The following is a 56,946-nucleotide window of genomic DNA, read 5'->3' as shown; positions in this document are numbered from 1 at the left end:
GACGCATCGCGGCCATGGCCGAGGTGTTCGGCACCAGACAAGCGGAATTGAATCAGACACTCAGCCAGCGCATCGATGGAATGACGCACCGGATCGGCGCCTCGATCAGCGAACAGACGAAGGCGACGCACGAAAATCTGCGGCGGCTCCAGGAGCGGCTCGCGGTGATCGACAACGCGCAGAACAACATCCAGTCGCTCGCCAAGGACATGGCCGGGCTGCAGAGCATCCTCGCCAACAAGCAGACACGCGGCGCCTTCGGGCAGTCGCGCATGGAGGCGATCGTCGCGGACGGCCTGCCGATGGGCGCCTTCGCCTTCCAGGCGACGCTTTCCAACGGCGCGCGGCCGGATTGCACTATCCGCATGCCGAACGGCCAGCCGCCGCTGGTCATCGACGCGAAGTTTCCGCTCGAGGCCTGGAATTCCATGAGGGACGCGGAGAGTGCCGAACGTCGGCAGCAGGCCGCACAGGCCTTCCGGCGCGACATGGAGGTCCATATCCGCGATATTGCCGGCAAGTATCTGCTGCCGGGGGAGACGCAGGACACGGCATTCCTCTTCGTTCCCTCCGAATCGATTTTCGCCGAAATCCACGAGCATTTCGAAGCTGTCGTGCAGAAGGCGCACCGCCAGCGCATCGTCATCGTTTCTCCGTCGCTCCTGCTCCTGTCGGTCCAGGTGATTCAGGCGATCCTGAAGGACGCCCGCATGCGCGAACAGGCGCATCTCATTCAGGGCGAGGTCGCGCGGCTGATGGAAGACCTCTCGCGTCTCGACGAGCGCGTACGCAAGCTCCAAGGCCATTTCGCCATGACCCAGAAGGATGTCGAGGACATCCTGATCTCCGCGGACAAGTTGACCCGTCGCGGCGCCAAGATCGAGGCGCTCGAGCTGCAGGCGGAAGCCGATCCAAATCAGAACGGGAAGCCGGGCGACGGGAACGGACGCCCGCTGGACGGCCGCATGGGGCAATTGAAGCTGAGAGTGGTTGACGAGGACTGACGGCGTCGGGCAATCTCCGACAGTACGTGCCGCCCAGAACCGTGCAGCGGTTTTGGGGGACATCAGGCACAAACGCAGAAGCAAGCCGACGGGACACCTCCACATGATCACTGTTTTTGGGTCCATCAACATGGACCTGATCGCCACGGCCGCGCGCCTTCCGAAGCCCGGCGAGACGGTTGCAGGAACAGGCTTTTCCACTGCGGCGGGCGGCAAGGGTGCAAACCAGGCGCTTGCAGCGCGCCGTGCCGGCGCCTCGGTGCGCATGGCAGGTGCGGTCGGATCCGACGCCTTCGCCGAGGGCGCGCTGGCGCTGCTCAAGGATGCCGGCACCGATCTCGGTCTGACGAAGATCGTCGACGAGCCGACCGGCACGGCACATATCATCGTCGGCGGCGACGGCGAAAACGTCATCGTCGTCGTCGCCAGCGCCAATGCCCTCGTGAGCGAGCTCGACGCAGTGAACGCCGTTGCGAAAATGGCGGCCGGCGACACGCTGATGCTGCAGCTCGAAATTCCCGCCGCCTCGGTGGAAAAGGCCCTCGCCGAAGCAAAGCGGCGAGGCGTGCGCTCGATCATCAACATCGCGCCGCTGACGCCGGACGCGGCGCGCCTTGGCCGCATGGCCGATATCGTTATCGCCAACGAGACCGAGTTCGAGCTGCTCGCGGGCAAAGCAGGCATCGCCGGTGCCGAACGGGAACAGGCGATGAAGCGGCTGCACGGCGAGACCGGCCAGACCGTGATCGTAACGCTCGGCGCCGAGGGCGTCGTGGCGGTTCACGAGGGCGAGCTCCATCGTGCGAAGGGGCTCACGATCGAGCCCGTCGATACGGTCGGTGCTGGAGATACGTTCTGCGGCTATCTCGCAGCCGGATTCGACGCCGGCCTCGCATTCTCCGAGGCGCTCCACCGCGCCGCGGTTGCGGGATCGCTCGCCTGCCTCAAGCCGGGTGCCCAGCCGGCGATACCGCTTGCCTCCGAGGTCGCAGCCCGACTCGGAGGGTAATGGCCCTCCGCGCTTCCATCCGCAGGGAGGGAATCGCAGAATCGCTGCGGGTGTTGTCCGTATTTTAATCTTTGATCGTCTAATCAGAGCGGCGAGTAGGCCAATTTTCGGCCGCTCCTCCATGCCGGTCGGCATCTGGCGCTCCATGAGGGAGCTTCACCCACAGTTCCGAATATGTCGCGCCGCGGGCTCAATACCCGCGGACCTCTCAGTGCGCGAGGATTTCATGTTCAAGTTCCAAGCCAGATCGCTGGCGACAAAGTTGATCGCAGTGACGGGAGGCACGATCGCCCTCGTGCTGCTCGCGTCGAATTACGTGCTTATCTCTCAGACGCAGGACCGTGTGGAGACGCTCGTCTTCGACGGCGCGAAGACGGAGGCGCGGGCGATCGCGTCCGACATAGCGGGAAGCGTGGGCGAACTTGCCGCCGCCGCGCGGACCATGTCGGGCATTCTGGGGCGCGGCCATGCCGGGCAGTCCACCGACCGCGCAGGCGCCATCAATCTCCTGAAGGCCAACCTGGAGCAACATGGCTTTGCCTTCGGCAGCTGGTTCGCCGAAGAGCCCAGGGCCTATGACGGGAAGGACGTCATCGACAACACGGAACTTGGCGGTAATGCCGACGGTGCGTTCACGCCCTATTGGTCCAAGGACCGCAACGGAAATATCCAGCTCTCGACCTTCAAGGCCGATTATGCGGCCGAGTGGTACGGCCTCGCGGCGAAGAGCGGCAAGGGCGCCATCACCCAGCCATATCTCGCCGAGGGCACCGACGTCCCGACCACGATGACGTCGATCGCCTATCCGGTCATTTCGGACGGCAGGATGATCGGCGTCTCGGGTGTCGATATTTCGCTCGCCGCACTCGCCGACCGTCTCTCGGCGGTCAAGCCTTTCGGCTCGGGCCGGGTCTATTTGCTGTCGCAGAGCAGCAAATGGCTCGCCGCACCTATCCCCGAACTGCTGATGAAGGAATATGACGGCGAAGGCGCCGAGTCCGTGAAGGATGCCCTTTCGACCGGGACGCCCCGCATGATCGAGAACCTGACTTACGACGGCAACGAGCCTTTCGACCGCGTCGTCTATCCTTTCAGCCTGCCCGACGTGAACGCGCAGTGGCTGGTTCTGGTCGATGTTCCGCGCTCGGCCATCAATGCGCCGGTGCGCGATCAGACCTATATGATGATCGTCGGTGGCCTGGTGGTCCTCGGCGCGGTGCTCGCCGGCCTCTATTTCGCTGTTCGCCGCTTCGTCCAGAAGCCGCTTGCCGGTCTCGTGCGCGACGTCGAGACGCTCAGCAACGGAGAATATACCCGGCCGATTTCCGGTCAGGAACGCTCCGACGAGACAGGAGCCGTCGCCAGATCTCTCGAGGGCTTCCGCCACCAGCTCGCCGACAACAGGCGCCTTGAAAGCGAAGCCCGCCACGAGAGAGAACAGGCGGAACTGGAACGCGGACGTTCGGAAAACGAACGCAGCGAGGCCAGTGCGCTGCAGCGCGACATCGTCGCACGCCTCGGCAAGGCCCTGTCGCATCTCTCCGCCGGCGACCTCGCCTTCCGCCTTACCGGCGACTTCCCCGGCGAATACGCGCAGCTGAAGCGCGATTTCAACGCAACGATGGAGAGCCTCGAAGAGACGATCCGCACCGTCAACCACTCCGTCGTCAATATCGGCAGCGGCACCAGCGAGATTTCAGGCGCCGCCAACGACCTGTCGCATCGGACGGAACAGCAGGCAGCAAGCCTCGAGGAAACTGCAGCCGCCCTTGACGAACTGACCTCGCAGGTGAACGCCAGCGCCGAAAACGCAAAGGTCGCCGCGAAGTCCGTCGAAGTCGCAAGCAGCGACGCCGAACAGTCCGGCGAGGTGGTGCAGAAGGCGATCGCCGCCATGCAGGGCATCGAGCAGTCGTCGCATGAAGTCAGCCGCATCATCGGCGTGATCGATGAAATCGCCTTTCAGACCAATCTTCTGGCGCTCAATGCCGGGGTCGAGGCCGCCCGCGCCGGCGACGCCGGCAAGGGCTTCGCGGTCGTCGCACAGGAAGTCCGCGAGCTCGCGCAGCGCTCTGCGAATGCTGCAAAGGAAATCAAGACGCTGATCAATACATCGGCGGGCCAGGTTCGCGAGGGCGTCGACCTCGTCGGCAAGGCGGGCGGCGCGCTCGAGAAGATCGCCGAGCAGGTGGTGCAGATCAATGGGCTCATCCGCCAGATCTCCAGCTCCGCCTCGGAACAGGCGGTGGGCCTCAAGGAGATCAATTCTGCCGTCAATCAGATGGACCAGGTGACACAGCAGAACGCTGCCATGGTGGAAGAGACGACTGCCGCCAGCATGGCACTGAACGACGAGGCCCGCGCCCTCAGCGCGCTGGTCGCCCGTTTCCAGATCGCCCCGCAGCCTGCCAAGGCCCAGGCCTCGGCCGAATTACTGCGCGGTACGGCCGAGCGCATGCGGGCGGCTGCCCCCGCGGAAAATCGTCCGGCACAGGCGCCGCGCAGTGCCGCCTACTCCAATTCGACTCAAAGGGTGCTTGCCAGGACATCCGGCGCCAATGCGCTCGCGCAGGACAATTGGGAAGAATTCTGATCGCAAACCGGACCGGCTGCAAAACGGCGTCCGAACCTCATCGGGCGCCGTTTTCTTTTCCAGGCAAGGCGTACATGGGGCTATCAGATACGGGCCAACCGCTCGGTCAGGAGCTCGAAAAAGCCCTCGTCGTCGATGTGCCGCATGACCTTGGCGTTGTGCGCGCGGCCGGTGACCTGCCACCAGTCGACCACGGTCATGCCCGCGGTGAGCGGAGACGTGGTTTCGATCTCGACGTTGCAGTCACGGCCCGTGAAGAGTTCCGGCCTCAGCAGATAGGCGATAACCGTCGGATCGTGCAGCGGTCCGCCATCGGTGCCGTATTTCTCGATGTCGAAACGCTCGAAGAACTCGAGCATCTCCGCAAGGGCTACGGCCGCCGGGCTGCCGACGGCGCGGATTTTCTCGACACGGGCCTTGCGCGTCAGAACGCGATGGGTAACGTCGAGAGGCATCATGACGATCGGAATGCCGGAGCGGAAAACGATCTCGGCGGCCTCCGGATCGACATAGATGTTGAATTCTGCCGCGGGCGTTATGTTGCCGCCTTCGAAGAAGCCGCCGCCCATCATCACGAGCTCGCGTACCGCCGGTGCGATTTCCGGCGCCTTCGTCAAGGCCAGCGCGATATTCGTCAGGGGCCCGAGCGTACAAAGCGTCACGGCACCCGGCGCCTCCGCACGCAGCGTTTCAACGATGAAATCGGCGGCGTGCTGCTCTTGAAGCGGCATCGTCGGCTCGTCGAGCACAGGGCCGTCGAGCCCCGTCTTGCCGTGCACGTGCTCGGCCGTGACAAGCGGGCGGGCGACGGGCCGCTCGGCACCGGCAAAGACCTTGACGTCGGTCCTGTTGCAGAGCTCGCAGACGATGCGGGCGTTTCGGGCCGTCAGCGTCAGCGGAACATTGCCGGCGACCGTGGTGATGCCAAGTACGTCGATTTCTTCCGGGCTGCCGAAAGCGAGCATGATTGCCGCCGCATCGTCCTGACCCGGATCCGTGTCGATGATGATTTTTCTCGCGTTTGACACTTCCATCTCCCTGCCGGACCACCGCCTTCGAATCAGAGACTATGATTTGCGTGGGCTGCGGAGGCAAGCCGCTTGCACTCATTGCACACAGCCACCATATTGCTTCGAGGATGCTGCTTGGCAGGTCCGACAATGGTCGCTTGAGCTGCAAGGGCTTGGAGAATGAGCAGAATAACGCCTTTTGCGAGCCCGCTTCTGGTGGGTTTCGACAGTATGGAAAAGACCCTTGAGCGCATCGCCAAGGGCAATGACGGCTACCCACCCTACAATATCGAGCGCATTCGCGGCGATTCTGCCGCCGGTGCACCGGAACGTTTGCGGATAACGCTCGCCGTCGCGGGTTTCTCCGAGGAAGACCTCGACGTGACGACCGAGGAGAACCAGCTGGTCATCCGCGGCCGCCAGATCGAAACCGGCGAAAAGGAATACCTGCATCGGGGCATTGCCGCGCGGCAGTTCCAGCGGACCTTCGTGCTGGCCGACGGGATGCAGGTCCTGGGCGCGGAATTGCGCAACGGCCTCCTTGCGGTGGATCTGGTGCGTCCCGAGCCGGTCCGCATGGTAAAGAAAATTAATATTTCGGTCCCAGAATAGGATAACCGGCGGGATTTTATTCCTGCGGCCGGCGACCACGGAGCATGACCATGGGACTGAAAGCCATCAACACATCGCTGTCGAAGAACGACCTTGCGCATCTTGGTGCAGGCGAGGTCGGCTACATCCGCAAGATGCGTTCTGAAGAGGTCTCCCGTTGCTTTCCGGAAGCGCCCGAGATGGGGCCTGGAATCGATCTGTGGGCCCTGTTCGGCGCCGATGGAACGCCCATCCTGCTGACGGACAACCGCTCCAGCACCTTCTTCAAGGCGGCCGAAGACGACCTTCGCACGGTCAGTTTGCACTGAGCGGTTGACGCCAGGCCACGATGTTTCAGGTCGGGTCGACCTGAAACATGAACGTGATCGATTCCAGAAGTTGAGACGTAGGATGCGGGCGGAAAACCGCACACTCTTTGCTCACGGCGGACCGTTCAAGCCCCCACCCACCTGCGGAGACGGGGGTTAGTCTTCGGCTAAATCCGACGAGAGGAGCGGCTCCGAGACTTTCTAAACCCTTCGAAAGGTCAGATAGGCCGAACTGCGCCCTTCCCGGCGGGCCTTCGCTTCGTAGCGCGTGCTTGGCCATCCGGCAAAAGGCGTCAGCCAGTCGGCCGCTCCTTCCGCCGTCCATTCGAAAGCCGTGTGATCGCGGCAATGGATCAGCGTCCAATTGACATAGCTATCGATGTCCGAGGCGAAGCAGAAGACGCCTCCGGGTTTCAGGATGCGTGCGAAGCGGTCGAGATTGACCTGAGAGACGAAACGCCGCTTCCAGTGCTTTCGCTTCGGCCAGGGATCGGGATAGAGCAGGTCGATCTGGTCGACGGATGCCGTCGGCAGCCAATCCAACACCTGCGTGGCATCGTCGTCGTAGAGGCGGATGTTTCTGATCGCTTTCGCCTCGATCTGCCCGAGCAGCTTTGCCATCGAATTGACGAAGGGTTCAACCCCGATGAAGCCGGTGGCGGAATCTTCCGCGGCACGGTGGATAAGGTGCTCGCCGCCGCCGAAGCCGATCTCCAGGCGAATTCGTTTGACGGGTTCGGGGAAAAGCGCCGTCAGATCGACCGGTGCCGGTTCTTCGAGATCGAGCTTCAACAGCGGCAGCAGGTTTTCAAGATGCGCCGCCTGGCGTTCCCGCAGGGGCTTGCCCTTGCGGCGGCCGAAGAAAGCCTCCGTTGCTCTGGCACCGCGCGTTTCGGTCATGTCGTTTTTCCCATAGATGAAGCAGGATGCGGGCGGAAGGCGCACCAGCTCTCCTCATCCAGCTCCGTATCGATGATTTCGGATCGAGCCGAGCCCGAAATCACAATGAACGAGGCGGACGCTCCTCTCCGGAGCGCCCGCCCTGATTATTGCCATGCCTGATAACAGGCCGTTGCGATATCTTCAATGCGCGGCCTCTTCCGAAGCTGCATCACCGGCAAGCTTAGGCAGCGCGGCTCGCCGCTCTCCCGTTGACGGCCGAAGAGCTGTCGATCGCTTCTTTGAGCGGCTTGACCAGGTCGAGCTTCTCCCAGGAGAAGGAACCGTCGCGGCCGGCCTTGCGGCCGAAGTGGCCATAGGCAGAGGTCTTGGCGTAGATCGGCCGGTTGAGATCCAGATGACGGCGGATACCGGTCGGCGACAGGTCCATCGTCTTGCGGATGGCGCTCTCCACCTGGTCTTCCGAAACTTTGCCCGTCCCGTGCAGGTCGACATAGATCGACAGCGGCTGGGCGACGCCGATGGCATAGGAAAGCTGGATCGTGCAGCGCTCGGCAAGACCCGCCGCGACAACGTTCTTGGCCAGATAGCGCGCCGCATAGGCAGCCGAACGGTCGACCTTGGTCGTGTCCTTGCCCGAGAAGGCGCCGCCGCCATGCGGGGCCGCACCACCATAGGTGTCGACGATGATCTTGCGGCCGGTAAGGCCGGCATCACCGTCCGGTCCGCCGATGACGAACTTGCCGGTCGGGTTGATGTACCAGGTGCAGTCGTCGGCGATCTTCAGGTCCGCCAGCGCCTCACGGATATAGGGTTCGACCACGGAGCGAACCTTGCCGGAGTCCCAGCTGTCGTCGAGATGCTGAGTGGAGAGGACGATCGAGCTGACCTCGGCCGGCTTGCCGTCGATGTAGCGGACCGTCACCTGGCTCTTGGCATCGGGGCCGAGCTTTGCGACCTCGCCTTCGCCCTTCTTGCGGGCAGCGGCAAGCAAATTCAGGATCCGGTGGGAATAGTAGATCGGCGCCGGCATGAGTTCGGCGGTTTCGCGGCAGGCATAGCCGAACATGATGCCCTGATCGCCCGCGCCTTCTTCGCCCTGCTTGTCGGCGGCGCTGTCCACGCCCTGCGCAATGTGCGCCGACTGGAAGTGCAGAAGCACATCGATCTTCGCCGTCTTCCAATGGAAGCCGTCCTGCTCGTAGCCGATGTCGCGAATCGCCTTGCGCGCGGCCGACTTGAACTTCGAGGGGTTGATGACCTCGTTGCCGTTCTTATCCTTCTTCAGGAGGCTCGGCGGCAGGCGGACCTCGCCGGCGATGACGACACGATTGGTCGTCGCCAGCGTTTCACAGGCGATGCGCACAGTCCACGGATCGACGCCGGTCTTTGCCGCTTCACGGTAGACCAGATCGACGATTTCGTCTGAGATACGGTCACACACTTTGTCCGGATGACCTTCGGCTACGGATTCACTTGTGAACAGGTAGTTTGCGCGCATGCGGGAAGTCCCCTCAATGAAAGAAGCGGTCCAAACGTTTAGTGGTTTTGCGGGCGAAAAACAAGCACACAACGACATAAATATATCTTTATATCGACATCGGAGCGACGTTCCGCTTTCCGGAAAACGCCCGTTTGGCGGAAAAATCTTCGCTCAGAGCACTACCAGGAAGAGTGTGTGACGATTGCGAAAATCAATTCCGATCTTCGGGCCGGCGCTGGAGAGGAAATCACCACAGGCGCGGACGCGCAGCCGGGGCACCCGGGATCGCGTGAGCACAGCCTTCCGCAGACGAAAAAAGCGGCTCTGCGCCGCTTCTTTCATGACGGAGACTATTGCCGATTATTCGCTCTCTGCCTCGGCGGCGAGAGCCTTCACGAGGTCCACCAACTTGCGACGGACCTTCGGATCGGAAATTTTGACGAAGGCACGGTTAAGCTGCAACCCTTCCGAGGAAGACAGGAAATCGACCACGTAGTTGGAGCTTGACGCCTCGGCCATCCCCGGCCCGGTGCCGCCGCCATCGCCTGGAGCATCCTCGAAGAAGAACGACACCGGCACGTTGAGTATCTGCGATATGTTCTGCAGCCGGCTTGCGCCGACGCGGTTCGTGCCTTTTTCGTACTTCTGGATCTGCTGGAAGGTAATCCCCAGACTCTCGCCGAGCTTCTCCTGGCTCATGCCAAGCATCGTCCGACGAAGGCGAATCCTGCTACCGACGTGAATGTCGATCGGGTTCGGTTTCTTCTTGTTTTCAATCATATTCGCCTTCCTAAACACCCTGTTTACGTTACCAGCAACCCCGCATTGCAAAATTTGCCCTGCGGCAACCCTGTCGCGCTGCGGCGGCAGGCGAAGGTTGATGGCGAAAAACACTATGCAATTTTAGGGGTTTTACGTCAATTCTTCCTAATATTAAAACCTATGCGCGATATTGTTGCAACCAAAAGTAGAATCCCCGCCGTCAGCCAAAAGATCTGGCTGCGCGTTACGATGTTTGTCAGCGTAGGTAGTTTTCCCGGCAGAATTGTGTCTATAACCCCCCTGTAATTGTAGCCCAATACTACCACTAAAACACCACGTGCATCAACAACTGCTGAAATACCAGTATTCGCGGCACGGATCATTGGGGTTCCGGTTTCGACCGCGCGAAGCTGTGCCTGGTGGAAATGCTGGCGTGGGCCGGGGGTATCGCCGAACCAGGCGTCATTGGTAATATTGAGGAGCGCGTCGGCGAGACGGGCGTTGCCGTCCACCTCGTCGGCGAAAATCGCCTCGTAACAGATCATCGGATAGATCTTTCTGCCGCCCGGCAAGGTCAGCACCGGGCGGGTTTTGGCTGCCGAGAAACCGCCCGGCATCGAAGCTGCGACGGAACTCAGGCCCCAGGAGGTCAGCAGGTCCTCGAACGGGAGGTATTCGCCGAAAGGCACCAGATGCACCTTGTCCGCCGCGCCGACGATCTGCCCCCGATCGTCGATGACATAGATCGAGTTGTAATAGCGCGGCGGCAGTCCCGCCCCGGCATCCTCGACCCTGACGGCGCCGGCGACCAGAACTTGCCCGTCCTGGAGAACATCGGCGATCCGCGCCAGGGCGTCGGGATTGTCGGTGAGAATGAAGGGGATCGAGGTTTCCGGCCAGACGACGATGTCCGGCCGCTTGCCGTCATGCGGAACCGGCGCGGCCGTCAGCGAAAGGTGGTCCTCGAAGATCGAGGCGCGTTCGCGGTCGTCGAGCTTCTTAGCCTGGTCGATCACCGGCTGGACGATGCGTACGGCCATCTCCGGTGCAGGCGCCGCGGGGGCGGGTTGCGCGAGCCGATAGAACCCGAAAACGACATGCGCTGCGAAAAGCGCTGCGGCGATGGCGAGACCGGTGCGCGCACCCTTGCCCGTCCAGATCAGAGCCGGCGCGGCGAAGACGAAAACGGCCAGCATATTGATCGTCGAAAGATTGACGACGCTCGCCGACTGCATCATCAACGGCATCGGCATGGCCGCGTAGCCGATGGCATTCCAGGGAAAACCTGTAAAGAGAAAGCTGCGGAGCCATTCAACGATCCCGAAGCCGAGCGCAAGGGCGGCGATACGGCCCCAACCGTCGGACCAGAGGCTGCGGGCGATGACGACTGCCAGGGCGTAGAATAGTCCAAGAACCGCCGGAAGGCCCACGACGGTAAGCGGCAGCGCCCAGGCAAACGCGTCCGCCTCGACCAGAAGCGCATTGCCCAGCCACCAGAGACCGCCCAGGAAATAGCCGAAACCGAAGAACCAGCCGATCGCGGCGGGCTGCAGCAGCCGCCGGAACAACCCGTCGCCCGGATCGGGCGCCACTCCGTCGATCAGCCAGACGAGAACGGGAAAGGAGACGAAGGCCGCCGCGAAAATGCCGAAAGGCGGTTGGGCAAGCACCGCCAGAAGGCCGGCGAGACAGCCGACGAATGTCCGGGACACTCCTGAAAGGAGTATGATTCTGCCTGCCAGTCTTTCCATCGAACCTCCAGTCGGCGCCGGCCGCGGGCAAGACCTTACGCGGGACGTACTGCATGTCTCCTTAATCGCAGCCGAATTCAGGACAAAGACATGCGGCGATAAGTGTTACAGCGACCCTTGCGCCTGAAACAGACGCTCAGCGCTGTACCGAATCAATCGGCGGCAGTCTTCCAAAAAAGTGGCTCCTTGTCCCTCGCTCCGGACAACGGGTGCGGCAGAATCGTTCTTCTTCGTCCCGTGCATGTCATGGGGATCGGGCGGCGCCGCGTCTGCGGCGGCGCCGGAGAGGTTTTTCGGCCCGCCACTTCGGGTGACCGGATTTCTCGTGACAGGCATAGGAAGAGGATCGAAGAGAAACCGCGCGGCCGCTATTCGAATGAGGACGGGGGCTGGACACCCGTCCCTGCGCCGCCGGTCGCGGCAAACGCATCGGGCAACGGCTCCTTCTCGACCTTCGGCAGGCGACGGCGTGACGGCGGGCGCTTGCGCATGATCCTGACGCGCTTGACGCGACGTGGATCGGCATCGAGAATCTGGAACTCGAAACCGGGAATCGCCTGCACCACTTCGCCGCGGACAGGGATCCGGCCGAGCGATGCGAATACGAGTCCGCCCAACGTGTCGACATCCTCGAGCTGCTCGCGAACATCGAAATCGGGGCCGACCGCCTCGGCGATCTCCTCGAGCTCTACACGAGCGTCGGCGACGAACACGTCGTCCGAGCTGCGCGCGAACATTACTTCCTCGTCGTCATGCTCGTCCTCAATGTCGCCGACCACCATTTCGACGATGTCCTCGAGTGACACGAGACCGTCCGTTCCGCCATATTCGTCGATGACGAGAGCCATCTGGATGCGCGCGGCCTGCATGCGCTGCATGAGATCCGATGCGAGCATCGATGGCGGCACGAACAGAAGCTGACGGATGATTCCCGCCTCCTCCACCGTCCTGTCGAGATCGACGCGGGAGAGATCGAAGCCGGCCTTCTGCTGGCGGGCCCTTTCGGGCTTCTCGCCATTGCTGGTCGTCGCCGTCCCCTGGGTTTTGCCGTTGCGGCGCCGGTTTCGCGCCTGTTTGGTCACATAGGCAAGAAGATCGCGGATGTGCACCATCCCGCGGGGGTCGTCGAGTCCTTCGCTGTAAACCGGCATACGCGAGCGCCCCGACTCCTCGAAGAGCACCATGAGCTCGCCGATGGTGATGTTCTGGTCCACCGCCTCGATATCGGCTCGCGGAACCATCACGTCTTCGACGCGAACCTCGCGGAAGCGGAGGATGTTGTTGAGCATCGCCCGCTCTTCGGGCGAGAATGCTGCATTGCCGTCGGCGTCCGTCATAAGCGCGTCGGCAAGATCCTCGCGCAGGCTCGACGGGCTCGCACCGCGTAACAGACGCGCGGCACGGCTCCAAAAGGATGATGTGGATTTGCTGCCCTCGAACCGGGCGGCGGTACTACTACCGGCCTCGGTGTCGCCGGAGGCTTCCGCCTCCTCGGTCGCGACGGCGGCAGGCTGTGTCTTGAAGTCGCTCATTGTTCCAAACTGTCAACCCGGGGGTTGGTCCCCGTAGGGATCAGATAGGCCAAGACGCGCCAAAATGCGAGTCTCCAACCGCTCCATTCTCTCCGCATCGTCGTCTTCGATATGATCATACCCGAAAAGGTGCAGGAATCCATGGACGAGAAGATGCGTCAAATGCGCGTCGAAAGGCTTTTCGAGCTCCGCCGCCTCCCGCCTCAGGGTCTCATGGGCGACGACGATATCGCCGAGCATCGGTCCCGGCATCTTGCCCGGCTCCATCGGAAATGCGGGAAACGACAGAACATTCGTCGCCTTGTCCTGGCCTCGCCACTCCGCGTTGATCGCCCTCATCGATTGGTCGTCGGTGAAGACCAGCGACAATTCCGCCGCTTCCGCCGACAGCGGCTGACTCTCCTCACGCACGAGAAAATCGGCCGCAGCCTCGAGAACGCGCTCGCAAAAAGAAAGAAGCTCGCCTTCAGGCGGCCAGTCTCCCGCCTCGACGCTGATCTGAATGTCCAATGCCGTCATGATCGACCGTCCGCGGTCCGAAAAGCGAAATTCCTTTCCGGACGGATCACGCAATAAACAAGATTAACGATCGCTCTGCTCGCTCTCGTCATGAACCGCCGTCTGGCTGTCATAGGCCCTGACGATCCGCGCCACCAGCGGATGACGAACGACATCGGCGTCCTTGAAGCGGATCACCGAGACGCCCTCTACGCCCTTGAGTATCTGCAGCGCCTCGACGAGGCCGGACTTCACGCCCCGCGGCAGGTCGACCTGGCTGGGATCGCCCGTGACGATCATCCGGCCGTTTTCGCCGAGACGGGTCAGGAACATCTTCATCTGCATCGACGTGGTGTTCTGTGCTTCGTCGAGAATCACGGCGGCATTGGCAAGTGTGCGCCCGCGCATGAAGGCGAGCGGCGCGATCTCGATGACGCCCGCGGTGATTGCCCGCTCGACCTTGTCTCCCGGCATCATGTCGTACAACGCGTCATAAAGCGGCCGCAGATAGGGATCGACCTTCTCCTTCATGTCGCCGGGGAGGAAGCCGAGACGTTCACCCGCTTCGACCGCCGGCCGTGAAAGAATGATGCGGTCGACCGCGCCACGCTCCAGAAGCTGGGCGGCATGGGCAACGGCGAGATAGGTCTTGCCGGTACCGGCAGGACCGACGCCGAAGACGAGCTCCTCCCGCTCCATCGCACGGATATAGGAGTCCTGCATCGGCGTGCGCGCAGCGATTGTTTTCTTGCGCGTCGAAATCTGCGCCATCGTCAATTTGGCTTTGCGCTCCATCGTCGGCAACTGTAGCTGATCGTCGGCGGCGACCGCCATGCGGATCGCACCTTCGACATCGGATGTATCGATCGAAGCGCCACTCTGCAGCCTTCCGTAGAGATAGTCGAGAGCACGGCGCGCCTGATTGGTCGCTACGACGTCGCCGGAGATGGCGACGGAGTTTCCCCGCGGCCTGGCATCGATGCGCAACCGCTCCTCCAGCAGTTTCAGGTTCTGGTCGAACTGACCGAAGAGTTCGCTGGCGAAGCGATTGTTCTCGAAGGTGAGCACGAAGTGATTGGCATCCGTTGCGGATGTCTTCGACTGGCGAGATGAGGAAGAAATCAGTTCGTGTCCGTTCAAGCGGTCAGCTCCTCGCGTCCGATTCCCCGATCATCTCGGCAAACAGGCTGTTCGGCCCGGCCTTGGTGATTCGCACTCTGATAATGTCACCGATTTGCGATGCTTTTGCATCAACATTCACGGGCTGCAGCCACGGCGACCGACCGACGAGCTGCCCCTGCATGCGGCCAGGCTTCTCAAGGAGCAGGTCGATCTCCCGCCCGACGCAGGCCTCGGCGAAGCCGCGCTGCTGCTTTACGAGCAAAGCCTGCAATATTTCCAGACGCTTGGCTTTCACGTCCTCGGGAACCTGTTCCTTGAGTTCGGCGCCCGGCGTACCGGGACGCGTCGAATACTTAAACGAGAAAGCCTGTGCATAGTTCACTTCTTCCACCAGGCGAAGCGTGTCCTCGAAGTCCTTCTCGGTCTCTCCGGGGAAGCCCACGATGAAATCGCCCGAAAGCGCAAGGTCGGGCTGCGCCGCACGAATGCGCCCGACGAGCGCCAGATATTCGGCAGCCGTATGGCGCCGGTTCATCGCCTTCAGGATACGGTCCGAGCCAGACTGGACCGGCAGGTGCAGATAGGGCATCAGCTTCGCCATGGATCGGTGCGCCTCGATGAGACTGTCGTCCATGTCGCGCGGATGGCTCGTGGTATAGCGCAGGCGCGCAAGGCCGTCGATCTCGCCGAGGCGCCGCAACAGGTCGCCGAGGCTCCATTCGCGCCCGTGCGGACCCGCACCGTGCCAGGCGTTGACATTCTGACCGAGCAGCGTGATCTCGCGCACGCCGCCCTCGACGAGCTTCTCCGCCTCCGCGACGATCTGCGCCACCGGGCGCGAGACTTCCGAACCGCGCGTATAGGGCACCACGCAGAAGGTGCAGAACTTGTCGCAGCCTTCCTGAACGGTCAGGAAGGCCGTGACGCCCCGCGCACGGGTCTTCGCCTTGTCGGGCGCCGGCAGATGGGCGAACTTGTCCTCGATGGCGTATTCCGTTTCCACGATGCGCTGGCCGGTGCGAGCCCGCTTAAGCGCCTCGGGAAGGCGGTGATAGGTTTGCGGGCCGATGACGAGATCGACCGCCGGCGCGCGGCGGAGTATCTCGTCGCCCTCCGCCTGGGCCACGCAGCCGGCAACGCCGATCAGCAACTCGCGGCCCTCGCGCGCCTTCGCCTTCTTGAGCTCGCGCAGACGGCCGAGCTCCGAATAGACCTTCTCCGCCGCCTTTTCGCGGATGTGGCAGGTGTTGAGCAGGACGAAATCGGCATCTTCCAGAACATCGGTCGCAACATAGCCGTCGCGCGAAAGCGCATCCGACATGCGGTCGGAGTCATAGACATTCATCTGACAGCCGTAGGTCTTGACGAAGACCTTGCGCGCCGGAACGTTCAGGTCGCCCGCCTCGGGCGACGTCGACAGAAAAGCGGTTTCCTGGGTCATGCGGGTTCTTTAGTGCATAGCGGCCCAAAGTTGAAGTATTTTCGGGGCGGCGCGGCGCGGGCCGGTACCGGCCATCGTGTCAAGGTGCTCCCCGAATAAGGCAATTGAGAGTGCGGCAGCAACCCTTGCGCGTCTTACGAGGCGCCCGGCGCTGCGGAGAGCGCCGGAGCCGTCTCGCCCTTCCCGCTGGGCCGAGAACGCCCTCGCAGCCGATCCGACAGCATTTTGCGGATCCGCTGCTCGATCCGGCGGCTCACTTCCTTGCGATTGGCGAGCCGGTCATAGTCCACCACCTCGCCGAAATCGACATCGACATCGAGGGCGCCTTCTCTCAGCACGCCGAGAAGATGGGGCAGCAGTCCGATGTCGCCCGGCCAGGCGGCGATCGGCCGATGATAACGCCCCATCGGCATCCCATGGATGCCGGTGTAGGATATTGCAAGGGGCTGGACGTGGACCACGCCCGTCGGCGACTGCGGGACGGCCGACGCGGCCGCGCCGAACAGCGAGGTCTTCACGCCGAGCAGCCGGTTGCCGTCCGAGGTCGTTCCTTCCGGGAAGAGCACGACGATCTCCCCATCGGCGAGCCGCCGCCCGATTTCATTGACCTGGTGACCGGTGGTACGCTTCTGCTCCCGTTCCACGAAAACGGACGCCTGCAGGCGGGCGAGCACCCCGAATATCGGCCAGGACTTGACGTCGGACTTCGCGACGAAGACGACGTCCGCCACCGACGAAAGCACCAGGATATCCTTCCAGGAGACGTGGTTGGCGCTCAGGAGCAAGGGACGCCGGCGGTCGAGCTCGCCATGGACGCGGACCCGCAGGCCGAGCAGCAGGCAGGCGACGCGATGCCAGTAGCGAGGCAACCAGCGCCGCGGCTTCAGGTCGAGCCACAGACAAAGGACCTGAACCGGCATCAGCACCAGCGAGATCACCACGAGCAGCATGCCGCAAATCGCGACCCGCACCCAATTGATCATCCGCAGGCACCTTCCAAACTGCGCTTCACCGTCTGCGTGAAACAGTGAAGCGATCTAACGAAGTTCAAGCCGCATGACAAGCGCCGTGCTGCGCTCGCCAGGCCGCGCCTGATAATAGGCCTTGCGCTCGCCGACCTTGTGAAAGCCGAGTTTTCCATACAAGCTGATCGCGGCCTGGTTCGTCTCGTCCACTTCCAGGAAGAGAGCCTCGGCCCCCTTGACGGCGGCCTCCCGCATCGCCGCCTGCATCAGGCGCCAGCCAAGCCCGGAGCGCGCATATCGGGAGTCGACCCCGATCGTCAGTATCTCGGCCTCGCCGGCGGCCGCCCGCGACAGGACGAAGCCGCCGAAAGCCGGCCGGAACATGCCATTGCCATTGGTCTGGCGTGCGACGAATCCGAACACCGTGTCCTGGGTCAGGAGACCGTGAAGTTCGCCGTCGCTCCAGGCGGCGGCAAAGCGCTGGCGATGCAGCGCCGCCGCGGCGCCGAGATCGGCCTCTTCAAGCGGGAAAATGTCGAACTCGGTGCGGCGGGTGAAGTAGTCGGTGAGGCTCATCGGGACGCTTCTTGGACATTCTGGAGAATATATGGGGCGAATGGCGCTTGGCGTCTCCGGTCAGGCGCGGGTCACGGCGAATCCGGCCTGGGGTTTGGCGTCGGGTCCGCGCAGATAGAGCGGCTTCGGACGCGCCGAAGCCGGATCGGCCGCGGCGCCCAGCCGGGCGAGGGTCGCCATGTCGATCGTGTCCGTCCTGTCGCCATCCGCGCCGGTAACCGCACGGGCACCGGAGCCGCAAACGATGCCGGCGAAACCGGAAAAGCGTGCGTGCGCTTCCTCGGCGGACAGGATTTCAGCCTCGCCTTGTGCGCTTCCGGAAGCATCGAAGGCCTGGAGGTAAAACTCGTCCCGCTTCGCGTCGATGACGACGAGCACCGGCTGGCCAGCCTGTTTCAGCCTGGTGCCTTCGGCGACGACCCGGAGCGTGCTGACGCCGACTGCGGGCTTTCCGAGCGCCAGCGCCAGGCCGCGCGCGGCGGCGACGCCGACACGGATCCCGGTGAACGATCCTGGACCTGTCGTCACGGCAATCCGATCGATTTCGACAAGTTCCCGGGCCGAGGCGGTCAACGCCTCATCGACGAATTCCATGAGGCGCTCGGCATGGCCGCGCCCGATATCCGCGCCCGCGCATGACAGAAGCTCTCCGGACCTATCGTCGTAGACGGCCGCGAAACAACCGGACCCGGACGTGTCTATGGCAAGAACTAGCATTTCAGCCGCGGCCTCCTCCCCTGCGCCTACAAGCGGTGCGCCTGCCGGGGTGCACAGCCGCATTTACCGCGTGCCCAAGTCTGCGGCACGTCGGAATCATACCTGTGACTCTATCCCAAAAACCACACCGGTATAAGGAATATGGAAACTGATATAAGGAAATAACGCAGAACTGAAAGCGAGGACGCGCGGACTTGCCATGCGCGTCCGCGCAGCTCGGCCAGCTCCGGATCAGACGGATTCGACGGCCTCGACTTCCGGAACGAAGTGACGCAACAGGTTCTGAACGCCGTGCCGCAAGGTCGCGGTCGAAGAGGGGCAGCCGGAGCACGCGCCTTTCATGTTCAGAAACACCGTTCCGTCCTTGAAGCCGCGGAAGGTGATGTCGCCGCCGTCCTGAGCAACGGCGGGCCGAACCCGCGTCTCGAGCAGCTCCTTGATCGTGGCGACGATCGCCTCGTCTCCCTCGTCGAAGAATTCCTCTTCCTCGTCCAGCTGCTCGGCACGGCCGGCGCCCGACATGATCGGCTGCCCCGACATGAAATGTTCCATGATCGAGCCGAGGATCGCGGGCTTCAGATGCTGCCACTCCTGCGCTTCCTTGCTCACGGTGATGAAATCATAGCCGAAATAGACGCCGGTGACGCCGGGGATCGAAAAAAGCCGAGCCGCAAGCGGTGATCCTGCAAGGGCCTCTTCTTCGCTCCGGAATTCGGCGGTGCCATTTTCCATCACGACCTTGCCCGGGAGGAATTTCAAGGTGGCAGGGTTCGGCGTGGCTTCGGTCTGGATGAACATCTCTCACTCCATTCTGCCGGGAGCGCTCCTCGACCGGCTTTTTTAGAATTGTTCCAAAATATAGGAGCCTCGGGTGGAGGCCGCAAGGCGTAATAGCGCCTCCAGCATGTTTCCTTGAACCGGCGCAGGTTTAAGGACACGAACATCGGTGACGCATGCCGCTGCTTGCGCTTCTGCTTGAAGCGCGCGGTGCCGTAGAGGTCAGGTCAGCGCGTCGATTTCCTCATCCGTCAGCAGGTCCGGAATGACCGTGACGGGAATCGGGAACGCCGCTGCCTTCCCGGCGATCGACGAAACGAGCGGGCCTGGGCCTTCCTTCGCCGATCCCGCCGCAAGCACCAGGATCGCGATGTCCCTGTCTTCCTCGATGACGGCGTGAATCTGCTCCGTGGCGATGCCCTCGCGAATGACGATTTCCGGCTCGATGCCGATCCGTTCACGCACCGTCTGCGCGATTTTTGCCAGCGTCGCCTCGGCCTCGTCGCGCGCTTCGGCGCGCATGATCTCCTCGACGCCCAGCCACTGCTGAAAGTCGCCGTCGGCGATCACGTACAGCAGCACGAGACCGCCATTGGAGTTTTTCGCGCGCATTCCGGCATAATGCACGGCGCGGCCGCATTCGGGCGTGTCGTCGATCACCGCCATGAACTTGCGGCGATGCCCTTCCAGCCGTGAGAGTCGGGTTGAAACCATACGGTGAACATTACAACGCCGCGCGGCGCCCGCAAGCTCTCATTTTCATCAACTACTGCAAAAAGCCGATGATTTCGCGGACCTCACGCATGGTCTTCTCGGCGCGGGCCCGCGCGCGCTCCCCGCCTTTGCGCAGGATGGCGTCGATATGCGCGGTATCGCCCATCAACCGGCGCATTTCGCCCGTAACCGGCGAAAGCACGCTGACGGCGAGGTCGGCCAGGGCCGGCTTGAAGGTCGAGAATTGCTGGCCGCCGAATTCGGCAAGCACTTCTTCTTTCGACCTGTCGGAGAGCGCAGCGTAAATGCCGACGAGGTTATCGGCTTCCGGGCGGCCCTTGAGACCGTCCGTTTCGCTCGGAAGCGCATCCGGATCGGTCTTGGCCTTGCGGATCTTCTTCAGGATCGTGTCGGCGTCGTCCATCAGGTTGATTCGCGACAGGTCCGAAGGGTCCGATTTCGACATCTTCTTGGTGCCGTCGCGCAGCGACATGACGCGCGGCGCCGGTCCCCCGATCAAAGGCTCGACCGGCGGGAAATAGGCATGGATCGGCTCTTCTCCGACGACGATATCGACACCGTAGCCACCGCGGCGGATATGCTCCATGAAATCGATGTTGAACTTCTGGGCGATGTCGCGGGTGAGCTCCAGGTGCTGCTTCTGATCGTCGCCGACCGGCACATGGGTGGCGCGATAGACGAGGATGTCGGCCGCCATCAGGCTCGGATAGGCGAGCAGGCCGAGCGAAGCGTTTTCCCGGTCCTTTCCGGCCTTGTCCTTGAACTGGGTCATCCGGTTCATCCAGCCGATGCGGGCGACGCAGTTGAAGATCCAGGCGAGCTCGGCATGCTGCGGCGCGGCCGACTGGTTGAAGACGATGTGCCTTTCAGGGTCGATGCCCGAGGCGATGAAGGCGGCTGCGATCGAACGGATCTGGCCCGGCAGGTCCTCATGCACGAGCTGCGCCGTGATCGAGTGCAGGTCGACGACGCAATAGATGCAGTCGTTTTCTTCCTGAAGAGCGACGAATTTGCGGATCGCGCCGAGATAGTTGCCGAGATGCAGGTTGCCGGTCGGTTGAACGCCGGAAAATACGAGCGGCTTGAATTCGTTCATGTCGTTCCCAATCGGGCTTGTGGAGGGCCCGGCTCCAGTTGATATCCGCCGCGCTTATGCACGGCGGGCCGGGCGCAATCAAGAGGCATGGTCACGCGGCCTGGAGGAGATCCCAGCTGTTGCCGAACGGATCGACGAAGACGGCAACGGTTCCGTAGACCTCGTCGCGAGGCGCCTCGAGGAACTTGACGCCGGCGGAAAGCATGGCGGCGTGATCGCGGCTGAAGTCGTCGGTGAAGAGGAAGAAGCCGACCCGGCCGCCGGTCTGATTGCCGATCGCGGCGCGTTGCCTTTCGCCCTCGGCCCTGGCGAGCAGGAGAGCGGTCTCGGCCGCGCCCTTCGGCCGAACGACGACCCAGCGCTTGCCGCCGCCAAGGTCGCTATCCTCGAGGAGGTCGAAGCCGAGCTTGCCGCAGTAAAAGGCGATAGCCTCGTCATAGTCGGGCACGACGACGGCGACGCGGGCGATCGTCTGTTTCATCGCCCACCCGCTCCGTCGCTTGCCGAGGGTTCGACGGAAGGGGCCGATGCCCCCCGCCTGACGCTGCGGCGGATCATCGCGAGGCTCGCCCCGCCGATCCCGAACGCGACCGCGAAATAGATCACCATCGCGGCGGCGATCAGGCCGCAGAGGGTGATCGCGCGGGTCGCAAGCGGTGCGGCGGAAGAAAGCGGAGATGCGAGCCAATCCACGGCGAAGTACAATACGGCCGCCATGACCGCAGCCGCGATCACCAGGCGGGGGATTCTTGTCAGCAAGGGAATATCGCGCCCCCAGTGCCCGCGCCAAACAAGCGTCGCGAAGAGCAGCAAGGCGTTCACCCAGCCCGCAACGACTTCGGCCGTTGCGATGCCGCTTGCGGCAAGCGACGGAAAAAGCGTCAGCGCCAGCGAGACATTAACTGCCACGGAAATTCCGGCGAAGATCATGGGTGTGCGAGTGTCCTCGCGGGCAAAGAAACCCGGAATAAAGGCCTTGATCAGAACAAAGGCCGGCAGGCCGAGACCGTAGATCGCCAGAATATGCCCGACGACGACGGTCGATTCCGGCGAGAACTGGCCGCGCTCGAAGAGGAGTCTCACGATCGGCTCCGAGATGACGAGCAGTGCCGCGGCGGCGGGAAGCGTCAGGAACAGCGTGAACTCGACGGAACGGTTCTGCAGGTTCGTCGCCTCGTTGAGGTTGCCACCGCGCAGAGCCCGCGCAAGCTCGGGCAGAAGCACCGTCGCAACGGCAATGCCGACGACCCCGAGCGGCAGCTGATAGATGCGGTCGGCATAGACGAGCGACGAGACGGCCCCTTCCTTTGCCGAAGCGATATTGGTGTTGATCAGGAGGTTGATCTGGGTGATGCCGCCGGTGATCGCCGCCGGAAGCGCCAGCACGAGCAGGCGCTTGACGTTTGCCGTCAGGCGGGGCCGGCGAAAGCCTATCCGGATGCCCGCATTGCGCACCGCCACCCAGACGATCGCCAGCTGGACCATTCCCGCGGCCAGCACCCCCCAGGAGAGGGCGTAGCCGACCGCAATCGCATCCTGGCCGCTATACCAGGCGTAGGCGAGCACGCCGATCAGTATGAAGTTCAGGAAGACCGGAGCGATGGCTGCCGCGAAATAGCGGTGCAGCGAATTGAGCATGCCGGCCATCATCGCCGCCAGCGACATGCAGGCGAGATAGGGAAACATGATCGTCGCGAAGGTGACGGTGCTTGCGAATTTCGCGGGGTCGTCGGCAAACCCGGGGGCGATCAACTTCCCGACGATGAAAGGCATCGCCAGTTCCATGGCGATCGTCAGCAGAAGAAGAACTGTGAAGAGGACGCCGAAGACCTCCTCGGAAAAGCGACGGGCGCCGTCCATGCCATGCGCCTCGATTTCCTTGGCAAAGAGCGGGACGAAAGCAGAATTGAACGCCCCTTCGGCAAAAAGCCGGCGGAAGGTGTTCGGCAGCCGGAAAGCGGTGTTGAAGGCGTCGGCGACCGGGCCCGTGCCGAGCGCGGCCGCCATGAAGGTTTCCCGGATGAAGCCGAAGAGCCGGCTTCCGAGCGTCGCGCCGCCGACGGTTGCGAATTTCTTGACCAGACTCATGTTTCGGCTTTTGTCGCTTTGGAACCGTGGGGTACACGCGGCACGGAGGTCGGCGCGATGATGCCGGAGGGCATGCGCTCGCGCGCCTCGTCCACCTCCCCCGCCAGCACCGCCTTGAGGCGCGCTGCGATGTTCATCTGCCGGTTCTCGCTGGTGATCTTCGAACCGACCAGATCGGTGACGTAAAAGGTGTCGATCACCTTTTCGCCGAAGGTGGTGATATGGGCCGATGCGATGTCGAGCGAAAGATCGGACAGCACCGCCGTGATCTCCGAAAGCAGGCCCGTGCGGTCCAATCCCTCGACCTCTATGACCGTGAACTTGTTCGACAGCGTATTGCTGATGGTCACCTCCGGCGTCACGGTGAAGGCCCGGCTGCGCTTCTTCACACGCGTCCGGCTGGCGATCACCTCGGGCAACCTCTTGCGGCCGGAGAGCACGTCTTCGATCAGCTTGCCGATGCTCGCCGCCCGGCGCGTCTCGTCCTCTGCGACCGAGAACTCGCGGTTGACGAGAATGGTGTCCAGCGCCCGGCCGTCGGAGGTCGTGTGAATCTGCGCCCCGACGATGTTGGCGCCCGCCGCGGCGCAAGCGCCGGCTATGACCGTCAGCAGGCGCGGGTGGTCCGGCGACAATACGGTGATTTCGGTGATGGCGTGGAAATCATGAGTGCGCACCATGGTCGCAAGCGTCCTGCCCGCACGGTCCGCCTCGCGGATGAAGCCGGCATGGCGCACCTGCTCTTCGAGCGCCACGGTCAGGAGATAGGGCTGATAATGTAGCCGCACATAGGCATGGCGCTCCTTCTTGGGCCAGTCGGCGAGGGCCTCCTCCAGCATATTTGCGGCATGCCTGGCCCTTTCCTTGCGCGACAGTTCCGAGAACCCGCCGGAGAGCAGCAATTCCGTTTCGTAATAGAGCGTGCGCAGCAACTGACCCTTCCAGCCGTTCCAGACGCCGGGACCGACGGCGCGGATGTCGCAGACGGTGAGGATGAGCAGCATCTTCAGCCGTTCGAGCGATTGAACGCGTTCGGCGAAATCGACGATGGTCTTTCGATCATTCAGGTCGCGGGTCTGCGCGACCATCGACATGGTCAGATGTTCCTCGACCAGCCAGACCACCGTCTCGGTCTGTTTCGGCGAGAGCCGCAGCCGCGGGCAAAGCTTGCGGGCGACCTTGGCGCCCGCGACCGAGTGATCCTCCGGGCGTCCCTTGGCGATGTCGTGGAGCAGCACGGCCACGTAGAGGGCTTCGCGATCCTCGATTCCCGGCATCAGCATCGCGGTCAGGGGATGCGCCTCTTCCTCCAGACCCCTCTCGATGCGCGAGAGCACGTCGACGGAGCGCAGGAGATGCTCGTCCACCGTGTAGTGATGATACATGTTGAACTGCATCATCGAGACGATCTTGCCGAATTCCGGGATGAAACGGCCGAGCACTCCCGCTTCGTTCATCCGGCGAAGGATCAGTTCCGGATTGCGCCGCGAGGTGAGTATGGACAGGAAAAGCCGGTTGGCCTCTTCGTTTTCGCGCAGGTGCGGCGTGATCAGGCTCAGAGAGCGGGTCACCTGCTTCAACGCCGCCGGATGGAACTCGAGCCCGTTGATATCGGCGATGTGGAACAGGCGCATGAGGTTCACCGGGTCGCGCTTGAACACGTCGGTACTCGCAAGTGCAATACGCCCGCCGTCATCGACGAAATCGAGCGTGCCCGCGATCTTGCGGACGCGATTGCGGAAGCGGCTTATGACGCCTGTAATCCCGGGTGTGTCCTTGGCCTGCTGATCCTCCAGAGCCGAGCAGAAGATGCGTGTCAGGTCGCCGACATCCTTGGCGACGAGAAAGTAATGCTTCATGAAGCGCTCGACCGCCGAAAGGCCGGGATGATCGTGATAGCCGAGCGCCTCTGCGATCTCGCGCTGGATGTCGAAGGAGAGGCGTTCCTCCGCCTTGCCGGTCAGGAAGTGCATGTGGCAGCGCACCGCCCAGAGAAAATCCTCAGCCTTCTGAAAGAGCTTGTATTCTTGCTTCGAAAGCACGCCGAGCTTGACGAGATCGGCCGAGTCCTTGACCCGGTAGAAATATTTCGAAATCCAGAAGAGCGTATGCAGGTCGCGCAAGCCGCCCTTGCCTTCCTTGACATTCGGTTCGACGAGGTAGCGCGTGTCGCCCGCCTTGCGATGGCGCTCGTCGCGCTCGGCGAGCTTGGCGGCAATGAATTCCGGGCCGGTATTGCGGACGATCTCACGGTCGAAGCGCGTTTCGAGTTCGTTGGCCAGGATCAGGGACCCGCAGACATAGCGGCACTCGAGGATCGCGGTGCGGATGGTCATGTCCGCACGCGAAAGGCGGATGCATTCTTCGATCGTTCGCGTGGCGTGGCCGACCTTGAAGCCGAGGTCCCATAGGATATACAGCATGAACTCGATCGCCGGCTCCGCCCAGACGGCCTTCTTGGCGGGCAGGAGGAAGAGGAGGTCGATATCCGAGCCCGGCGCGAGCGTTCCGCGCCCGTAGCCACCGACGGCGGTGACCGCGATGCGCGAAGCCTCAGGGGCCTTCGCGGCGTCGAATACCTGATTCAGCACGAAGTCGTGCAACAGGGTAATCAGCTGGTCCTGGAGCCAGGAAATGCGCTCCGCGCACTTGATTCCCGCGCCGTCTGCGGCGAGCAATTCATGCGCCTTGGCGCGACCCGCAAGATTTGCCTCCTTGAAGGCCGCAAGCAAGGCCCGGCGCATCGGCTCGCGCTGTTCGGCATGGGCGGAGGCGATGAAGTCGCACCTGGCCCGAAGCGCCGCCACGTCCAGGATTTCGGGGAAGGAGGTTTCGTGTCTGGCCATAAAGTGCCGAGGGGCGTCCTGTCCGACTTAGATCATTCTTTGCAAGCGCCGCTGTATAGCCCTTTTGCCGGCCGAATGACAGGGGAAATAGCCGGGCGAAATCAGCGGTTGGAAAGCTCCCTCTTGAGCGCGTAAAGCGCGTCGAGCGCCTCGCGCGGCGTCATGTCGTCCGGGCTGAGCGCCTTCAGAGCCTCCTCCACCTTGGAAGGCCCTGCAGACCTCGCCGTCCCCTCTCGCCGGACGGCCACCTGGAACAGCGGCAGGTCGTCGATCAGCTGGCTCGCCGGGTTCTTGCGATCGGCATCCTCGAGCTTGGCGAGCACGTCCCTCGCGCGGGCGACGACCGACGCCGGCAGGCCGGCGAGGCGGGCGACCTGGATGCCGTAGGAACGGTCCGCGGCGCCCGGGCCCACCTCGTGCAGGAAAATCACGTCGCCGTCCCACTCCTTGACGCGCATCGTCGCGTTCGAGAGCCGGCCGAGCTTTTCGGAGAGCACCGTCAGCTCGTGGAAATGGGTCGCGAAGAGCCCGCGGCAGCGATTGACCTCGTGCAGATGCTCGACCGCCGCCCAGGCGATCGACAGGCCGTCGAAGGTCGCGGTACCACGGCCGATCTCGTCGAGGATCACCAGCGAGCGGTCCGTCGCCTGATTGAGGATCGCCGCCGTCTCGACCATCTCGACCATGAAGGTCGAGCGGCCGCGGGCGAGATCATCCGAAGCGCCGACGCGCGAGAAGAGCCTGTCGACGACGCCGATATGCGCCGCGGCAGCGGGTACGAAGGACCCCATCTGGGCCATGATCGCGATCAGCGCGTTCTGGCGGAGGAACGTCGACTTGCCGCCCATGTTGGGGCCTGTGAGGAGCCAGATCGCGCCGCCTTCTTCGCCGCCGGGGGGAGACAGATCGCAGCCGTTGGCGACGAAGGGATTGGCGGCCTGACGTCGCAACGCCTGCTCCACCACCGGGTGGCGGCCTGCGTCGATCGCGAACATTCGCGAGCGGTCGACCGTGGGGCGGGCATAGTTCTGCTCCTCCGCAAGCATGGCCAGCCCGGCCGAGACGTCGATCGTCGCGAGCGCCAGCGCCGCCGCCTTGATCGCCTCGGCCTCGGCGACCACCTCGCGCGTCACGGCCTCGAAGGTCTCCAGTTCGATCGCCAGCGCCCGGTCGGCGGCATTGGCGATCTTCGTTTCGAGCTCGGCAAGCTCGGTCGTGGTGAACCGCATGGCATTCGCCATGGTCTGGCGATGGATGAACCGGGCGCGGCCGGCATCCGTATCGGTCATCGCCCCGGCATTGCCCGCGGTCACCTCTATGTAGTAGCCGAGTACGTTGTTGTGTTTGATCTTCAAAGATTTGATGCCGGTCTCTTCGCAATATTGGAGCTGCAGTCCGGCTATCACGCGGCGCGACTGGTCGCGCAATGCCCGCATCTCGTCGAGCTCGGCGCTCGCGCCTTCGCGGACGAAGCCGCCATCGCGCTTCAGAAGCGGCAGTTCCTCGGCAAGGGTGGCATCGAGGCGCGCAAGCAGCTCCCCCGGCAGGGCCGCGATCGCGTTGCGCGCTTCGGTCAATTCCGCCGAGAGCTCGGCGCCGGAGAGGAGCGCCGATATCGCGGCTGCGGCCCGCATGCCCGCCTGGATGGCACCGAGATCGCGAGGGCCGCCGCGGCCGAGCGCGAGTCGCGACAAGGCCCGCGGCATGTCGGGTGCCCTGCGAAGCGCGTCGCGGACATCCGTCGTAAAGCGCGGCTGATCCGCCAGCGTCTCTATGGAATCGAGCCGCTCGTTGATGCGCTCGGGGTCGGTCAGGGGCGACATCAGGCGTTCGGCGAGCAGCCGGGCGCCGCCGCTCGTCATCGTCCGGTCGAGCGACTTGAGCAGGCTGCCGTCGCGGGAGCCGGAAAGCGTCTTGGCAAGTTCCAGATTGCCGCGTGTCGCCGGATCGATGAAAAGGGTCGAGGCGACGCTTTCTCTTTCCGGAATGCCGAGCGCCGGGCGCTCCTGGATCTGGGTCTTCTCGACATAGGAGACCGCCGCCGAGGCGGCCGCCAGCTCCGCGCGCGAGAAGGTTCCGAAGCCGTCGAGCGTCCCGACGCCGTAGTAGCGTGAAATGCGGCCTTCCGCCGTCGCGCTGTCGAAGAGGACGGCCGGTTGCGGCACCGCGACGCGCCCGAGCACGTCGAAAACGGCCCTGAGGTCCGGATCGTGGAAGACGGTATCCGGCAGGATCAGCTCACGCGGGTCGATGCGCAATATATCGGCAAGAAGCCGGCTCTCCGCGGTCTCGGCGAGGCGGAAGATGCCTGTCGAAATATCGATCCAGGCAAGCCCATAGGCCGGCTCCGAGCCGCTCCTGATACGCGCGAGCGCCATGAGATAATTCGATTCTGAAGGCGAGAGCAGCTTGTCCTCGGTGATCGTCCCCGGCGTCACCAGCCGCACGACGTCGCGGCGCACGACCGATTTGCTGCCGCGCTTTTTCGCCTCGGCAGGGTCCTCCACCTGTTCACAGACCGCGACACGATAGCCCTTCGCGATCAGCTTCTGCAGGTAATCGTCGGCCGCATGCACCGGCACGCCGCACATCGGGATTTCCTGTCCCATATGCTGGCCGCGTTTCGTCAGCGTGATGCCGAGCGCGCGCGAAGCCTCCACGGCGTCCTGAAAGAACAGCTCGTAGAAATCGCCCATCCGGTAGAACAGGAGCGAATCCGGATTTTTCGCCTTGATCTCGATGAACTGCTCCATCATCGGCGTCGCCGTGGAGCGGCTCTCTTCGCTTGCAAGATCGGACACGGAAAGGACGTCGCCCGAACGGTTCGATGCATCCATCAGGAAATTCATGATTGTTCCAAAAAAAGAGATGTCACACTATCCGCAAGCATTTATAGACGACAACAATAAAGAGGCTGACCAGGAGGGTCGCCCACAGGAGGTTGAGGAAACATGCCGGGTATCGACAAGACCGACCGCGCAATGACCAGCGTCACAGCGCAGGAAGCGCTCGATTTTCACTCTCAAGGTCGCCCCGGAAAACTGGAAATCTCACCGACCAAGCCGATGGCGACGCAACGCGACCTGTCGCTCGCCTATTCGCCCGGCGTCGCCGTTCCGGTGAAGGCGATCGCCGACGACCCGGCGACGGCCTACGACTACACGGCGCGCGGCAACATGGTTGCGGTGATTTCCAACGGCACGGCCATCCTCGGCCTCGGCAATCTCGGCGCACTCGCCTCGAAGCCCGTCATGGAGGGTAAATCCGTCCTTTTCAAGCGCTTCGCCGACGTCGACTCGATTGATCTCGAGGTGGATACCGAGAATGTCGACGAATTCGTCAACTGCGTCCGCTTTCTCGGCCCTTCCTTCGGCGGCATCAACCTCGAGGACATCAAAGCGCCGGACTGCTTTATCATCGAACAGCGGCTGCGCGAAGTCATGGACATTCCCGTCTTCCATGACGATCAGCACGGCACCGCGATCATCGCCGCGGCAGGCCTCGTCAATGCGCTGACCCTGACCGGCCGCGACTTCAAGACCACCAAGCTGGTCTGCAACGGCGCGGGCGCGGCGGCGATCGCCTGCATCGAGCTCGTCAAGGCGATGGGCTTCAGCCCGGAAAACATCATCCTCTGCGACACGAAAGGAGTCATCTACAAGGGCCGTACCGACGGCATGAACCAGTGGAAGTCCGCCCATGCGGTCGAGACCGACCGCAGGACGCTCGCCGAGGCTCTTGACGGCGCCGACGTATTCTTCGGCCTCTCGGCCAAGGGCGCGCTTTCCGCGGACATGGTCCGCTCCATGGGTCCACGGCCGATCATCTTCGCCATGGCAAATCCCGATCCGGAAATCACGCCCGAAGAAGTGGCCCAGATCCGCGACGACGCGATCGTAGCGACCGGCCGTTCGGACTATCCGAACCAGGTCAACAACGTTCTCGGCTTCCCCTATATCTTCCGCGGCGCGCTCGACGTGCGCGCTTCGACGATCAACGACGCGATGAAGATCGCTGCGGCGGAAGCGCTTGCCAGTCTCGCCAAGGAGGACGTTCCGGACGACGTTGCCGCCGCCTATCAGGGAAACCGGCCGCGCTTCGGTCCGCAATACATCATTCCCGTCCCCTTCGATCCGCGCCTCATCTCGGCGATCCCGATCGCCGTGGCAAAGGCGGCCATGGAGACGGGCGTTGCCCGCAAGCCGATCGAGGACCTCAAGGCCTACGGACAGCAGCTTTCGGCGCGGCGCGACCCGATCGCCTCGACGCTGCAGCGCATCGTCGAACGCGTTCGTCGCCAGCCGAAGCGCATCGTCTTTGCGGAGGGCGAGGAAGTGCAGATGATGCGCTCGGCGATCGCCTATGCGAACCAGCAGCTCGGCACGGCGCTCCTGCTCGGGCGCGAGGAAGTGATGCGTGAGACCGCCGAGCGCGAAGGCATCGATCTCGACCGCGCCGGCATTCAGATCGTCAATGCACGCCTGTCCAAGCGCGTCGGCGCCTATACCGATTTCCTCTATTCGCGCCTGCAGCGAAAGGGCTATCTTTTCCGCGACGTGCAGCGGCTGATCAATACCGACCGCAACCATTTCGCCGCCTCAATGGTGGCGCTCGGCGACGCGGACGGCATGGTGACCGGCCTTACGCGCAACTATTCGACCGCGCTCGAAGACGTACGCCGCTGCATCGACCCAAAGCCCGGCCACCGCGTGATCGGCGTTTCCATTGCGCTCTGCCGCGGCCGCACGGTCCTCGTCGCCGACACCGCGGTGCACGATATGCCGACGTCCGAGGAGCTGGCGGATATTGCCGAGGAGGCGGCCGGCCTCGCCAAGCGGCTGGGTTACGTGCCGCGGGTGGCGATGCTCGCCTATTCGACCTTCGGCCACCCCTCCGGCGAACGCTCGGAGCGGGTACGGGAGGCGGTAAAGATCCTCGACAGGCGCCGTGTGGATTTCGAATATGACGGCGAAATGGCTGCCGACGTGGCACTCAACGCACGGGTGATGGAGCAATACCCGTTCTGCCGGCTTTCCGGCACCGCGAACGTGCTCGTCATGCCGGCCTTCCACTCGGCGTCGATCTCGACGAAAATGCTTCAGGAACTGGGCGGTTCGACCGTGATCGGCCCGCTTCTGGTCGGCCTCGACAAGTCGGTCCAGATCGCCTCCATGTCGGCAAAGGACTCCGACCTCGTCAACCTGGCTGCGATCGCGGCCTATAACGCCGGCACGTGACACGGGTCGGCGGAAAGTCGGAAAACCGCTGGCCCTTCGTCTGTTGCCGCGTCGCCAGGCTGTCGTCTCGCCGTCGTTCCTGTGCTTGTCACAGGAGTCCAGCCAGCCCAAGTCGTTGGGCTGAATAGATTCTTCCGCGCCGCGGACGCGGCGCTGCCGGATCCCGGTGACGAGGATGAGGGAGGAAATGGCTGGAGCAGGCCCTCAAGATCGCGCGAGCCCCCAAAACAAGAGCCCGCTTCCCGGGAACGGAGGCGGGCTCAAATATATCATGGCTGGCCAATTTCGTTCGTGATGAAAATTCGAGATTTGCTCGCGGAGCCCGCCTCGCAGGCGGAGCGGCGAATGTTCTCCTTTGTGGTTCAATATGCTTCCGTCATGAAAATTCGAAGCGCAGCGCCAAAGATCAGGACACCGACGAGGAGAAGCGCCCCGCATCGGCGCCGTAATAGTTCAGATAACGGCCGGAAATATTGCTGATCGGCAGGACGATCAAAACGTCGGTAGTGCGGAACGCTTGATCGACAACCGCCCCCTCGCCGACCATTGCGCCGAGCCGCATATAGCCCTTGATCAGCGGCGGCAGCGCCGCTAGCGCCTTCTTCGGATTGATCGCCTCCGCAGGCATGAGGTCCATCGTCCGGCAAAGCTCCGGCCGGGCGGAAACCACCCACTCGTCCCGGACCCGGACGTTATGATGCAGGAAGGAGAGCGCGAGCGCGTGCTCTTCGGGAATCACGCCCGGAAACGAACCGCAGCCGAACATCGCGTCGATGCCATGCTTCAGGGCGTAGGCCCAATTGCCCTGCCACAGCAGTTCGACGGTGCGCTTGGTGCGATATTCCGGCAGCACGCAGGAACGTCCGAGCTCCATGAAGCGCTTGCCGGGATGACGTGCGAGAAGTTCCCCGATCGCGAACTCGGAGTCCGAGTAGAAGCCACCGGCCCGCTCGGCAACCTCCTGCCGCAACAGGCGGTAGGTGCCGACGATCTGTTCCTCCACATCGCCCTCGATCGACGTATCGAGCACCAGGAGATGGTCGCAGATCGCATCCCAGCTGTCGATGTCGCGCTTGCACCGTTCGGCTTCGGGCGCCACCTGAGCCTTCATCTCTTCGACGAACACCCTGTAGCGTACCGCCTGGGCCGCGTCGATCTCGGCGGCCGAACGGGCAAGGCGCGTCTCGAGACTGCCGATCCGTCCGAGGACATCGGTCGCCGGAGCCGCAATCGCCTTGCGGACGTAAGCATTGGAGGTGTCAACCACGCCCGTCGAATCCAGAAGTTCGATCGTCATACCGTGTCATCCCGAATGGTCAATTCCTCCGGGCTTAGACCACGTTTCTGCAACAACATAGTGACACCGAGGCAGTATACAACCCCGGCCCGGTACCGCGTTCCGAAGCATGGATTCTAGCTTGCCGGGGGATCGATAAGGCGGGTGACTTCCGCAAGGAGCCGCTGCGGCTCGGCGGGCTTGGCCAGCACGGCGTCGGCTCCTGCGGCTCGAAGGCGCTCATGGAGATCGCCGCGCATTTCCGCGGTCAGGACGAGAACCGGCACGCGTCGCCTGTTGCCGGCAGCCTCCGCTTCGCGCAGGCGTCGGAGCATGCCGAGGCCATCTCCGCCCGGCATGTTGAGGTCGGTGACGATCAGAGACGGCGGAGCGGAGCCGGGCGTGCGGAGTGCCGCCTCGAGCGCCGTAAAGTCGCCGACGTGATCGACGGCATGGCCCGCCCGGCTGAGCACCGTGCGCAAGACGAGCGCATTCACGGGGTCGTCCTCGGCGAGCAGGATGCCGCGAGCAGCGGTTGTGAAGGCGGCAGTCGCCGCCGGTTCCTCCCGCAGCACCGGTCTGTTGTCGTTGATCGCGTCGCGTTTCTCCATTCCTCTGAGCCGCCCGAGCAGCACCTCGACCAGGGATTTCTCCCGAAGGGGGCGGATCAGCCAGGCCTCATAGCCGCCGAGCCGGCTTACGGGGTGGCTTGCGCGCTCCTCGGGGCTGATGAGATAGGTCCTGCGCAAACGCAGACCGGCCATCGCCGGCTCGAGAGCAAGAAGCTCGCGAAACTGTGCCGCATGGCGGTGGTCGACGATGACATCCGTCAGCGGCCGATTGCCGTGGGCCGCGGCGACGATCTGCCTCGCGACGGCAAGCGTCGCAGCTCTATGGCAAGCGCCGCCGAGCGTCTCGATCGTGGCGGCAAGCGCGGCCGAGGAGGGTCCCTCGGGCGCCATGACGAGCACATGCGCATCCGCAAGCACTCCGCGGCGAGCCGGAACGGACGAGAGACCGGCGCCAGCCATCGGGAAGCGAATCTCGAACCGGCTTCCCTTCCCGGCAATGCTCGTAGCGGTCAGGCTGCCGCCGAAGGCTTCCATGATCCGCCGGGAGATCGCGAGACCGAGCCCCGTGCCTTTGGCACGCTGTGCGCCGTCACCTGCCTGCTCGAACTCCTCGAAGACGCGCGCGAGCTCGTCGGCGGACATGCCGGGACCACTGTCGTCGATCCTGATGCGCACGGAGCCTTCGTCGATGTCGACGGAGACGAGGACGCCGCCCTTCCCGGTGAATTTTACTGCGTTGCCGACGACGTTGAACAGCACCTGGCGGAGGCGCGCCGCATCGAACAGCATCCGCTCGGGCACCTCGATGGCGACCGTGGCGCCTATCTCAATGTCCTTCTCGTGCGCGCGCGGCGACAGCATCTCGACCACGTTCTCGACGGTCTGACGCAGGTCCTGCTGCGACGGGCGCAGTTGGAACCGCCCGACGGCAAGCGACGAGAAATCGATCAGGTCCTCGACCAGTTGGACCAGGGTGTGGCCGGACTGCTGCATGCCGGCGAGATAATTTTTCTGCTCTTCCGACAGCCTCGTCTCGGCCAGGAGACGGCTCATGCCGAGGATGCCGGAGAGCGGGGTACGGATTTCGTGGCTGACGGTGGCGAGCAGACGGGACTTCGCCCGGCTCGCCTCCTCGGCGCGCCGCCGCTCCTCCTCCCTTTGACTTGCCGCCAGCATTTCCTCGGTAACATCGCGAGCGATGCTGTGGCGCATCAGCCGGCCGCGCTCCGGGTCGCGGACAAGCACATCGTGCCAGTCGTAAAGGCGCGTGCCCGCAGGCGTATAAATATGCACAAAGTAGCGGTCAGACCCCGTTTTCGGCTCGAAGCGCAAACCCAGTTCCGCGCAAGTCAGCCCCCTCGCGTCCGCGCAGCCGCAAAGCTGATGGAAGGCCCCATTGGCCTGCATGATCTTCCCGTCGAGGTCGCGGACGATGGCGAGATCGCCCATCGCTTCATGGATGGTTGCAAGGAGCGCCGCGGTTTCGGCGCCTTGCCATACCGCGTCCCGCGCAGTTTCGCCGGCGCGGGCCTCCCGCGTCCCGGACGCCTCGTCACGACCGGCCAGGAGCAGGAATGCGCCGGCGATGCCCCCGGCCGCGATGATCGCCGGCAGCAGGCGCAGGCCCGCACTCGCACCGACGGCAAGGAGCAGCACTGCCGCAACGATGCCCGCAAAAGCACAGGCGACACGCGCCAACGGCACCCCTGCCAAAGTCTCGGCCAATGGCCGCCACTGCCAGATGAACGCAGCGCCGCGATTTATGGTGGGCGCCGCCGGCGCCGTCCTGCCGACTCCTTGGGCAGTTTCCGCGCCCGCTTTCATCCGCTCTCGAAACATCCGTTCGCTCATGCCGGCGGACTAGCACGGCAAGACTTCCGAATGCCTTCAGACGACGCTTAAAGTTTTAGCGACCGTTCCTTTTTCGCCTGCAGCAGCTCATCGAGAATGATCGCGCCGGCGCCGATAGTGATGAAACTGTCCGCAAGATTGAAGACGGCAAAGGACCAGGTGGCCGTGTAGAAAAGGATATAATCGACGACATAGCCGAAGAGCAGCCGGTCGACCAGATTGCCGAGCGCACCGGCAATGATCATGGCATAACCGAGATGGGCGAAGAAGCGGTCCTTCGGCGTGCGGCGCCAGAGCCAGAGCACGAAGGTGACGACCGCCAGCCGGATGCCGACGATGAACCAGCCCTCCATCCCCGACAGCATCGAGAAGGCCACGCCGTAATTGTAGGTCCGGTAGAGGGCGAGCATCGGCATGACCGGCACGCCCTGTTGGAACGGCAGATAAGCCTCCACCAGGTATTTGATGAACTGGTCGGCGGCGAGCGCGACCAGAATGAAGAGCGCGATCGGGAGCGGTCGCGAGAAGAGTGTCTGTTCCCGTCTCATCGGCCGCCATCCAGAGACAGGAGGTGGCGCCGCGCCTCGAACAGCATGATGCCGGTCGCGATGGCGAGATTGAGCGAATCGGCACGCCCCGCCTGCGGGATGCGGGCGAGTGCGCCGGCCTCGCGCGCGAGTTCCACCGGCAGACCCGCCTGTTCGTTGCCCATCAGAAGCACGACCGGCTTGGACTTGTAGTCGATCGTCCGATAGTCGACCGAGCCTGCCAGATGGGTCGCCACGACCTGAACGCCGGCCGATCTCTGCCAACGGATAAAATCCTCGGCGCCCGCCCGCGCGATCGGCATGGCGAAGACGGAGCCCATGGTTGCCCGCACGGTCTCGAGCGAAAAAGGGTCGGTGGTCTCGCCGACAAGGATGATCCCCGAAGCGCCGGCCGCGTCGGCGGTGCGGATGATGGTGCCGAGATTGCCCGGGTCGCGCACGCGGTCGAGCGCCACATAGGTCTCGCCCTGCTTCGGCTGGATATCCTTCAGCGGATGATAGCGCTGCTCGAAGATCCCGACGACCATCTGCGGATTGTCGCGCCGGGTGATGGTGGAGATCACTTTTTCGCTGACTTCGAGGACGAGCCCGCCTCTGGCCACCGTTTTCGCGGCCACCTGCTCGACCTGGGGCTTGCCTTTCGCTGCCTTGGCATAGACGAGTGTCTTGATCTTCCAGCCGAGATCGAGCGCGTCGATAACGAGTTTCAGCCCCTCGGCCATGAAAGAGCGCGTCTCGTCGCGGTGCTTCTTCTGCACCAGAGCCCGGATATCCTTGATGATCGGGTTGGTGAGGCTGGTGACCTCCTTCACCTGCCCTACGCGTGCCGTGCCGTGATCGTTCCTGTCGTTGCTCATTTCGGCACCCAGCGGCTGAAGAGGGAGGTGGAGAGCGCGCGGCCCTGTGCAGTGCCGTCGAGCCCGCCCTCGCGAATAATGAGCTCGCCCGATTCCACCCGGCCGCCACGCCCGCGCATCGTCTCGCGCATGAGCTCGTGGATGGAATAGAAGCTAGCCCGGATCGAATAGGCCGTCAGCACGAGGCCCCGGGCGTCCGGCGACAGGATCTCGCGGCATATGTCCAGCATCGCTGCCAGGTGATCGAACAATTGCCACACCTCGCCGTTCGGGCCGCGGCCGAACTTTGGCGGGTCGGTCAGGATGATGTCGTAGCGGCTGCCGCGCCGCTCCTCGCGCTGGATGAACTTCATGGCATCGTCGCAGATCCAGCGGATCGGCAGTTTCTGGGCGCGCGCCAGCGCCTGGTTGTCGCGCGCCCAGCCGATCGCCTTTTTGGAGGCATCGACATGGGTGACCTCCGCGCCCGCCTTGGCGGCGATCAGCGAGGCGACGCCGGTATAGCCGAAGAGGTTGAGAACCTTGAGGGGGCGGCCGGCAACGGCCACCTGCTCCCGCATCCACGACCAGTGGGCGAGCTGTTCCGGAAAGACGCCGACATGGCGAAAGGAGGTGAAACGGCCGAGGAAATCCGTATCGAGAAGCTGCATCGGCCAAGTCTCGCCAAGCACCTCGTGCGGGAAACGCCAGCGCCCCATACCGTCCTCGTCGGTGTCGCCGGTGAAGACGGCATCCGCCTTCTCCCAGGCAGATTCCGGCAGGGCCTTCGGCCAAAGCGCCTGCGCCTCCGGACGCACGATGCGATAGGGACCATATTGTTCGAGCTTCTCCCCATCGCCGCTGTCGATGAGGCGATAGCCGGCGGTGGCGGCGGTCTCGAGGATCAGCGGCACCGTCTCGGCCGGTTTCTCCCCGGTCCTGAGTTCGAGACGGCGCACCGGGGCGTTGTCCTGGGCAGAGGGCCGCTCGCTTTTGCGTGGTGCCGGTTTCGGCGGCGGGCCCCCTGCCCCCGCCTTGACCCCGCCCCCCGCCTTGGATCCGGCCTTCGTCCTCAATCCGGCGCCTTTTGCAGACGGCAGCCTTTGTTCCTGGCGGCCGCCGCGCGCCTCGGCGCCCCGGCTCTTCGCCGCCGTCACGGAGGCGTTCTTCGATCGCCGATCTCTTTCCTTCACGCGCTGATCCTCGGACGTTGCTCAACCATTCGGCGCAGCCGTTACCGACCCGTGCCCCTCGTCCGGACCGGACGCGAGCATGCTCCGCCTGCAAATAGCATCGCCGGTGCTCTTGGCAAAGCCGTTTCCGATTGCGAAGATCGACAAGAGCGCTTTTCGTCCCGATGGAATCGGAACGGCGCTCTAGTTCTTTGTTTTATCGCATTTTCTTTACGCGACACCGGTATCCGATGCGCTTGAAGATGCTCTGGGGAACGGACGGGAGGGCCGGCATGGAGATGAACGGAGAGGAACGTATCGCGGCCGACCGCAACGCGGTTTGGCGGAGCTTGAATGATCCGGACATTCTGAGGCGATGCATTCCGGGCTGCCAATCGCTGGAAATGAGGTCGCCGACGGAGCTTGCGGCTGTGGTCAAGATAAAGATCGGCCCCGTTTCCGCATCCTTCAACGGCACGGTCGTTCTGTCGAACCTCAATCCGCCCGCGAGCTACACGATATCCGGCGAGGGCAAGGGCGGAATAGCCGGTTTCGCAAAGGGTGGCGCCGACGTAACGCTTCTGGACGAGGGTGCGGAAACCGTACTGCGTTACGATGTCCAGGCGGAGATCGGCGGCAAGCTCGCGCAACTCGGCTCGCGCCTCGTCGATTCAACGGCGCGCAAGCTCGCACAGCAATTCTTCGCCGATTTCAACCTGGCCGTCAGCGGCGGGGCCGAGGCGGCGAGCTGAGGCTCTCACCCCAGCGCTTTCCTCATTCCTGCGCTCGTCACGGGAATGAGGTCGGTGCAGGTGATTTCCCAAGGATATAAGACGGCGATTTCAGCTTTGCGGCGCGGGCAGGCTCGCTTGCGTCGCGAGCTTCTCGGCGTGGCTGCGCTGTTTCTCGGCCTCGCGATGCCATTTCAGCGCCTCGCTGGCCTCGTTGCGCGCGCGACGGCGATACTTTCCCTGGTTGAACCAGGTCGCCGCGGCTCCGAGCACGAGCCCGAGAATGACCGCAAGAAAGAGAAATACGAAGAAGGGTGCCGAGACCGAAAGGACGCTGTCGGCCGGATCGAACGGATTCAACGCAAGCGTTACCGTCTGACGGTTGGCTACGCTCAAGACGATCAGCAGCACTCCGAGCGGCACGAAGACGACGATGTTGATGAGTTTCTTGAGCATGCACCGGCTCCGACCGTGAGTGTTAATGCATGTCGCCCGGATACGGGGGACGGCTTAGCGACAACGACATGCATTCAAATAAAGACATAAAACGGGCCGTCTGGATTCGACCGAATGCCACGGGCCTGGTCACGCGGAGAGCCGCCTCTCGCGCAGATTACAGCGCCCGCACGAAAGCGCCGTTTCCCACGCTGGCTCGTCAGGCGTCTCCGCCGTTATTGTTGTCGTTCATGCCCGGGTTGAGCCGCTCACGCAATTCCTTGCCGGTTTTGAAGAAGGGTACCCACTTTTCTTCGACGAAAACGGAATCGCCGGTGCGCGGATTGCGGCCGGATCGAGACGGCCGGTTCTTGACCGAAAACGCGCCGAATCCACGCAATTCGACCCGGTTTCCGGAAGCGAGCGCGTCGGTGATCTCATCGAGTACCGCATTGACGATGTTCTCAACGTCGCGGTGGTAGAGATGCGGATTGCGCGCCGCCACAATCTGCACCAGTTCTGACTTGATCACTGTCGCCCCCTTGGTTTTTTTGCTTATTCTGTTCTGTATTTGTGAATTCGGGAAAGCTCGCCTGCAGCTACGGCCTCGTGACGGGTAGCACGCGCGCCTCCCTCATTGCCCTTCAACCTGCCAAACCGAAACAAGACCGTCAAGAAACAACTTGTCGAGGCCGGTCTTTTCGAGGCTCTTCATTGCCGGAAAAGCCTCATGTCCCAACGCCTTGGCCCATTCGGTCAGCAGCGAACCGAGACCGAAAGACAGCGTGCCGCTCGGCGCTTCCCAGTCGAGGACCGGAAGCCCCTTCGACACCTTTCGTTCCGCCAGGAATGCCCTGATCTCATCGTCGCCGCCGAGCTCGTCGACGAGCCTGCCTTCCAGCGCCTGCCGCCCGGTAAAGATCCTGCCGTCCGCAAGGGCGAGCGCTTCCGGCCGCGGCAGCTTGCGCCGCTCGGCCACCAGATCGACGAACCATCCGTAGCTGTCGTCGATCATTGCCTGGATCATGGCACGCGCCTCGTCGCTCGGAGGATGAAACGGCGACGGCTCGGCCTTGAGAGGTCGCGATTTTATCGACTCGAGCGATACGCCGAGCTTGTCCATGAGCGTCTTGACCTGCGGGTACTGGAAAATGACGCCGATCGAGCCGGTGATCGAGGTTTCCCCGGCAACGATGCGGTCGCCGGCAAGCGCGATCAGGTAGCCGGCCGACGCGGCAAGCGTGCGCACGTCTGAGACGACCGGCTTCTTCGCGGCAACCTTGCGGATCGCCTTATAGATGACTTCGCCGCCATAGGTGGTACCGCCCGGCGACGAGATCGTCACGATCAACGCCTTGACGGAGTCGTTGTCGGCAATCCGCTCCAGCCGCTCGACCAGTTCGCGGTCATCCTGAATAAGGCCCGAAACGGTGACGCGCGCGATGTGATCGCGAGCACGTTCCCCTACGCCGCCCCAGCCGGAAAAGGCAAACAGCGCGACGCCCGCGGCAAAAAGTACGGCCACCGCCGCCCAACGCCAGAAGCTCAGCTTTCTGCGCAGGCTGCGGCGGTCGGCAATGGCGAGTTCGTCCATGGATGTCTCCGATTTCTGATAGGGGTTCTGTCAGTTTCCCGCGGAACATGCTATCTGCCTCAGCCGCGGCAATCTAGGCCACTCTGCAGCGCCGTGCACCAGGAATACGCGCAGCGCCGATGCAGACCTTAAATTGCCGCATAAACCCCTTGGGGTTTGGCGCGGCATGGAGTAGATCGTGCCCGGCGGATTCCGGCCCGACTGTTTTGCAACGCAAAGTTTTCTCCGCTCCATTGCCGGGCGGCAGCAAAATAACCATATTCGCCGTGGCTTACGCCGATGTATGTATATGTGTCCCTCGGATTGACCGGGGCCAGAAGAAACTGACAGGCTGTTGATGCTGAACGAAGCGCGATCCCCCGCAATCTTTGCCGATGTGGGTCCGAGCTCTGCCGACGCTTATGCTTCGGCCGCGCGGCATTCGGCGCGCGTAAGGCGCCTGAAAGTCCTGCTGCCGCTCGTCGCCGGTGCGATCGCGTTGATCTTCGTGGCGATTTCCTTCGTGCGCGCCTTTCTGCCGGAAGAGCTGCAGCTCGAGACCGCGACGATCGAGAACGGCAAGATCGTCATGCAGAAACCGGCGATCTCCGGCCGCAACAAGCAGGACATCAGCTATTCGATGAGGGCTGAGCGGGCGCTTCAGGATATCGCCAATCCTAACCTGATCACGCTTGAGACCATTCACGCCGAGATGCCGGTCAACGATACCCTGATCGCGACGGTCAACGCGACAAGCGGCATCTACGATCGCGGCGCCAATACGCTCGACATGAACGCGCCGTTCACGATTTCCATGAATAATGGCGTGAATGCCGATTTTCAGTCCGCATTTCTGGACATCAACGCCGGCGAAATGGAGACGAAGCATCCGATCGCCATCAGCATGAAGGGTGGATCGATCATTGCGCAGAAGCTGCGAATGACAGATAAGGGACGTATTGTAACTTTCGAAGGCATGGTAAGGGTCAATATCGAACCCAGCGCCATCCGCAAAAACGCAAAATAACAGGAACCCGGTGCAACCATGTCGGTCAAACCTGCCGTTTTCTTTAGGATTTCAGCCGCTCTGGCCGTGGCCGGGATCGGCGCTTCGCTGATTGCTTCCGCTGCGTACGCGCAGGCAACTTCCAGTCGCATGCAGGGCCTCCAGCTTTCGAACGACCAGCCGATCCAGATCGAGAGCGACAAGCTCGAGATCAAGGATCCCGAAAGCAAGGCGATCTTCACCGGCAACGTGAAGGTCGTTCAGGGCACGACGACGCTGCAGGCCGGCAACATGACCGTCTTTTACAAGGCGGGCGGCGGCTCGGTCACCAGCGGCAATGCCGATATCGATCGGATCGAGGTCAGCAACAAGGTGTTCCTCAGCTCCGGCGCGCAGCAGGCGACCGGCGAAAGCGGCATCGTCAACCTGACCAACCAGACGATCGTGCTCAAAGGCGAGAAGGTCGTGCTGTCGGAAGGCAAGAACGTATTCGTCGGATGCCAGTTGAACGTCCAGATGGACACCGGGGAAGCGCAGCTCGACGCCTGCGGCGGCCGCGTACAGATCCAGCTCGATCCGCAGTCCCGCAAGACGAACTGACATAGACCCGCTCGTGCAGATTCCTTTCCTCCACAAACGCAAACGGGGCAAAAAGCCGTTGGCGGCAGCGGCAGCTGCCCGCGCGGTTGACAAGGCGCGCTACGACGGCACGCTGATCGCCCGGGGCCTCACGAAGTCCTACCGCTCGCGCCGTGTCGTCAACGGTGTCTCGCTCGTCGTGAGACGTGGCGAGGCTGTCGGCCTGCTTGGCCCGAACGGCGCAGGCAAGACGACCTGCTTCTACATGATCACCGGCCTCGTGCCGGTGGACGAGGGCTCGATCGAAATCAATGGCAACGACGTCACGACGATGCCCATGTACCGCCGGGCGCGCCTCGGAGTCGGTTATCTGCCGCAGGAGGCCTCGATCTTTCGGGGGCTTACGGTCGAAGAGAATATCCGCGCCGTGCTCGAGGTTCACGACGAAAACGTCGACCGCCGCGAAAGCAAGCTCGACGATCTGCTTGGCGAATTTTCGATCACCCATCTGCGCAAGTCGCCGGCGATCGCGCTTTCGGGCGGCGAACGGCGGCGCCTCGAAATCGCCCGTGCGCTCGCGACCGACCCGACCTTCATGTTGCTCGACGAACCCTTTGCGGGTGTCGACCCGATCTCCGTCGCCGATATCCAGGCACTCGTGCGCCACCTGACCTCGCGCGGCATCGGCGTTCTGATCACCGACCACAATGTGCGCGAGACGCTGGGCCTGATCGACCGCGCATACATCATTCACGCCGGCGAAGTGCTGACGCATGGGCGCGCCAACGACATCGTCACCAATCCGGACGTACGCAGGCTCTATCTCGGCGACAATTTCAGCCTCTGAACCATGCCGGAGACGTGCATTCCGGCAGAGCGGACGACCGCCGGCTGAATCGGTGCCGTCCAGCGCCCTGCGCGCTTGACCAAATTCCAGTAATAAGCAATTTTTGGGCCAACTAGAATGGGCCCGTCCAAGCAGACATGGCCCGGAGAACTCGACGGGAGCTTCACGTCAGCATGGCCTTGTCCGCCAGCCTTCATTTGAGACAGTCGCAGTCGCTGGTCATGACGCCGCAGCTGATGCAGTCGATCCAGCTGCTTCAGATGAATCATCTGGAGCTTACCCAGTTCATCGCGCAGGAGGTCGAGAAGAATCCGCTGCTGGAGGTCCAGTCGGCCGATGAGGCGACCGCGATCGATCGCGACGATCCAGGTCCGCTTTCGGCGGAGGTCGGCGGCGCAGCCGCCGAAGCGACGGGCCAGGCCGATCTCTACGACAGCGCCACGTCGGCATCCGGCGAGCGGCTCAGCGACGGCCTCGATGCCGACTTCGCCAATGTCTTCCCGGACGATACGACGCCGCAGCGGGCGGATGCGCCGGAGCTGCTCGGCCAATGGAAGTCGATGCCGGGCGCCGGCGACGGCGAGGGCTACGATCTCGACGATTTCGTTGCCAGCCGCAAGACATTGAGGGAGGCGCTCATCGAGCAGCTTCCCTTTGCGCTGAGTACCGTCTCCGACAGCCTGATCGCCCGGCATCTCATCGACCAGCTCGACGATGCAGGCTACCTGCACGCCGACCTCGCCGAGACGGCGGAGAGGCTGGGGGCTGCCAGCGAGGACGTGGTGCGCGTGCTTCACGTGCTGCAGCAGTTCGATCCGCCGGGCGTCTTTGCACGCACGCTTGGCGAATGCCTTGCCCTTCAGCTGCGCGCGCGCAATCGCCTCGATCCTGCGATGGATGCGCTGGTGGCCAATCTCGAGCTCCTGGCACGGCGCGATTTCGCAAGCCTCAAGAAGATCTGCGGCGTCGACGAGGAAGATCTGGTCGATATGCTCGCCGAGATCCGCAAGCTCGACCCGAAACCGGGCACCAGCTTCGAAACCGGCGTTTTCGAGGCCATCATTCCCGATATCGTCGTGCGCGCCGCACCCGATGGCGGCTGGCTCGTCGAGCTCAATCCGGACGCCCTGCCCCGGGTTCTCGTCAACCACGACTATTTCGCGGAAGTATCGCGCTCCAGCCGGAAGAACAGCGGCGAACAGGCCTTTCTCAACGACTGCCTGCAGAACGCCAACTGGCTGACGCGCAGCCTCGATCAGCGCGCCAGGACGATCATGAAGGTGGCGAGCGAGATCGTCCGCCAGCAGGACGCCTTTCTCGTAGGCGGCGTCGACCACCTGCGTCCGCTGAACCTCAGGACCGTTGCGGATGCGATCAAGATGCACGAGTCGACGGTAAGCCGGGTTACCTCCAACAAGTACATGCTGACCCCGCGCGGGCTCTTCGAACTGAAATATTTCTTCACGGTCTCTATCGGTTCGGCGGAAAACGGCGATGCTCATTCGGCCGAGTCCGTGCGTCACCGCATCCGCACGATGATCAATCAGGAAAGCGCCGATGCGGTACTCTCGGACGACGACATCGTCGAGGTGCTCAAGAAGGCCGGCGTCGATATCGCCAGACGCACCGTCGCAAAATATCGCGAGGCGATGAGCATCCCCTCCTCCGTCCAGCGCCGCCGCGAGAAGAGAGCGCTGGCCAAGGCCGCGGGATGATAAGCCTGCCGGAAGGCCCCGTAGGCACGGTCGCGGTTTGGGCTTCGGCCCGCGGAACCGCCGAGGCCCGGCGAACGTTTAATTTCACGACTTGTAATTGACTCTCCGCGACACAGCGGATATGAGGCCGCCGCGCTTGCCGAAGACGAGACTCCGCAAGGCAGCGTAACGACCGAGGATTTCGGTCGTCCAGCGCTCGCTTGCTGAAACGCTTGGATGACGGGAGCGCTTGGAATAGACTGGACACGCAAGTCACGAACGAGAGAGGAAACTCCATGAGTGTGCGTGTATCCGGTAAACATATGGAAATCGGCGATTCGTTTCGCGTCCGCATCGGCGAACAGATCGAGCAGGCCGTAACCAAATATTTCGACGGAGGATATTCGAGCCAGGTCACTGTGGAAAAGTCAGGGTCGCGCTTCAGCGCCGACTGCAAGCTTCATCTCGACACGGGCGTGGTATTGCAGGCAAACGGCCAGGCGAACGAGCCGCAGGCGGCTTTCGACGCGGCTTCGGAGCGTATCGAGAAGCGGCTTCGCCGCTACAAGCGCAAGCTCAAAGACCACCACAACGGCAATGGACAGAATCCCACCGAGGTCGCCTATCGCGTGATGGACTCGGTTCCTTTCGAGGACGAGGAAATTCCCGACGACTATGCGCCCACGATTGTCGCCGAAACTACGAAACAGTTGAGAACCATGTCCGTCGCCAATGCCGTGATGGCCTTGGACATGACGGATGAGCCGGTGCTGATGTTCCGCAGCCCGGGCAAGGATGACCTGAACATCGTCTATCGGCGCAACGACGGAAATATTGGCTGGATCGATGCCGCCAATATCAAGGCATGAGTGGAGACGGGGAAGCCAGCCGGACTGGCGTTCCCCCGTCTTTCCGATCAGCGGGACGGCGGAAAGCTCGACTTTTCTGTGCATTCGGCCCGCCAAGACAAAGATGGGTAGAGCCATCACGGCACATTTGTGATGAGATTGCCAGGCTCTAACCGGCGAACGAGGATAAAAGAATGGCATTGGCAGGCTTGCTGCATCAAAATGCGATCATCCCGGCCATGAGGGCCAACTCAAAGAAGCAACTCCTCCAGGAATTGGCGGCAAAAGCATCGAAACTCACCGGCCTGCCGGAGCGGGAAATCTTCGACGTCATCCTGCAGCGGGAGCGGCTCGGCTCAACCGGTGTGGGCAACGGCATCGCCATCCCACACGGCAAACTCAGCAATCTTCCGTCGATCGTCGGCATCTTTGCGCGGCTTGATGCGCCGGTCGATTTCGAGGCATTGGACGACCAGCCGGTCGACCTCGTCTTCCTGCTGCTTGCACCGGAAGGTGCCGGCGCCGACCACCTGAAGGCGCTGTCGCGCATTGCGCGCGTGCTGCGCGACCACGACATGGTAACGCGTATTCGAGCGAGCGACTCGGCGAGCGCGATCTACACGCTGCTCAGCGACGACACGACCTCGCACGCTGCCTGACTATCTTCTGCGCGCCGCCTGTCCCGGAGCCGGTTGGCAAAGCACGCAGCATTTTCGAACAAGGACAAGGCCGCGCTTCCGCCAGGATGCGCGGCCTTTTGGTAAAGACAAAGGGCCGCGCCCTCCGAGGGCGCGGCCCTTTGCAGATTGCGTCATACGATGTCAGGCAGCAGGCGTCTCACCTTCGGCGGAGGCCGCTTTCGGGCCGCCCTTGGCAACACCGACCATTGCCGGGCGCAGGACGCGCTCGCCGATCGTGTAGCCCGCCTGGACCACCTGAACGACCGTGTTGTTCGGAACTTCCGTGTTCGGAACCTCGAACATGGCCTGATGGAAATTCGGATCGAATTTCTGACCGGCAGGGTCCAGCTGCTTCACGCCATGGCGTTCCAGCGCCGCGAGCATCGACCGCTCGGTCATTTCCACGCCCTCGATGAGTGCTTTCAGGCCGGCGTCGCCCGCCTCTCTGGCGTCGGCCGGAATCGCGTCGAGCGCACGGCGCAGGTTGTCGGAGACCGCCAGCATGTCGCGTGCGAAACCCGCCACGGAATAGGACTTCGCATCCTTCACGTCGCGCTCGGTACGCCGGCGCAGATTGTCCATCTCCGCGGCGAGACGAAGATATTTGTCGCGCAATTCCGCGTTCTCCGCTTTGGCGAGCTCGAGCGGATCCGGCGCGGCGGAAGCATCCGCCTCAGGCTTTTCCGCGGCTTGCGGCTCGGCGGCTGTTTCGAATTCTTCGGGCGCCGCGGCCTCGGGTCCGTTCTTGGTCGTTTCGTCGGTCATGACGTTCTCCGAGTTTCTGTCTTTGCTGTGTTCGGCATCATCAAACCAGCGGAAATCGCTTTGCTTGAACGTTCTGTTGCCTGGATTTGAAGCCCGATATCGATGTTTGGGCCCGAAAAATCAAGAGTCGATTGCTTCATCGATCAAAGGACTCGTTCAGCGCGACAGCCGCGACATGAGCTGGGCGGTGTAATCGACCATGGGAACGATGCGGGAATAATTGAGCCGGGTCGGTCCGATGACACCGACCGCGCCGACGATACGGTCGTCGCTGTCGCGATAGGGTGCGACGATCAACGACGAGCCGGAGAGCGAAAACAGCTTGTTTTCGGAGCCGATGAAGATGCGTACGCCCGGACCGCTCTCAGCGAGGTTGAGGATCTCGATCAGGCTGTCCTTCTTTTCGAGGTCATCGAAGAGCATACGCAGCCGCTCGATGTCGTCGGTCCCCTCCAATCCCTCGAGCAGGTTGGCCCGACCCCTGACGATCAGCCGCGCCGGCTGACCGTCGCCCTCGCTTCCGGACCAGATCGCCAGTCCGCGCTCGACCAAGTCCTGAGACAGCGCGTCGAGCTCGCCGCGCACCGTCTCCTTGACCTTTTCCAGCTGCGTCCGCAGCTCGGGGATCGTCTGCCCGGCAAGGTGAGCGTTGACGAAGTTCGCCGCTTCGGTGAGTTGGGCGCTGGTGATGCCGGCCGGCAACTCGATGATGCGGTTCTCCACCTGATCGTGTTCGCCGACGAGCACCGCCAGCGCCTTGGTCGGCGCCAGCCGGATAAACTCGACATGCTTGAGGACGGGATCACTCTTGGTGGTGATGACGAGACCGGCGCCGCGCGACATGCCGGAAAGCATCTGGCTCGCCTCGGTAAGAAGGTTTTCAACCGACTGGTCCCGATTTCCCGGGCGCACCTGCCTTTCGATGGAGGCGCGCTCCTCCGGCGAAAGATTGCCGACCTGCATGAAGGCGTCCACGAAGAAGCGCAGACCCGTCTGCGTCGGAAGCCGGCCGGCGCTGACATGGGGGGAATAGATCAGGCCCAGATCCTCGAGGTCGCTCATCACGTTGCGAACCGAGGCAGGCGACAGCGATATAGGCAGAAGCCGCGAGAGGTTGCGCGAGCCGAGCGGCTCCCCGCTTTCCAGATAGCTCTCGACAATGCGGCGGAAGATCTCGCCGGAGCGCTCGTCCAGCGCCGATGCGATCCCCTTCTTTCCAGGGTTGCGCAGTACCATGTCACTCCGTGATCAGTATTCGGTGTTCGCAAAGAATATAGTGATCCAGGCGAGGATTGGCAAAAGGGAAAAATCACAGCGAAGCTTTGGCATCAACCGGTTCCCTTTGCTTGCGCCATGATCTAGAAGGCTCACGTGAGCGCCGCGCGTCTTCCAGAAGCGCAAAGGCCGCTGGAGAACTTTAGAATTGCTGCCTGTTTTGCCCTTGAAATCCAACGAAGCTCAAGGAAACACGCAGTCGGGATCGACAGGAGTTGACGATGCGGCCATCCGGCAGAAAAACCGACCAAATGCGCAAGGTCTCGTTCGAGCGCAGTTTCTCCAAGCATGCGGAAGGATCCTGCCTCGTTCGCTTCGGTGACACGCATGTTCTTTGCACCGCAAGCCTGGAGGAAAAAGTTCCGGCATGGCTGCGCAACGGCGGCAAGGGCTGGATTACCGCAGAGTACGGCATGCTGCCGCGGGCGACCGGCGAGCGTATGAGGCGCGAGGCGGCGGCCGGCAAGCAGAGCGGCCGCACACAGGAGATCCAGCGGCTGATCGGCCGGTCGCTTAGAGCCGTCGTCGATCTGCCGGCGCTTGGCGAGCGCCAGATCTCGATCGACTGCGACGTGATCCAAGCCGACGGCGGCACGCGCACCGCCTCGATCACCGGTGCCTGGATCGCCCTCCACGACTGTCTGAAATGGATGGAGGCGCGCAATATGGTCAAGCTCGAGAAGGTGCTGAAAGACCATGTCGCCGCCATTTCCTGCGGTATCTTCGCCAATCAGCCGGTCATCGACCTCGATTATCTGGAAGACTCCGCTGCGGAGACGGATGCAAATTTCGTGATGACGGGCAGCGGCGGCCTGGTCGAGATCCAGGGAACCGCAGAGGGCAAGCCCTTCAGCGAGGAAGAATTCGCAAACCTGATGCTGCTGGCCAAGAACGGCATTGCCGAACTCATCGAAATGCAGAAGCAGGCGATCGCAGGCTAGATCGTTTTTGCGACAGCGAACGAACTGACTCTTTGAACCGACCACTTCGAACGGAAAACGTTGCACATTTTCCTGAAAGTGCTCTCGATCAACTGGAAGGAACCGGTCCGTTGCCGACATTTGAAGGCATTCTTGAGACCGCGCTCTACGCGGACGATCTCGACCGTGCCGAGGCCTTTTACGGAACGGTCCTCGGCCTTGAAAGGATCTCGCGCGCCGGCAACCGCCATGTTTTCTTTCGCTGCGGTGAAGGCGTGCTACTGATCTTCAACCCGGCGGAGACGGTAAAGCCGCCGGCACCAGGCGCACTCCCGGTGCCCGCGCATGGGACGAAGGGCAACGGGCATATGTGCTTCCGGGTCGCCGCCGAGGCGCTGGACGCCTGGAAGGCCGATCTGGAGGCAGCCGGGGTCGAGATCGAAGCGGATATCCGGTGGCCGAACGGCGCCCGCTCCTTCTATTTCCGCGATCCGGCCGGCAACAGCCTGGAATGCGCGGAGGCGGGCCTCTGGGCCAGGGATGAACGCGGCAGCACCTGAACGGAACGGAATAGATGCGCAGACTGACTGACAAGACACTCGTGGTCGCGAGCCACAATGCCGGCAAGATTCGCGAGATTCGCGACCTCATCGGGCCGCTCGGTTTCGAGGCGAAATCGGCCGCCGACCTCAATTTCGTGGAACCGGAAGAGACCGGCACGACCTTTGAGGAGAACGCGACGATCAAGGCGCTCGCCTCGGCCAAGGCGTCCGGTCTGCCGGCGCTATCGGACGATTCCGGTCTTGCCATCGACGCGCTCGGCGGCGCCCCCGGCGTCTATACGGCCAACTGGGCCGAACGCGAGGACGGCAGCCGCGACTTCCGGATGGCCATGGAGAAGGTCGAAGAGGCGCTCCGCGGCAGGGGTGCCGTGACGCCCGAAAGCCGCACCGCACACTTCGTCTCCGTTCTCTGCCTTGCATGGCCGGACGGCCATGTGGAGCTCTTTCGCGGCGAGGTCGAGGGTTATGTCGTATGGCCCCCGCGCGGCACGAGCGGTTTCGGCTACGATCCGGTGTTCCAGCCCAAAGGCTACGACGCCACCTTCGGCGAAATGAGTGCGGAGGAGAAGCATGGCTGGAAGCCCGGCGATGCCGAGGCCCTGTCGCACCGCGCCCGCGCTTTCAAGCTGTTCGCCGAGACCTGCCTCGGCGCCTGAGAAAGATGACAATGCAGATGGCCCCGCTTTCAGCGATCGGTGACGGCATGGAACCCGGTTTCGGGGTCTATGTGCACTGGCCGTTCTGCGCGGCGAAATGCCCCTATTGCGACTTCAATAGCCATGTGCGCCACCAGCCGGTGGATCAGCCCCGCTTCGTCGCCGCTTTCCTGAGGGAAATGGCGTCGGTGCGCGCCATGTCCGGTCCGAGAACCGTCACCAGCATATTCATGGGCGGCGGCACCCCGTCGCTGATGGACCCTCAGACCGTGGGGGCGATCCTCGACGGTATCGCCCGGCATTGGCACGTGCCTGACGGCGTCGAGATTACCATGGAGGCGAACCCTTCGAGCGTCGAGGCAACACGCTTCCGCGGCTATCGGGAGGCCGGCGTCAACCGAGTCTCGCTCGGCGTTCAGGCGCTGAACGACCGCGACCTCAAATTCCTCGGGCGCCTGCACAATGTCGAAAACGCGTTGAAGGCCGTCCGGCTCGCGCGCGAGATTTTTCCGCGGATGTCGTTCGACCTGATTTATGCGCGGCCGAACCAGACGGTGGAGGAATGGGAGCGCGAGTTGCGGGAGGCGGTCTCCTACGCCGTTGATCATCTGTCGCTCTACCAGCTGACCATCGAGGAAGGGACACCGTTCTACGGTCTGCACAAGGCAGGGAAACTCGTCGTCCCGGACGGCGAGCAGTCGGCAGTGCTTTACGAGGCCACGCAGGAGATCACCGCGGCGATCGGCATGCCGGCCTATGAGGTCTCCAACCATGCCCGGCCCGGGGCCGAGAGCCGCCACAACCTCACCTATTGGCGCTACGGCGACTATGCGGGCATCGGCCCCGGCGCCCACGGACGGCTGGCGATCGGGTCAGGCAAGATCGCGACCGCAACCGAGCGTAATCCGGAAGCATGGCTGCAACTCGTCGAAGAGCGCGGTGAAGGCATGATCGAGCGGGACCTGCTCGATTTCGAGGCTCAGGCCGATGAGCTTTTGCTGATGGGGCTGAGGCTGCGCGAAGGCGTCGATCTCGCACGCTGGCAAACCCTCTCGGGCCGCGATCCGGACCCGGCCCGGGAGGAGTTTCTGATCGAGCACGGCTTCATCGAGCGGATTGGCAATTCGCGGCTGCGCTGCACGCCTGCCGGAATGCTGATTCTCGACGCGGTGGTGGCCGACCTCGCGTGCTGAAGGGCGGCCGTGTGTAGAGGGCAGCCCTCCCGTCAACCGCCTTTCCTTACCGGCGCGACGATCGCCCAGGTAACTCCGAACGGATCGCGCAACTGGCCGTAATAGTCGCCCCAGAAGGCGATCTCCAGCGGCATCGTCACCTCCGCGCCGGCCTCCACCGCCCGCTTCCACCAGAAATCCGCGTCCTCCACGACGAGATGCAGCACGAAGCCTTCCGGCGGCTTCCAGGGATAGCCGAATTCCGGGAAGGGATCGTTCAGCATCAATGCGCCGCCATTGATCGTCAGGTGGCAGTGGATGAGGCGCTTGCCGTCCTCCGCATATTTGCGATCCTCCTCCTTGGCGCCGAAAGCGCGGCCGTAGAAGGCCGCCGTCGCATCTGCGTTCTCCACGTTCAGGTAGGCGATCACGCCGGCCATGGGCGGATGCGACGGCGCTTGCCAGTCGACTTCGGATCGAGGCTCGAGATCGATCGCCGCCTTGAAGCTTCCGTCCATGTAGAAGGGAACGGATTCGTGTTGATGGGCGATCTTCCATCCCGCGTCGGTGCGCCTCAGGCCCAAGGTCAGGCGATACCAGAGGGCCGCCTTCTGGCCGTCGTGCTTCTCGCCGGAGAGATGCGTCAGCGCCGTGGCGAAGGCAACGTCGCCGCTCACCGAAACGTCGAGATCCTCAAGGGCGAAGCCGAGCGGCCCTTTCCAGGTGGAGAACCACTCATCAAGGCCTCGGGCATCTGCGTCGGAAGCCTTCAGGGGCGGTGCCAGGGAAAACACGAGGCAACCCTGCGTGCCATGGGCGAGGACGCGGGCGGCATCCTTCCGGCGCAGCGCCTCCGCCCAGTCCGCGATTATCTCCTTGATCTCCGCGACGGCCGCACTTCCGCTCTCGGTCGTGGTCATGATCTGATCCTCCTGTCAGAGTTTCGCAACGAGCGAAGCAAGCTGGTCGGCGCATTGGCCCCAGCCCTCGTGGAAGCCCATCTTCTCGTGCGCATCGCGATCCTCGACGCTCCAATGGAGGGCGCGGGCCGTATAGCGGGTCTTGCCGTCTTCGTCCTCGAAGGTCATGATCGCGGTCATGAACGGCTTCTCGGACGGCTTCCAGGCTTCCGTAAAGGCATCGGTGACGACGATCTTCTCGTTCGGCACGACTTCCAGATAGACGCCCTGATTGGGATAGAGCTCCCCTTCCGGCGAGCGCATGACGAAGCGGTTGGTGCCACCCGCCCTGACGTCGAGCTCGGCTTCCGTGATCGTCCACGGCAGGGGGGCGAACCACTGCTTCAGAAGCTCCGCTTCCGTGAAGGCCCGATAGACCTTCTCGCGCGGGGCATCGATCAGCCGGCTCAGAACCAGCTCGCGTTCGCCGGCGGCTTGGGCGTCAGTCGCTGCAGTCATTGTCAATTCCTCCATGTTGGTTCGTTCCAAGGACGAAGGAGGGCGCCGCGTGCCGACAGGCGGCCGAAAAAATTATCGCTTTTCTTCTTCCGCGACCGTGGCCGGCGCGGCCGCGAGGTGATCGAGTTGCGTGCGGATATAGGCTGCTTCGGCCGCGTTGGTGGCCAGCGCGATCGCCTGGTCGAAGGCGGTGCGTGCCTCGCATGCCCGGCCGAGCTGCTTCAACAGACCGCCGCGCAGGCCATGATAGTAGAAATAGCCGGAAAGCCTCTCTCCGAGCGTCTCCACCATCGCCAGCGCAGCCTCCGGCCCCTGGCGTTTCGAGACCGCGACCGCGCGATTGAGCGTGACGACGGGCGAGGGCTGCAGGCGCTCGAGCGCCTGATACAGGAGGTCGATCTCCTCCCAGTCGGTCTGCTCCGGGCGGTCCGCACGGGCGTGCAGCGCCGCGATCGCGGCCTGGATCTGATAGGCCCCGGGACGGCGATGGCGCATCGCTTTGTCGATCATCGCCAGGGCCTCCGTGATCATCGGCCGGTTCCAGAGCCGCCGATCCTGATCTTCGAGCAGGACGACGGCGCCAGCGGCATCGAAACGTGCGCGGGCGCGCGAATGCTGAAGGAGCAGAAGCGCCGTCAGGCCCATGATTTCCGGCTCGGCCGGAAACAGCCGCAGCAGCAGCCGCGAGAGGCGGATCGCCTCGTCGCAGAGTTCGGCGGAGACGCCCTCGGGACCGTTCATTGCCGAATAGCCTTCGTTGAACACAAGGTAGATCATCGTCGCTACCGCGGCGAGGCGCTCGGCGCGATCCCCGGCATCGGGGGTCTCGAAGGGGACGCCGGCGGCCGCGACACGGCTCTTGGCGCGGGTGATGCGCTGCTCCATTGCCGCTTCGCTGACGAGAAAGGCGCGGGCGATCTGCCTGACGGAAAGGCCGGAGACGATGCGCAGCGCAAGCGCGATCTGCTGGGTCGCCGGTAGCACCGGGTTGGAGCAGACGAAGAGCAGCCGCAGGATGTCGTCCCGATAATGTGCCCCGTCCAGCCGATCGGCGAGGTCGCTTTCGTGGTCCTCGAGATCGGAGAGAAGTTCCTCCGGGGGCAGCGCCGTCTCGCGCGACTGCCGCCGCACCTTGTCGATGCCGCTGTTGCGGCCGACGAAGATCAGCCACGCCGCCGGATCGCGCGGAGGGCCCGTCCGGGGCCAGTTCTTCAGCGCCCGGATGCAGGCCTCCTGGAAGGCTTCCTCCGCGAGGTCGAGGCTGCGGAAATAGCGCAGCAGCGCACCCATTGCCTGAGGACGCGCGGAAACCAGGGCCAGATCGATCCAGGATGTGTCGGTCATGAGGGCAGCTCACCGGGTTTATAAAGGGCGAGCGGCCGGACCTCGTAGGAGCCCGTGCTCGGATTGGCGTTGCTGAGATCGCGCGCGAAGTCGAGCGCCTCGTCAAGCGAGGCGCAATCGATCAGATAGAAGCCGAGCAGCTGTTCCTTGGTCTCGGCGAAGGGGCCGTCGATGACGATCGTCTCGCCGGCGCTGTGGCGCAGCGTCGTCGCCGCGGTCGTCGGCACCAGGCGTGCGACCGGCCCCAGCTTGCCCGCTTCGACATATTTGCGTTGGACGGCGCTCAGATCACGCATGACCCTGTCGTCCTCCTCCTTGCTCCAGGCACTGGTGACGCTTTCATCGTTGTAGCAAAGCACGGCATAAAGCATTGAGATTTCTCCGCTCTGGTCTGAAGACGAATGGCGCTATTGATAGCCGACAAGGGGGGCGAAAAAAACACGCGCGTGGGAACGGGATCGAAACCGGAAGGGGACCGCTTTCGCGGTCCCGTACACCTCACATGCATCATCGAACAGTGAAATGCTGCGACGCACAAACTGCGGCGATCCCCTCCGGCGCCTCGCCGGGCGCGATGGCACGAGACTCCTGCTGGAATCTTCACTCCTGTGCCTGCCACAGGAATCCGCCAGACCAGATCCTTGGCTGAAAAGACGCGCTTCCGCGCTGCGGACGCGGCGCTGCCGGATCCCTGCGGCAGCACAGGGATGAGGGACGGAAAGGTCCCCGAATTGCGCATCTTCGGGACGGAAACCGATGCCCGATTTTCCGATTCAACAAAAAAGCCCGGCGGACCGGGCTCTTGTAACTTCGAGCTTACCTAATTCTACTCGTTGATCAGGCGCTTCAAAAGCTCGATCTCGTGGCTGAGCTTGGTGTCGGCCGAAATCAGTTCCTCGATCTTGCGCACCGCATGGAGCACCGTCGTATGGTCGCGTCCGCCAAAGCGGCGGCCGATCTCGGGGAAGGACCGCGGCGTCAGCGTCTTCGACAGATACATGGCGATCTGGCGCGGCTTGACGATCACACGGGTGCGGCGGTTCGAGACCAGCTCCTGACGCGAGACGTTATAGTGCTTGGCGACGACGCGCTGGATATCCTCGATGCGGACGCGGCGCGGTTCGCCGGCATTGACGAGATGGCCGAGCAGTTCGTCGACGCGCTCGATCGAAAGCTGCGGTTCGAAGGAGCGGCGGAAGAGAAGCTGATTGAAGGCGCCCTCCAGCTCGCGGCCGCTGGCCGTCACGTTGCGGGCGACATGGCTCAGGATTTCGAGCGGAATTTCGAGCGAGGCATCATCCTGGCGGGCTGCTTCGAGCCGGCGCTTCAGCATTTCCAGGCGCATCTCGTAATCCGGCCCCTCCATCTCGATCGCAACGCCTCCCTGGAGGCGCGAGCGAACGCGGCTGTCGAGCGATTCCAGCTCCCACGGTGCACGATCCGCGGCGACGACCACCTGCTTTGCGGAGTCGAGCAGCATGTTCAAGAGATGGCAGAACTCGTGCTGGATCGACTTGCCCTGCAGGAACTGCATGTCGTCGATAATGAGAAGGTCGATGTTGCGAAGCGATTCCTTCAGCGACAGCGCGTCATTGTCGCGGATCGCCGTTGCGAAACGCCACATGAAATATTCAGCCGTCAGATAAACGACGCGCGGTGCCCGGGCACTCTGGAGGGCCGCGAGCGCGATCGCCTGCAGGAGATGCGTCTTGCCGAGACCAACGCTCGAATGGATGAAGAGCGGATTGAAGCGCACGGCGCCGGCGCCGGCCTCGGCAATGGTACGCGCCGCAGCGAGCGCTACCCGGTTCGACGAACCCTCTACGAAGCTATCGAAACCGTAGCGCTGGTCCAGTGGCGAGCCGAAGAGCGGTGCCTGGGCGGGCCTGGACGGAGTTGCCGCAACCGTCGCAGTCGCAATCGCCACCGACGGAGCCGCCACCGAACGGCGGGACGGAGCAGCGGGTGCCGCTTCGGCTGCCGCAGCAACCGTCTCTTCAGCGGACGCCGGGCGATGACCGCGGGTGGCGGTTCGCACAAGGATCTCCACCTTCAGTATTTCGCTGTCTTCCTGCTGGACGAGCGTGGTGATCAGATCGAGATATCGGTTATTGATCCAGGACTTCAGGAACGTCGTCGGAACCGAGAGGCGCACGACGCTTTTCGATACTGAATGGAGCTTGAGGCGTCCAAACCAACTTGCGAAGACATCCGGTCCGACCTGAGCTTTCAAACGCGCACTTACCCGCTCAAACAGTGCGTCATGCCGCATGTCGTGCTTTTCCCCCGCCGCCTGAGACTGATTGCTTCCGGCCTGAAAACCTCCAGGTGCAGTCGCCAAATTCATCTGCATCTTGCCGCCTTCCAATTTCATTCTCCGATGCCGTCATTTCTGGCGGCCTCATCTTTTATGCCCGCCCGCCACGGCCGCTTAAAGCCATGCCGCGTCAGCCGGACGCTCTGATACGCACCGAAGCGGGCTCCTCATACCCCGTCACGGTGCGCTGCGCTCATTCGCCTGCCTTCGCCTCAGACAAATGTCCCCCCGCGCTTCGCCTTACCGATTCTACACGGCTCATTTCAAGCCGATCGGAACCGCTTTTCCTCGTCGCCGGCTGACCGCACCCTCGTACGTAGCGGACAGCCCGAGCCTCCTTCTTCCTACTTCCACACGTTCACAGAGGTTACGTCCGGTCGGCAACCATAAGACGAAACGTCCTCGCTCCGGTGCGAAGGCTCGCCCGGCTTTATCGTTTCGACTTGTTTGATTGATCGACGTGGAATTAACCCCGCCACAGGTGACAGAAAGCCCCGAGCCATCCCGCAGGAATGACCCTTAAACTTCCTCGTACAGATGTGATCTGTGTCCCCTGTGGAAGGCATTTAGGCAGGATCGCCCGGCAAGATCAATCGCGTTTTTTGCCCGTCCTTAAGCGCCGCCGGTTGACTCTGGTTCCGCGTTTTGCATGCCGCTTCCCGAGTCCGGCGAGAATCCCTGTCGAATCAAGGGTTTTGTTTTTTGCGTTCTTGCTTAGCTGGCGAAAAAGAAAAAAAATAAAAAATAACTTGACTCACTTCGGACTCAATCCGCCCAGGTTGCGGCACCACATTTTTGCCCCAACC

The 56,946-nt window shown here is 63.1% G+C and carries 51 protein-coding genes (1 of these 51 only partly in view); 17 read left to right on the top strand and 34 right to left on the bottom strand.

Going from position 1 to position 56,946, the window contains the following annotated elements; translation table 11 throughout:
* The 3 genes from SINAR_RS0111350 to SINAR_RS0111340 form a co-directional block, all read left to right on the top strand.
* Positions 1–1,004: the 3' portion of a DNA recombination protein RmuC gene (locus SINAR_RS0111350; RefSeq protein WP_027999213.1), read on the top strand. The gene continues 202 nt to the left of window position 1, outside the view; the window shows 1,004 of its 1,206 coding nt (coding positions 203–1,206); the start codon falls outside the window, past its left edge; its stop codon occupies positions 1,002–1,004.
* Positions 1,005–1,107: 103 nt separating this feature from the next.
* Positions 1,108–2,013: a ribokinase gene (locus SINAR_RS0111345; protein WP_027999212.1), complete on the top strand. Its 906-nt coding sequence runs from the start codon at positions 1,108–1,110 to the stop codon at positions 2,011–2,013.
* Positions 2,014–2,239: 226 nt separating this feature from the next.
* Positions 2,240–4,606 carry a methyl-accepting chemotaxis protein gene (locus SINAR_RS0111340; protein WP_027999211.1) on the top strand — a complete coding sequence of 789 codons (2,367 nt, stop codon included), beginning with the start codon at positions 2,240–2,242 and terminating at the stop codon, positions 4,604–4,606.
* 83 nt (positions 4,607–4,689) lie between these two features.
* Here the strand turns inward: SINAR_RS0111340 and SINAR_RS0111335 are convergent, their stop codons facing one another.
* Positions 4,690–5,634, bottom strand: coding sequence for a nucleoside hydrolase (locus tag SINAR_RS0111335; RefSeq protein WP_027999210.1), 945 nt, complete (start codon positions 5,632–5,634; stop codon positions 4,690–4,692).
* Between the two features lie 162 nt (positions 5,635–5,796).
* Here SINAR_RS0111335 and SINAR_RS0111330 point away from each other — a divergent pair, with 162 nt between their 5' ends.
* Both SINAR_RS0111330 and SINAR_RS0111325 read left to right on the top strand, forming a co-directional pair.
* The gene (locus SINAR_RS0111330) at positions 5,797–6,228 is read left to right on the top strand and encodes an Hsp20 family protein (protein WP_027999209.1); all 432 of its coding nucleotides are present in this window, start codon (positions 5,797–5,799) and stop codon (positions 6,226–6,228) included.
* 50 nt (positions 6,229–6,278) lie between these two features.
* Complete coding sequence (locus SINAR_RS0111325) at positions 6,279–6,536, top strand: BQ00720 family protein (RefSeq protein WP_003527660.1); 258 nt, start codon at positions 6,279–6,281, stop codon at positions 6,534–6,536.
* 201 nt (positions 6,537–6,737) lie between these two features.
* Here the strand turns inward: SINAR_RS0111325 and trmB are convergent, their stop codons facing one another.
* The 18 genes from trmB to mutS form a co-directional block, all read right to left on the bottom strand.
* Positions 6,738–7,436 carry a tRNA (guanine(46)-N(7))-methyltransferase TrmB gene (gene trmB, locus SINAR_RS0111320; protein ID WP_027999208.1) on the bottom strand — a complete coding sequence of 233 codons (699 nt, stop codon included), beginning with the start codon at positions 7,434–7,436 and terminating at the stop codon, positions 6,738–6,740.
* A 223-nt stretch (positions 7,437–7,659) separates the two neighbouring features.
* Complete coding sequence (gene metK / locus SINAR_RS0111315; RefSeq protein ID WP_027999207.1) at positions 7,660–8,937, bottom strand: methionine adenosyltransferase; 1,278 nt, start codon at positions 8,935–8,937, stop codon at positions 7,660–7,662.
* A gap of 342 nt (positions 8,938–9,279) precedes the next feature.
* A complete protein-coding gene (locus tag SINAR_RS0111310; protein ID WP_003527670.1) occupies positions 9,280–9,699 on the bottom strand; it encodes a helix-turn-helix domain-containing protein in 420 nt (139 codons plus the stop codon).
* Positions 9,700–9,836: 137 nt separating this feature from the next.
* The gene (gene lnt, locus SINAR_RS0111305; RefSeq protein WP_027999206.1) at positions 9,837–11,432 is read right to left on the bottom strand and encodes an apolipoprotein N-acyltransferase; all 1,596 of its coding nucleotides are present in this window, start codon (positions 11,430–11,432) and stop codon (positions 9,837–9,839) included.
* A 368-nt stretch (positions 11,433–11,800) separates the two neighbouring features.
* The gene (locus SINAR_RS0111300) at positions 11,801–12,964 is read right to left on the bottom strand and encodes a hemolysin family protein (protein ID WP_027999205.1); all 1,164 of its coding nucleotides are present in this window, start codon (positions 12,962–12,964) and stop codon (positions 11,801–11,803) included.
* Between the two features lie 12 nt (positions 12,965–12,976).
* Entirely contained in the window at positions 12,977–13,483 is a 507-nt protein-coding gene (ybeY, locus tag SINAR_RS0111295) for an rRNA maturation RNase YbeY (protein ID WP_027999204.1), read from the bottom strand.
* A 63-nt stretch (positions 13,484–13,546) separates the two neighbouring features.
* The gene (locus SINAR_RS0111290) at positions 13,547–14,602 is read right to left on the bottom strand and encodes a PhoH family protein (RefSeq protein ID WP_027999203.1); all 1,056 of its coding nucleotides are present in this window, start codon (positions 14,600–14,602) and stop codon (positions 13,547–13,549) included.
* Between the two features lie 4 nt (positions 14,603–14,606).
* On the bottom strand, positions 14,607–16,025 hold the full coding sequence (gene miaB / locus SINAR_RS0111285; RefSeq protein WP_027999202.1) for a tRNA (N6-isopentenyl adenosine(37)-C2)-methylthiotransferase MiaB: 1,419 nt from the start codon (positions 16,023–16,025) through the stop codon (positions 14,607–14,609).
* Between the two features lie 134 nt (positions 16,026–16,159).
* A complete protein-coding gene (gene olsA, locus SINAR_RS0111280) occupies positions 16,160–17,008 on the bottom strand; it encodes a lyso-ornithine lipid O-acyltransferase (protein WP_027999201.1) in 849 nt (282 codons plus the stop codon).
* A 54-nt stretch (positions 17,009–17,062) separates the two neighbouring features.
* On the bottom strand, positions 17,063–17,566 hold the full coding sequence (locus SINAR_RS0111275; RefSeq protein ID WP_027999200.1) for a GNAT family N-acetyltransferase: 504 nt from the start codon (positions 17,564–17,566) through the stop codon (positions 17,063–17,065).
* A 60-nt stretch (positions 17,567–17,626) separates the two neighbouring features.
* Entirely contained in the window at positions 17,627–18,283 is a 657-nt protein-coding gene (gene tsaB / locus SINAR_RS0111270) for a tRNA (adenosine(37)-N6)-threonylcarbamoyltransferase complex dimerization subunit type 1 TsaB (protein ID WP_027999199.1), read from the bottom strand.
* A 231-nt stretch (positions 18,284–18,514) separates the two neighbouring features.
* Positions 18,515–19,081 carry a NifU family protein gene (locus tag SINAR_RS0111265; RefSeq protein ID WP_027999198.1) on the bottom strand — a complete coding sequence of 189 codons (567 nt, stop codon included), beginning with the start codon at positions 19,079–19,081 and terminating at the stop codon, positions 18,515–18,517.
* 201 nt (positions 19,082–19,282) lie between these two features.
* On the bottom strand, positions 19,283–19,774 hold the full coding sequence (locus tag SINAR_RS0111260) for a universal stress protein (protein ID WP_027999197.1): 492 nt from the start codon (positions 19,772–19,774) through the stop codon (positions 19,283–19,285).
* Positions 19,775–19,826: 52 nt separating this feature from the next.
* Positions 19,827–20,891 (bottom strand): tryptophan--tRNA ligase, encoded by a 1,065-nt coding sequence (trpS, locus tag SINAR_RS0111255; protein ID WP_027999196.1) that lies wholly within the window; start codon positions 20,889–20,891, stop codon positions 19,827–19,829.
* Positions 20,892–20,982: 91 nt separating this feature from the next.
* On the bottom strand, positions 20,983–21,372 hold the full coding sequence (locus SINAR_RS0111250; protein WP_027999195.1) for a VOC family protein: 390 nt from the start codon (positions 21,370–21,372) through the stop codon (positions 20,983–20,985).
* Positions 21,369–22,979 carry a murein biosynthesis integral membrane protein MurJ gene (gene murJ / locus SINAR_RS0111245; RefSeq protein ID WP_027999194.1) on the bottom strand — a complete coding sequence of 537 codons (1,611 nt, stop codon included), beginning with the start codon at positions 22,977–22,979 and terminating at the stop codon, positions 21,369–21,371. The genes SINAR_RS0111250 and murJ overlap by 4 nt, the downstream gene beginning before the upstream one ends.
* Complete coding sequence (locus SINAR_RS0111240) at positions 22,976–25,825, bottom strand: [protein-PII] uridylyltransferase (protein ID WP_027999193.1); 2,850 nt, start codon at positions 25,823–25,825, stop codon at positions 22,976–22,978. Before SINAR_RS0111240 ends, murJ begins: the two co-directional genes overlap by 4 nt.
* Positions 25,826–25,926: 101 nt before the next feature.
* On the bottom strand, positions 25,927–28,674 hold the full coding sequence (gene mutS, locus SINAR_RS0111235; protein ID WP_027999192.1) for a DNA mismatch repair protein MutS: 2,748 nt from the start codon (positions 28,672–28,674) through the stop codon (positions 25,927–25,929).
* A 102-nt stretch (positions 28,675–28,776) separates the two neighbouring features.
* Here mutS and SINAR_RS0111230 point away from each other — a divergent pair, with 102 nt between their 5' ends.
* A complete protein-coding gene (locus SINAR_RS0111230; protein ID WP_027999191.1) occupies positions 28,777–31,062 on the top strand; it encodes an NADP-dependent malic enzyme in 2,286 nt (761 codons plus the stop codon).
* Between the two features lie 406 nt (positions 31,063–31,468).
* Here the strand turns inward: SINAR_RS0111230 and olsB are convergent, their stop codons facing one another.
* The 5 genes from olsB to SINAR_RS0111205 all read right to left on the bottom strand — a co-directional run bounded on the left by olsB (position 31,469) and on the right by SINAR_RS0111205 (position 37,338).
* Positions 31,469–32,359: a l-ornithine N(alpha)-acyltransferase gene (gene olsB, locus SINAR_RS0111225; RefSeq protein ID WP_027999190.1), complete on the bottom strand. Its 891-nt coding sequence runs from the start codon at positions 32,357–32,359 to the stop codon at positions 31,469–31,471.
* Positions 32,360–32,475: 116 nt separating this feature from the next.
* Positions 32,476–34,761, bottom strand: a complete 2,286-nt coding sequence (locus tag SINAR_RS0111220; RefSeq protein ID WP_027999189.1) for a PAS domain-containing hybrid sensor histidine kinase/response regulator — start codon at positions 34,759–34,761, stop codon at positions 32,476–32,478.
* Positions 34,762–34,808: 47 nt separating this feature from the next.
* Positions 34,809–35,309 (bottom strand): signal peptidase II, encoded by a 501-nt coding sequence (gene lspA, locus SINAR_RS0111215; protein WP_027999188.1) that lies wholly within the window; start codon positions 35,307–35,309, stop codon positions 34,809–34,811.
* On the bottom strand, positions 35,306–36,166 hold the full coding sequence (locus SINAR_RS0111210) for a TrmH family RNA methyltransferase (RefSeq protein WP_027999187.1): 861 nt from the start codon (positions 36,164–36,166) through the stop codon (positions 35,306–35,308). The genes lspA and SINAR_RS0111210 overlap by 4 nt, the downstream gene beginning before the upstream one ends.
* Complete coding sequence (locus SINAR_RS0111205; protein ID WP_027999186.1) at positions 36,163–37,338, bottom strand: class I SAM-dependent methyltransferase; 1,176 nt, start codon at positions 37,336–37,338, stop codon at positions 36,163–36,165. The genes SINAR_RS0111210 and SINAR_RS0111205 overlap by 4 nt, the downstream gene beginning before the upstream one ends.
* Before the next feature lie 272 nt (positions 37,339–37,610).
* Between SINAR_RS0111205 and SINAR_RS0111195 the strand changes: the two genes are divergently transcribed.
* Entirely contained in the window at positions 37,611–38,069 is a 459-nt protein-coding gene (locus tag SINAR_RS0111195) for an SRPBCC family protein (RefSeq protein WP_027999185.1), read from the top strand.
* Between the two features lie 90 nt (positions 38,070–38,159).
* On the opposite strand, the gene SINAR_RS0111190 is transcribed toward SINAR_RS0111195, so the two are convergent.
* From SINAR_RS0111190 to sppA, 3 genes are all read right to left on the bottom strand, one after another.
* Entirely contained in the window at positions 38,160–38,504 is a 345-nt protein-coding gene (locus tag SINAR_RS0111190; RefSeq protein WP_027999184.1) for a DUF1049 domain-containing protein, read from the bottom strand.
* Positions 38,505–38,703: 199 nt separating this feature from the next.
* Positions 38,704–39,015: an integration host factor subunit beta gene (locus SINAR_RS0111185; protein WP_027999183.1), complete on the bottom strand. Its 312-nt coding sequence runs from the start codon at positions 39,013–39,015 to the stop codon at positions 38,704–38,706.
* A 102-nt stretch (positions 39,016–39,117) separates the two neighbouring features.
* Positions 39,118–40,077 (bottom strand): signal peptide peptidase SppA, encoded by a 960-nt coding sequence (gene sppA, locus SINAR_RS0111180; RefSeq protein WP_027999182.1) that lies wholly within the window; start codon positions 40,075–40,077, stop codon positions 39,118–39,120.
* A gap of 337 nt (positions 40,078–40,414) precedes the next feature.
* Here sppA and lptC point away from each other — a divergent pair, with 337 nt between their 5' ends.
* The 6 genes from lptC to ptsN all read left to right on the top strand — a co-directional run bounded on the left by lptC (position 40,415) and on the right by ptsN (position 45,689).
* Positions 40,415–41,083, top strand: coding sequence for an LPS export ABC transporter periplasmic protein LptC (gene lptC / locus SINAR_RS0111175; RefSeq protein WP_027999181.1), 669 nt, complete (start codon positions 40,415–40,417; stop codon positions 41,081–41,083).
* 18 nt (positions 41,084–41,101) lie between these two features.
* Positions 41,102–41,662 carry an LptA/OstA family protein gene (locus SINAR_RS0111170; protein ID WP_027999180.1) on the top strand — a complete coding sequence of 187 codons (561 nt, stop codon included), beginning with the start codon at positions 41,102–41,104 and terminating at the stop codon, positions 41,660–41,662.
* Between the two features lie 58 nt (positions 41,663–41,720).
* Positions 41,721–42,488 carry an LPS export ABC transporter ATP-binding protein gene (gene lptB, locus SINAR_RS0111165; protein WP_033057375.1) on the top strand — a complete coding sequence of 256 codons (768 nt, stop codon included), beginning with the start codon at positions 41,721–41,723 and terminating at the stop codon, positions 42,486–42,488.
* A gap of 173 nt (positions 42,489–42,661) precedes the next feature.
* Positions 42,662–44,203 (top strand): RNA polymerase factor sigma-54, encoded by a 1,542-nt coding sequence (rpoN, locus tag SINAR_RS0111160; protein ID WP_027999178.1) that lies wholly within the window; start codon positions 42,662–42,664, stop codon positions 44,201–44,203.
* 275 nt (positions 44,204–44,478) lie between these two features.
* The gene (hpf, locus tag SINAR_RS0111155; RefSeq protein ID WP_027999177.1) at positions 44,479–45,051 is read left to right on the top strand and encodes a ribosome hibernation-promoting factor, HPF/YfiA family; all 573 of its coding nucleotides are present in this window, start codon (positions 44,479–44,481) and stop codon (positions 45,049–45,051) included.
* 173 nt (positions 45,052–45,224) lie between these two features.
* Positions 45,225–45,689, top strand: coding sequence for a PTS IIA-like nitrogen regulatory protein PtsN (gene ptsN / locus SINAR_RS0111150; protein ID WP_027999176.1), 465 nt, complete (start codon positions 45,225–45,227; stop codon positions 45,687–45,689).
* A 162-nt stretch (positions 45,690–45,851) separates the two neighbouring features.
* Here ptsN and grpE read toward each other — a convergent pair whose 3' ends face one another.
* Complete coding sequence (gene grpE, locus SINAR_RS0111145; protein WP_027999175.1) at positions 45,852–46,475, bottom strand: nucleotide exchange factor GrpE; 624 nt, start codon at positions 46,473–46,475, stop codon at positions 45,852–45,854.
* A gap of 156 nt (positions 46,476–46,631) precedes the next feature.
* Entirely contained in the window at positions 46,632–47,711 is a 1,080-nt protein-coding gene (gene hrcA, locus SINAR_RS0111140) for a heat-inducible transcriptional repressor HrcA (RefSeq protein ID WP_027999174.1), read from the bottom strand.
* 260 nt (positions 47,712–47,971) lie between these two features.
* Between hrcA and rph the strand changes: the two genes are divergently transcribed.
* The 4 genes from rph to hemW all read left to right on the top strand — a co-directional run bounded on the left by rph (position 47,972) and on the right by hemW (position 51,082).
* Complete coding sequence (rph, locus tag SINAR_RS0111135; protein ID WP_027999173.1) at positions 47,972–48,691, top strand: ribonuclease PH; 720 nt, start codon at positions 47,972–47,974, stop codon at positions 48,689–48,691.
* 110 nt (positions 48,692–48,801) lie between these two features.
* Positions 48,802–49,230, top strand: a complete 429-nt coding sequence (locus SINAR_RS0111130; RefSeq protein ID WP_027999172.1) for a VOC family protein — start codon at positions 48,802–48,804, stop codon at positions 49,228–49,230.
* Between the two features lie 14 nt (positions 49,231–49,244).
* Positions 49,245–49,889 carry an RdgB/HAM1 family non-canonical purine NTP pyrophosphatase gene (rdgB, locus tag SINAR_RS0111125; protein ID WP_027999171.1) on the top strand — a complete coding sequence of 215 codons (645 nt, stop codon included), beginning with the start codon at positions 49,245–49,247 and terminating at the stop codon, positions 49,887–49,889.
* An 11-nt stretch (positions 49,890–49,900) separates the two neighbouring features.
* Positions 49,901–51,082, top strand: a complete 1,182-nt coding sequence (gene hemW, locus SINAR_RS0111120) for a radical SAM family heme chaperone HemW (protein WP_027999170.1) — start codon at positions 49,901–49,903, stop codon at positions 51,080–51,082.
* Positions 51,083–51,114: 32 nt separating this feature from the next.
* On the opposite strand, the gene SINAR_RS0111115 is transcribed toward hemW, so the two are convergent.
* The 5 genes from SINAR_RS0111115 to dnaA all read right to left on the bottom strand — a co-directional run bounded on the left by SINAR_RS0111115 (position 51,115) and on the right by dnaA (position 56,095).
* Positions 51,115–51,981: a nuclear transport factor 2 family protein gene (locus tag SINAR_RS0111115; protein ID WP_027999169.1), complete on the bottom strand. Its 867-nt coding sequence runs from the start codon at positions 51,979–51,981 to the stop codon at positions 51,115–51,117.
* A gap of 15 nt (positions 51,982–51,996) precedes the next feature.
* A complete protein-coding gene (locus SINAR_RS0111110) occupies positions 51,997–52,479 on the bottom strand; it encodes an SRPBCC family protein (protein WP_027999168.1) in 483 nt (160 codons plus the stop codon).
* Between the two features lie 72 nt (positions 52,480–52,551).
* On the bottom strand, positions 52,552–53,823 hold the full coding sequence (locus SINAR_RS0111105) for an RNA polymerase sigma factor (RefSeq protein ID WP_027999167.1): 1,272 nt from the start codon (positions 53,821–53,823) through the stop codon (positions 52,552–52,554).
* Positions 53,820–54,194: a YciI family protein gene (locus tag SINAR_RS0111100; RefSeq protein ID WP_027999166.1), complete on the bottom strand. Its 375-nt coding sequence runs from the start codon at positions 54,192–54,194 to the stop codon at positions 53,820–53,822. Before SINAR_RS0111100 ends, SINAR_RS0111105 begins: the two co-directional genes overlap by 4 nt.
* A 455-nt stretch (positions 54,195–54,649) precedes the next feature.
* Complete coding sequence (gene dnaA / locus SINAR_RS0111095) at positions 54,650–56,095, bottom strand: chromosomal replication initiator protein DnaA (protein ID WP_033057640.1); 1,446 nt, start codon at positions 56,093–56,095, stop codon at positions 54,650–54,652.
* Between the last annotated feature and the right edge of the window lie 851 nt (positions 56,096–56,946).

It is taken from the genome of Sinorhizobium arboris LMG 14919 (genome assembly GCF_000427465.1).
GTDB classification, from domain to species: domain Bacteria; phylum Pseudomonadota; class Alphaproteobacteria; order Rhizobiales; family Rhizobiaceae; genus Sinorhizobium; species Sinorhizobium arboris.
The sequence above is the reverse complement of the archived record's forward strand: the minus strand, read 5'-3'. Positions and strand labels throughout refer to the sequence as shown.

Excerpts from the sequence above, each read along its gene's own strand:
- SINAR_RS0111260 (WP_027999197.1), bottom strand. The coding sequence starts at position 19,774 with ATGGTTTCAACCCGACTCTCACGGCTGGAAGGGCATCGCCGCAAGTTC.
- SINAR_RS0111345 (WP_027999212.1), top strand. The coding sequence starts at position 1,108 with ATGATCACTGTTTTTGGGTCCATCAACATGGACCTGATCGCCACGGCC.
- SINAR_RS0111210 (WP_027999187.1), bottom strand. The coding sequence starts at position 36,166 with ATGAGCAACGACAGGAACGATCACGGCACGGCACGCGTAGGGCAGGTG.
- rpoN (WP_027999178.1), top strand. The coding sequence starts at position 42,662 with ATGGCCTTGTCCGCCAGCCTTCATTTGAGACAGTCGCAGTCGCTGGTC.
- hpf (WP_027999177.1), top strand. The coding sequence starts at position 44,479 with ATGAGTGTGCGTGTATCCGGTAAACATATGGAAATCGGCGATTCGTTT.
- SINAR_RS0111110 (WP_027999168.1), bottom strand. The coding sequence starts at position 52,479 with ATGACTGCAGCGACTGACGCCCAAGCCGCCGGCGAACGCGAGCTGGTT.
- tsaB (WP_027999199.1), bottom strand. The coding sequence starts at position 18,283 with ATGCTAGTTCTTGCCATAGACACGTCCGGGTCCGGTTGTTTCGCGGCC.
- metK (WP_027999207.1), bottom strand. The coding sequence starts at position 8,937 with ATGCGCGCAAACTACCTGTTCACAAGTGAATCCGTAGCCGAAGGTCAT.
- miaB (WP_027999202.1), bottom strand. The coding sequence starts at position 16,025 with ATGACCCAGGAAACCGCTTTTCTGTCGACGTCGCCCGAGGCGGGCGAC.
- grpE (WP_027999175.1), bottom strand. The coding sequence starts at position 46,475 with ATGACCGACGAAACGACCAAGAACGGACCCGAGGCCGCGGCGCCCGAA.
- SINAR_RS0111275 (WP_027999200.1), bottom strand. The coding sequence starts at position 17,566 with ATGAGCCTCACCGACTACTTCACCCGCCGCACCGAGTTCGACATTTTC.
- olsB (WP_027999190.1), bottom strand. The coding sequence starts at position 32,359 with ATGACGATCGAACTTCTGGATTCGACGGGCGTGGTTGACACCTCCAAT.
- ptsN (WP_027999176.1), top strand. The coding sequence starts at position 45,225 with ATGGCATTGGCAGGCTTGCTGCATCAAAATGCGATCATCCCGGCCATG.
- SINAR_RS0111190 (WP_027999184.1), bottom strand. The coding sequence starts at position 38,504 with ATGCTCAAGAAACTCATCAACATCGTCGTCTTCGTGCCGCTCGGAGTG.
- dnaA (WP_033057640.1), bottom strand. The coding sequence starts at position 56,095 with ATGCGGCATGACGCACTGTTTGAGCGGGTAAGTGCGCGTTTGAAAGCT.
- sppA (WP_027999182.1), bottom strand. The coding sequence starts at position 40,077 with ATGGACGAACTCGCCATTGCCGACCGCCGCAGCCTGCGCAGAAAGCTG.
- SINAR_RS0111230 (WP_027999191.1), top strand. The coding sequence starts at position 28,777 with ATGCCGGGTATCGACAAGACCGACCGCGCAATGACCAGCGTCACAGCG.
- rph (WP_027999173.1), top strand. The coding sequence starts at position 47,972 with ATGCGGCCATCCGGCAGAAAAACCGACCAAATGCGCAAGGTCTCGTTC.
- rdgB (WP_027999171.1), top strand. The coding sequence starts at position 49,245 with ATGCGCAGACTGACTGACAAGACACTCGTGGTCGCGAGCCACAATGCC.
- SINAR_RS0111115 (WP_027999169.1), bottom strand. The coding sequence starts at position 51,981 with ATGACCACGACCGAGAGCGGAAGTGCGGCCGTCGCGGAGATCAAGGAG.
- SINAR_RS0111100 (WP_027999166.1), bottom strand. The coding sequence starts at position 54,194 with ATGCTTTATGCCGTGCTTTGCTACAACGATGAAAGCGTCACCAGTGCC.
- lnt (WP_027999206.1), bottom strand. The coding sequence starts at position 11,432 with ATGGAAAGACTGGCAGGCAGAATCATACTCCTTTCAGGAGTGTCCCGG.
- lspA (WP_027999188.1), bottom strand. The coding sequence starts at position 35,309 with ATGAGACGGGAACAGACACTCTTCTCGCGACCGCTCCCGATCGCGCTC.
- olsA (WP_027999201.1), bottom strand. The coding sequence starts at position 17,008 with ATGATCAATTGGGTGCGGGTCGCGATTTGCGGCATGCTGCTCGTGGTG.
- trpS (WP_027999196.1), bottom strand. The coding sequence starts at position 20,891 with ATGAACGAATTCAAGCCGCTCGTATTTTCCGGCGTTCAACCGACCGGC.
- murJ (WP_027999194.1), bottom strand. The coding sequence starts at position 22,979 with ATGAGTCTGGTCAAGAAATTCGCAACCGTCGGCGGCGCGACGCTCGGA.
- mutS (WP_027999192.1), bottom strand. The coding sequence starts at position 28,674 with ATGAATTTCCTGATGGATGCATCGAACCGTTCGGGCGACGTCCTTTCC.
- hemW (WP_027999170.1), top strand. The coding sequence starts at position 49,901 with ATGCAGATGGCCCCGCTTTCAGCGATCGGTGACGGCATGGAACCCGGT.
- lptC (WP_027999181.1), top strand. The coding sequence starts at position 40,415 with ATGCTGAACGAAGCGCGATCCCCCGCAATCTTTGCCGATGTGGGTCCG.
- trmB (WP_027999208.1), bottom strand. The coding sequence starts at position 7,436 with ATGACCGAAACGCGCGGTGCCAGAGCAACGGAGGCTTTCTTCGGCCGC.
- SINAR_RS0111250 (WP_027999195.1), bottom strand. The coding sequence starts at position 21,372 with ATGAAACAGACGATCGCCCGCGTCGCCGTCGTCGTGCCCGACTATGAC.
- SINAR_RS0111105 (WP_027999167.1), bottom strand. The coding sequence starts at position 53,823 with ATGACCGACACATCCTGGATCGATCTGGCCCTGGTTTCCGCGCGTCCT.
- SINAR_RS0111240 (WP_027999193.1), bottom strand. The coding sequence starts at position 25,825 with ATGGCCAGACACGAAACCTCCTTCCCCGAAATCCTGGACGTGGCGGCG.
- SINAR_RS0111340 (WP_027999211.1), top strand. The coding sequence starts at position 2,240 with ATGTTCAAGTTCCAAGCCAGATCGCTGGCGACAAAGTTGATCGCAGTG.
- SINAR_RS0111300 (WP_027999205.1), bottom strand. The coding sequence starts at position 12,964 with ATGAGCGACTTCAAGACACAGCCTGCCGCCGTCGCGACCGAGGAGGCG.
- SINAR_RS0111195 (WP_027999185.1), top strand. The coding sequence starts at position 37,611 with ATGGAGATGAACGGAGAGGAACGTATCGCGGCCGACCGCAACGCGGTT.
- SINAR_RS0111170 (WP_027999180.1), top strand. The coding sequence starts at position 41,102 with ATGTCGGTCAAACCTGCCGTTTTCTTTAGGATTTCAGCCGCTCTGGCC.
- SINAR_RS0111265 (WP_027999198.1), bottom strand. The coding sequence starts at position 19,081 with ATGTTCATCCAGACCGAAGCCACGCCGAACCCTGCCACCTTGAAATTC.
- SINAR_RS0111220 (WP_027999189.1), bottom strand. The coding sequence starts at position 34,761 with ATGAGCGAACGGATGTTTCGAGAGCGGATGAAAGCGGGCGCGGAAACT.
- ybeY (WP_027999204.1), bottom strand. The coding sequence starts at position 13,483 with ATGACGGCATTGGACATTCAGATCAGCGTCGAGGCGGGAGACTGGCCG.
- SINAR_RS0111310 (WP_003527670.1), bottom strand. The coding sequence starts at position 9,699 with ATGATTGAAAACAAGAAGAAACCGAACCCGATCGACATTCACGTCGGT.
- SINAR_RS0111325 (WP_003527660.1), top strand. The coding sequence starts at position 6,279 with ATGGGACTGAAAGCCATCAACACATCGCTGTCGAAGAACGACCTTGCG.
- hrcA (WP_027999174.1), bottom strand. The coding sequence starts at position 47,711 with ATGGTACTGCGCAACCCTGGAAAGAAGGGGATCGCATCGGCGCTGGAC.
- SINAR_RS0111330 (WP_027999209.1), top strand. The coding sequence starts at position 5,797 with ATGAGCAGAATAACGCCTTTTGCGAGCCCGCTTCTGGTGGGTTTCGAC.